This is a genomic window from Niallia sp. WK069_GA_01, from assembly GCF_983173855.1.
Window position 1 is genome coordinate 1,095,756 of sequence record NZ_OZ470138.1, and the last position, 57,671, is coordinate 1,153,426.

General features: G+C 35.8%; 49 protein-coding genes, 1 tRNA gene and 1 pseudogene (2 of these 51 cut by a window edge). 44 read left to right on the forward strand and 7 right to left on the reverse strand.

Annotated elements, in window-relative coordinates:
• Positions 1-968, forward strand: the 3' portion of a protein-coding gene (locus AC5LWL_RS05230) for a pyridoxal-phosphate-dependent aminotransferase family protein (RefSeq protein ID WP_493433337.1). Its footprint begins 265 nt before the window's first position; 968 of the gene's 1,233 nt are visible here — the last part of the coding sequence; its start codon lies off the left edge, out of view; its stop codon occupies positions 966-968.
• An 84-nt stretch (positions 969-1,052) separates the two neighbouring features.
• Complete coding sequence (locus tag AC5LWL_RS05235) at positions 1,053-2,663, forward strand: gamma-glutamyltransferase family protein (RefSeq protein WP_493433338.1); 1,611 nt, start codon at positions 1,053-1,055, stop codon at positions 2,661-2,663.
• 290 nt (positions 2,664-2,953) lie between these two features.
• Here the strand turns inward: AC5LWL_RS05235 and AC5LWL_RS05240 are convergent, their stop codons facing one another.
• The 3 genes from AC5LWL_RS05240 to AC5LWL_RS05250 all read right to left on the reverse strand — a co-directional run bounded on the left by AC5LWL_RS05240 (position 2,954) and on the right by AC5LWL_RS05250 (position 6,940).
• Entirely contained in the window at positions 2,954-3,649 is a 696-nt protein-coding gene (locus AC5LWL_RS05240) for a cation diffusion facilitator family transporter (protein WP_493433339.1), read from the reverse strand.
• Positions 3,650-3,933: 284 nt separating this feature from the next.
• The gene (locus AC5LWL_RS05245; protein ID WP_493433340.1) at positions 3,934-6,162 is read right to left on the reverse strand and encodes an MMPL family transporter; all 2,229 of its coding nucleotides are present in this window, start codon (positions 6,160-6,162) and stop codon (positions 3,934-3,936) included.
• A 151-nt stretch (positions 6,163-6,313) separates the two neighbouring features.
• Entirely contained in the window at positions 6,314-6,940 is a 627-nt protein-coding gene (locus tag AC5LWL_RS05250; RefSeq protein ID WP_493433341.1) for a TetR/AcrR family transcriptional regulator, read from the reverse strand.
• Between the two features lie 382 nt (positions 6,941-7,322).
• Between AC5LWL_RS05250 and adhE the strand changes: the two genes are divergently transcribed.
• Complete coding sequence (gene adhE / locus AC5LWL_RS05255) at positions 7,323-9,926, forward strand: bifunctional acetaldehyde-CoA/alcohol dehydrogenase (RefSeq protein WP_493433342.1); 2,604 nt, start codon at positions 7,323-7,325, stop codon at positions 9,924-9,926.
• A gap of 228 nt (positions 9,927-10,154) precedes the next feature.
• On the opposite strand, the gene AC5LWL_RS05260 is transcribed toward adhE, so the two are convergent.
• Positions 10,155-10,931, reverse strand: coding sequence for a helix-turn-helix domain-containing protein (locus tag AC5LWL_RS05260; RefSeq protein WP_493433343.1), 777 nt, complete (start codon positions 10,929-10,931; stop codon positions 10,155-10,157).
• Between the two features lie 12 nt (positions 10,932-10,943).
• Positions 10,944-11,531 carry a LysE family translocator gene (locus AC5LWL_RS05265; RefSeq protein WP_493433344.1) on the reverse strand — a complete coding sequence of 196 codons (588 nt, stop codon included), beginning with the start codon at positions 11,529-11,531 and terminating at the stop codon, positions 10,944-10,946.
• Between the two features lie 420 nt (positions 11,532-11,951).
• On the opposite strand from AC5LWL_RS05265, the gene AC5LWL_RS05270 reads away from it, so the two are divergent.
• Positions 11,952-12,323 carry an iron chaperone gene (locus AC5LWL_RS05270; RefSeq protein WP_493433345.1) on the forward strand — a complete coding sequence of 124 codons (372 nt, stop codon included), beginning with the start codon at positions 11,952-11,954 and terminating at the stop codon, positions 12,321-12,323.
• Between the two features lie 339 nt (positions 12,324-12,662).
• Entirely contained in the window at positions 12,663-13,322 is a 660-nt protein-coding gene (locus AC5LWL_RS05275) for a YdeI/OmpD-associated family protein (RefSeq protein ID WP_493433346.1), read from the forward strand.
• 261 nt (positions 13,323-13,583) lie between these two features.
• Here the strand turns inward: AC5LWL_RS05275 and AC5LWL_RS05280 are convergent, their stop codons facing one another.
• Positions 13,584-14,609, reverse strand: coding sequence for an HD-GYP domain-containing protein (locus AC5LWL_RS05280; RefSeq protein ID WP_493433347.1), 1,026 nt, complete (start codon positions 14,607-14,609; stop codon positions 13,584-13,586).
• Between the two features lie 500 nt (positions 14,610-15,109).
• Here AC5LWL_RS05280 and AC5LWL_RS05285 point away from each other — a divergent pair, with 500 nt between their 5' ends.
• The 28 genes from AC5LWL_RS05285 to AC5LWL_RS05420 all read left to right on the forward strand — a co-directional run bounded on the left by AC5LWL_RS05285 (position 15,110) and on the right by AC5LWL_RS05420 (position 46,079).
• Positions 15,110-15,400 (forward strand): hypothetical protein, encoded by a 291-nt coding sequence (locus tag AC5LWL_RS05285; RefSeq protein WP_493433348.1) that lies wholly within the window; start codon positions 15,110-15,112, stop codon positions 15,398-15,400.
• A gap of 378 nt (positions 15,401-15,778) precedes the next feature.
• Positions 15,779-16,642, forward strand: coding sequence for an STAS domain-containing protein (locus AC5LWL_RS05290; protein WP_493433349.1), 864 nt, complete (start codon positions 15,779-15,781; stop codon positions 16,640-16,642).
• Positions 16,643-16,663: 21 nt separating this feature from the next.
• On the forward strand, positions 16,664-16,897 hold the full coding sequence (locus tag AC5LWL_RS05295; protein WP_493433350.1) for a CsbA family protein: 234 nt from the start codon (positions 16,664-16,666) through the stop codon (positions 16,895-16,897).
• An 892-nt stretch (positions 16,898-17,789) separates the two neighbouring features.
• Entirely contained in the window at positions 17,790-19,769 is a 1,980-nt protein-coding gene (gene uvrB / locus AC5LWL_RS05300) for an excinuclease ABC subunit UvrB (RefSeq protein ID WP_493433351.1), read from the forward strand.
• A 4-nt stretch (positions 19,770-19,773) separates the two neighbouring features.
• Positions 19,774-22,650, forward strand: a complete 2,877-nt coding sequence (uvrA, locus tag AC5LWL_RS05305; protein ID WP_493433352.1) for an excinuclease ABC subunit UvrA — start codon at positions 19,774-19,776, stop codon at positions 22,648-22,650.
• 644 nt (positions 22,651-23,294) lie between these two features.
• Positions 23,295-24,584, forward strand: a complete 1,290-nt coding sequence (gene ltrA, locus AC5LWL_RS05310; RefSeq protein WP_493433353.1) for a group II intron reverse transcriptase/maturase — start codon at positions 23,295-23,297, stop codon at positions 24,582-24,584.
• A 545-nt stretch (positions 24,585-25,129) separates the two neighbouring features.
• A complete protein-coding gene (locus AC5LWL_RS05315; RefSeq protein ID WP_493433354.1) occupies positions 25,130-26,245 on the forward strand; it encodes a DUF4097 family beta strand repeat-containing protein in 1,116 nt (371 codons plus the stop codon).
• A gap of 22 nt (positions 26,246-26,267) precedes the next feature.
• Entirely contained in the window at positions 26,268-26,456 is a 189-nt protein-coding gene (locus tag AC5LWL_RS05320; RefSeq protein WP_493433355.1) for a PspC domain-containing protein, read from the forward strand.
• Between the two features lie 5 nt (positions 26,457-26,461).
• A complete protein-coding gene (locus AC5LWL_RS05325) occupies positions 26,462-26,818 on the forward strand; it encodes a phage holin family protein (RefSeq protein WP_493433356.1) in 357 nt (118 codons plus the stop codon).
• A 504-nt stretch (positions 26,819-27,322) separates the two neighbouring features.
• Complete coding sequence (hprK, locus tag AC5LWL_RS05330) at positions 27,323-28,246, forward strand: HPr(Ser) kinase/phosphatase (RefSeq protein WP_493433357.1); 924 nt, start codon at positions 27,323-27,325, stop codon at positions 28,244-28,246.
• 40 nt (positions 28,247-28,286) lie between these two features.
• Positions 28,287-29,099: a prolipoprotein diacylglyceryl transferase gene (gene lgt, locus AC5LWL_RS05335; protein ID WP_493433358.1), complete on the forward strand. Its 813-nt coding sequence runs from the start codon at positions 28,287-28,289 to the stop codon at positions 29,097-29,099.
• A gap of 202 nt (positions 29,100-29,301) precedes the next feature.
• Positions 29,302-29,955 (forward strand): pyrophosphatase PpaX, encoded by a 654-nt coding sequence (ppaX, locus tag AC5LWL_RS05340; protein WP_493433359.1) that lies wholly within the window; start codon positions 29,302-29,304, stop codon positions 29,953-29,955.
• The gene (locus AC5LWL_RS05345; protein WP_493433360.1) at positions 29,952-30,482 is read left to right on the forward strand and encodes an acyltransferase; all 531 of its coding nucleotides are present in this window, start codon (positions 29,952-29,954) and stop codon (positions 30,480-30,482) included. The genes ppaX and AC5LWL_RS05345 overlap by 4 nt, the downstream gene beginning before the upstream one ends.
• A gap of 1,425 nt (positions 30,483-31,907) precedes the next feature.
• Entirely contained in the window at positions 31,908-33,092 is a 1,185-nt protein-coding gene (locus tag AC5LWL_RS05350; RefSeq protein ID WP_493433361.1) for an ATP phosphoribosyltransferase regulatory subunit, read from the forward strand.
• Positions 33,089-33,733, forward strand: a complete 645-nt coding sequence (gene hisG / locus AC5LWL_RS05355) for an ATP phosphoribosyltransferase (protein ID WP_493433362.1) — start codon at positions 33,089-33,091, stop codon at positions 33,731-33,733. The genes AC5LWL_RS05350 and hisG overlap by 4 nt, the downstream gene beginning before the upstream one ends.
• A gap of 27 nt (positions 33,734-33,760) precedes the next feature.
• Positions 33,761-35,029 carry a histidinol dehydrogenase gene (hisD, locus tag AC5LWL_RS05360; RefSeq protein WP_493433363.1) on the forward strand — a complete coding sequence of 423 codons (1,269 nt, stop codon included), beginning with the start codon at positions 33,761-33,763 and terminating at the stop codon, positions 35,027-35,029.
• Positions 35,030-35,053: 24 nt separating this feature from the next.
• Entirely contained in the window at positions 35,054-35,641 is a 588-nt protein-coding gene (gene hisB / locus AC5LWL_RS05365; RefSeq protein ID WP_493433364.1) for an imidazoleglycerol-phosphate dehydratase HisB, read from the forward strand.
• Positions 35,642-36,265: an imidazole glycerol phosphate synthase subunit HisH gene (hisH, locus tag AC5LWL_RS05370; protein ID WP_493433365.1), complete on the forward strand. Its 624-nt coding sequence runs from the start codon at positions 35,642-35,644 to the stop codon at positions 36,263-36,265.
• 5 nt (positions 36,266-36,270) lie between these two features.
• On the forward strand, positions 36,271-37,005 hold the full coding sequence (gene hisA / locus AC5LWL_RS05375; RefSeq protein ID WP_493433366.1) for a 1-(5-phosphoribosyl)-5-[(5-phosphoribosylamino)methylideneamino]imidazole-4-carboxamide isomerase: 735 nt from the start codon (positions 36,271-36,273) through the stop codon (positions 37,003-37,005).
• The gene (gene hisF, locus AC5LWL_RS05380) at positions 36,999-37,757 is read left to right on the forward strand and encodes an imidazole glycerol phosphate synthase subunit HisF (RefSeq protein ID WP_493433367.1); all 759 of its coding nucleotides are present in this window, start codon (positions 36,999-37,001) and stop codon (positions 37,755-37,757) included. The genes hisA and hisF overlap by 7 nt, the downstream gene beginning before the upstream one ends.
• Complete coding sequence (gene hisIE, locus AC5LWL_RS05385) at positions 37,754-38,398, forward strand: bifunctional phosphoribosyl-AMP cyclohydrolase/phosphoribosyl-ATP diphosphatase HisIE (RefSeq protein ID WP_493433368.1); 645 nt, start codon at positions 37,754-37,756, stop codon at positions 38,396-38,398. The genes hisF and hisIE overlap by 4 nt, the downstream gene beginning before the upstream one ends.
• Positions 38,399-38,900: 502 nt before the next feature.
• The gene (locus tag AC5LWL_RS05390; protein WP_493433369.1) at positions 38,901-40,403 is read left to right on the forward strand and encodes a tetratricopeptide repeat protein; all 1,503 of its coding nucleotides are present in this window, start codon (positions 38,901-38,903) and stop codon (positions 40,401-40,403) included.
• 226 nt (positions 40,404-40,629) lie between these two features.
• A complete protein-coding gene (gene trxB / locus AC5LWL_RS05395) occupies positions 40,630-41,580 on the forward strand; it encodes a thioredoxin-disulfide reductase (protein WP_493433370.1) in 951 nt (316 codons plus the stop codon).
• A gap of 412 nt (positions 41,581-41,992) precedes the next feature.
• Positions 41,993-42,451, forward strand: a complete 459-nt coding sequence (locus AC5LWL_RS05400) for an NUDIX hydrolase (protein ID WP_445488083.1) — start codon at positions 41,993-41,995, stop codon at positions 42,449-42,451.
• A 15-nt stretch (positions 42,452-42,466) separates the two neighbouring features.
• A complete protein-coding gene (gene rapZ, locus AC5LWL_RS05405) occupies positions 42,467-43,351 on the forward strand; it encodes an RNase adapter RapZ (protein WP_493433371.1) in 885 nt (294 codons plus the stop codon).
• Positions 43,352-43,353: 2 nt separating this feature from the next.
• Positions 43,354-44,328 carry a gluconeogenesis factor YvcK family protein gene (locus AC5LWL_RS05410; RefSeq protein WP_493433372.1) on the forward strand — a complete coding sequence of 325 codons (975 nt, stop codon included), beginning with the start codon at positions 43,354-43,356 and terminating at the stop codon, positions 44,326-44,328.
• Positions 44,329-44,643: 315 nt separating this feature from the next.
• A complete protein-coding gene (gene whiA / locus AC5LWL_RS05415; protein WP_493433373.1) occupies positions 44,644-45,588 on the forward strand; it encodes a DNA-binding protein WhiA in 945 nt (314 codons plus the stop codon).
• A 245-nt stretch (positions 45,589-45,833) separates the two neighbouring features.
• Complete coding sequence (locus tag AC5LWL_RS05420) at positions 45,834-46,079, forward strand: HPr family phosphocarrier protein (protein WP_493433374.1); 246 nt, start codon at positions 45,834-45,836, stop codon at positions 46,077-46,079.
• Positions 46,080-46,254: 175 nt separating this feature from the next.
• Here the strand turns inward: AC5LWL_RS05420 and clpP are convergent, their stop codons facing one another.
• Positions 46,255-46,860: an ATP-dependent Clp endopeptidase proteolytic subunit ClpP gene (gene clpP, locus AC5LWL_RS05425; protein WP_493433375.1), complete on the reverse strand. Its 606-nt coding sequence runs from the start codon at positions 46,858-46,860 to the stop codon at positions 46,255-46,257.
• Between the two features lie 355 nt (positions 46,861-47,215).
• On the opposite strand from clpP, the gene AC5LWL_RS05430 reads away from it, so the two are divergent.
• The 11 genes and pseudogenes from AC5LWL_RS05430 to AC5LWL_RS05480 all read left to right on the forward strand — a co-directional run.
• Positions 47,216-47,287: transfer RNA gene (locus tag AC5LWL_RS05430), tRNA-Arg, on the forward strand.
• A gap of 306 nt (positions 47,288-47,593) precedes the next feature.
• Positions 47,594-47,786 (forward strand): annotated as a pseudogene (locus AC5LWL_RS05435) (DDE-type integrase/transposase/recombinase); the annotation flags it as partial.
• A gap of 618 nt (positions 47,787-48,404) precedes the next feature.
• On the forward strand, positions 48,405-49,421 hold the full coding sequence (locus AC5LWL_RS05440) for a sugar-binding transcriptional regulator (protein ID WP_493433376.1): 1,017 nt from the start codon (positions 48,405-48,407) through the stop codon (positions 49,419-49,421).
• Between the two features lie 56 nt (positions 49,422-49,477).
• Positions 49,478-50,485: a type I glyceraldehyde-3-phosphate dehydrogenase gene (gap, locus tag AC5LWL_RS05445; protein ID WP_493433377.1), complete on the forward strand. Its 1,008-nt coding sequence runs from the start codon at positions 49,478-49,480 to the stop codon at positions 50,483-50,485.
• Positions 50,486-50,589: 104 nt separating this feature from the next.
• On the forward strand, positions 50,590-51,774 hold the full coding sequence (locus AC5LWL_RS05450) for a phosphoglycerate kinase (RefSeq protein WP_493433378.1): 1,185 nt from the start codon (positions 50,590-50,592) through the stop codon (positions 51,772-51,774).
• Between the two features lie 36 nt (positions 51,775-51,810).
• A complete protein-coding gene (gene tpiA, locus AC5LWL_RS05455; RefSeq protein ID WP_493433379.1) occupies positions 51,811-52,569 on the forward strand; it encodes a triose-phosphate isomerase in 759 nt (252 codons plus the stop codon).
• Positions 52,566-54,101 carry a 2,3-bisphosphoglycerate-independent phosphoglycerate mutase gene (gpmI, locus tag AC5LWL_RS05460; protein ID WP_493433380.1) on the forward strand — a complete coding sequence of 512 codons (1,536 nt, stop codon included), beginning with the start codon at positions 52,566-52,568 and terminating at the stop codon, positions 54,099-54,101. Before tpiA ends, gpmI begins: the two co-directional genes overlap by 4 nt.
• Before the next feature lie 26 nt (positions 54,102-54,127).
• Positions 54,128-55,423, forward strand: coding sequence for a phosphopyruvate hydratase (gene eno, locus AC5LWL_RS05465; protein ID WP_493433381.1), 1,296 nt, complete (start codon positions 54,128-54,130; stop codon positions 55,421-55,423).
• A 192-nt stretch (positions 55,424-55,615) separates the two neighbouring features.
• On the forward strand, positions 55,616-56,137 hold the full coding sequence (locus AC5LWL_RS05470; RefSeq protein WP_493433382.1) for an SRPBCC family protein: 522 nt from the start codon (positions 55,616-55,618) through the stop codon (positions 56,135-56,137).
• 605 nt (positions 56,138-56,742) lie between these two features.
• A complete protein-coding gene (gene secG, locus AC5LWL_RS05475; RefSeq protein WP_493436547.1) occupies positions 56,743-56,976 on the forward strand; it encodes a preprotein translocase subunit SecG in 234 nt (77 codons plus the stop codon).
• Between the two features lie 490 nt (positions 56,977-57,466).
• Positions 57,467-57,671, forward strand: partial view of an alpha/beta hydrolase gene (locus tag AC5LWL_RS05480; protein ID WP_493433383.1) — the 5' end (the start) only. The gene runs 539 nt beyond the window's last position; only the first 205 of its 744 coding nucleotides appear in the window; the start codon lies at positions 57,467-57,469; its stop codon lies off the right edge, out of view.

The window sequence follows — 57,671 nt, forward strand, 5'->3', positions numbered from 1 at the left end:
TTATCCCAATTTATGGCCGGTTTGGTCATCTTTTAACTGAAATTGCTGAAAGATATGGTGCCGAACTTCATTTGATGCATTGTGAATGGGGAGAAGTATTTGAACCAGAAGATGTAATCAAGGAAATCAAAAAGGTAAATCCAAAAATTGTCGCAATGGTACATGGTGAAACATCAACAGGTTGTATGCAGCCACTAAAAGAAATCGGAAAAGCGTGCAGAGAACTAGATGTGTTATTTGTAGTCGACGCGGTTGCAACGATCGGTGGAGCTGATGTGCAAACAGATAATTGGTATATCGATGCAGTAATCGGTGGAAATCAAAAATGCTTATCTGTACCTTCAGGAAATGCACCTGTTACCTATAATGAAAGAATAGAAAAAATTCTGCTTGATCGTAAAAAAGTAGAACGGGGTATTGCTACAGATGCTGAATTAGAAAAAAAATCTGCACATCATCACATTGTCAGCAACTATCTAGATTTAAGTCAGTTGCAAGATTACTGGAGCCCTAGAAGATTGAATCATCACACAGAAGCTACTTCCATGTTATACGCATTGCATGAAGGATTAAGAGTTGTTTTGGAAGAAGGTTTAGAAACAAGATTTGATCGTCACAAATACCATGAAAAAGCTTTGATGGCTGGAATTGAAGGCATGGGACTAGAATTGTTTGGCGACAGCCGCTGGAAGCTTCCAACTGTTACATGTATTAAAGTACCAGAAGGAATTGATGCAGAGTCTGTAAGAAATATGATGCTCCAACAATTCGGTGTAGAGATCGCGAGCAGCTTTGGTCCACTTCACGGGAAAATTTGGAGAATTGGTACAATGGGATACAGCTGCCGCAAAGAAAATGTTCTTTTAGTATTAGCAAGCTTGGAGGCATGCTTAATTAGACATGGAGTAAAGGTAAATAAAGGAGAAGGCGTTCAAACAGCATTGAATGTTTATATGGAAAACGCCTAAGAAGTCGTATAGTACAAGGGGAATATACTATTATTTGTATCCCCTTCTGAATGGAAGGATAGTGAAAGAAAGGAGTGTAGCAGAATGAATGATTATTTTTTAACCTATCCATATCCTTCTAAAAGAGTATGCTCGATTGCAAAAAAAGGCATGGTTGCTACCTCACAGCCACTGGCTGCGCAAGCTGGGATGGAAATTTTAAAAATGGGTGGAAATGCAGTAGATGCTGCGATTGCAACTGCTGCTTGTTTAACGGTTGTCGAACCATCTTCTAATGGCATTGGGGGAGATGCTTTTGCGATTGTTTGGATGAATCAATCGCTTTATGGGTTAAATGCAAGCGGACCTGCTCCAATGGAAACAACAGTGGATGCAGTAAAAGCAGAAGGATTTTCTTCGGTTCCGGAAAGAGGATTTCTTCCTGTAACAGTACCAGGAGCACCTTCTGCATGGGCAGCGCTTTCGAAACGATTCGGCAAATTAAGCTTAACTGAAGTACTGAAACCAGCGATTACGTATGCAAGAGAAGGATTTCCGCTTTCTCCAACTGCAGGGAGAAACTGGAATACAGGTGTCAAGCGGATAAAAAATCAAGTAAAAGGTCCAGCACATGATGCTTTTTTTGAACATTATGCACCGAATGGTAAAATCCCGCAAATCGGACAGATATGGAAATCAGAGAATACTGCTAGAACGTTGGAAAGCATTGCGGAAACGAATGGAGAATCTTTTTACCGAGGAGAACTTGCAGATAAAATAGATGCATTTTCAAGAAAATTCGGTGGGAAAATTAGAAAAAACGATTTAGCTAATTTTTACCCTGAATGGGTGACACCAGTGTCTACAAATTATAAAGGGTATGATATTTGGGAAATTCCTCCTAATGGGCAAGGAACAGTAGTTTTAATGGCGTTAAATATTTTAAAAGGCTATACATTTCATGAAAAGGAAAATGTTGATACGTATCATACGCAATTAGAAGCAATGAAGTTGGCTTTTACGGATGGCAAAGAATTTATTTCTGAAAAAGAAGATATGAAAGTTAGATTAGAAGAGCTACTATCTGATGCATATGCTGAGGAAAGACGAAAAGAGATTAAAGATACAGCGAGTCTCCCAAAAGCAGGAAAGCCGCAACACAGCGGCACCGTATATGTTGCTGCTGCAGATGATGAAGGCAATATGGTTTCTTTTATCCAGAGCAATTATAGAGATTTTGGATCAGGTTTAGTTGTACCCGAAACAGGGATATTATTGCAAAATAGAGGACATAATTTCTCCCTTGATGCGAATCATGTAAACTGTCTAAAACCTGGGAAAAGAACCTATCATACTATCATTCCGGGCTTTATTACAAAAGGAGAAACTCCGATTGGTCCATTTGGCGTGATTGGAGCGTTTATGCAGCCACAAGGACAAGTACAGGTATTGATGAACATGATTGAATTTGGCTTGAATCCACAGGCAGCAATTGATGCTCCGCGCTGGCAATGGTTTGGCGATAAAAAGATCATGCTTGAGACAAATGTTCCTCGTCATATTATAGAAGGGTTAGGAAGAAAAGGACATGAAATTGTCATGTCTGTTGATTCCAATGAATGTGGCAGAGCGCAAATTATTTGGCGAGATCCTGCTACGGGTGTGTATTATGGTGGCACAGAATCCCGTGCAGATGGCAGTGTAGCTGTTTGGTAAAAATAATAGATAGAAAAATAGATAAAAAAAATAGATAGATAAGATAATTGGACTATTCGTTGTGAATATAAAAAGAAAAAGCATTGCTTCAACAGATTTATGTTGAGGCGATGCTTTTTTATAAAGCTGTTTTTTAAAAGGTAAGAAAGCTTTGAAAGGTGAAGGCTGTCTAGCTTTGCTGTATAGGATATACAAGGCGCCTAGCGCTATGCTATCGAACAAGTAAGCTGGTTTATGCATCCAGGATGTGTCTGTTGTTGACTACACTCTCAGCCCTTGTTTTTGTTTTGTTAATAAGGCTCGATGTGAACATGCACTTCTAGCACATCATGTTCTTTTATTAACTTTTCTTCGACATATGTAGAAATAGTATGAGCATCTACTATGTCTAAATCGTGATTTACTTGAATCACGACATCGACTACCGCGCTGTTTCCATAATTTCTTGCTTTAATATTTCTCACTGCTTTTACACCAGCAATGGAAGAAACAGTTTGCTGATATGTTTCAATTAATGATTCATCAAACCCGTCTGTTAAGTCATGAGACGATTCGCGAAAGATATCCCATGCTGTTTTGCAAATTAAGGTTCCCACGACACAAGCAGCTAATGGATCAAGAAAAGATAAATGAAATTGAGACCCGATTATACCAATAGCTGTTCCAATGCTTACCATTGCATCGGAAAAATTATCTTTTGCAGCAGCTTTCACCGCTTGACTATTGATTTTTTTTCCGATTATATAATTATAACGATAAACAATATACATAATAATTGCCGAGCCAATGGCTGTGAAAGCGGAAATAAGATCGGGAGCTTCATGACTGCCAGCAATAAAGGTTGTAATGGCTTTATATAATACCTGCAATCCGACTGCCATCATAATAAAAGAAGCAATTAAGGAAGCAGCTGTTTCTGATTTCCAATGACCATATAAATGATCTTTATCCGGTGGCTTCTGTGAAAGTCTTAATCCAATTAGCACAGCAATTGGTGCGACAATATCTGTTATTCCAACCGTTCACTTGCAGGGCTTCTGAGTTAGATGAAAATCCAATAAAAAGCTAATAAAATATAGACGAATATACTTAAAAGAGCAGCTCGTTCACTTAGTTTTAAATCTTTATATTTTAATAGACCCTCTGTTCTACTTTTAATCCTATCAATTTAAAGCAGAGTGGGTCTACCGCAACCTTTTGTTAGTAATCTATAAAAGTAACGGGTATTAAAAAGATTTGCATTAGGGAATATTCACCAAGAAACCACTTTTTACTTTTGTGTCAATGATTTAGTAGCATCTAATTGTCTTTTCGACGGCCAAAATGCTTTTTTTCCTAAAATAGCTGTTATACTTGGTACTAAAAATGGACGTACAATAAAGGTATCAAGCAATACGCCAATCGCTGTAATCGTTCCGAAATGAACAAGGATTTGAATCGGCAATGTTGTTAAAACCATAAATGTTGCAGCCAAAATGATGCCGGCAGAGGTAATAACACTGCCAGATTCGACAACCCCCTCTTTGATTGCTTGAGAAATCGGCATTTCTTTGCTTTTTCTCCAAATGCTTGAAATCATAAAAATATTATAATCCTCTCCTAATGCCACAATAAAAACAAAGGAGTAAAGCGGAATCAAACCTTGAATTGCGTCCACATTAAATAAATGATGAAGGACAAACCATCCAATTCCCAACGCACTGAAATATGATAATAGTACAGTTGCTATTAAATAAATTGTTGCAGTGATCGAACGAAGATAAACAAATAATAGAATCGCAATCATCGTTATAATGGTTGGGATAACAATGGAAGCATCTTTCGTTGTTGTATTTTTGGTATCTAATTGTTCTGCGGTGATCCCACCTATCCATACTTTTTCTCCGCTGTTTATAATGCCACTGTGCGCTAATTCCTTTTCAACTGCATTTCTCAACTTTGATAATTCGTCCATGGCTTTATTAGAATAAGGGTTTGTATTTAGTTGGACAGTATATTTCCAAAGATTTGAATCAGTTTTGCCCTGCTGAACTTCTGAGATAGCTGCTACAAATGAAAGACCCTCTAATTCTTTTTTTAGATTTGTAGCATTTCCATCTGTTTGTACGATGACATCAACAGGAGCGAGTTCTCCTGCTGTAAAGTGATCAGCGATTAGAGTAAATCCTTCTCTTGAAGGCATATCATCTGGAAAAGAAGATAAAGTATCATACGTATAGTGTATTTTTGTTGAATAACCAGCAAAAACGGCAAGAAAAAGTGTTGTTATTATCGTAACTTTCCAGGGGTGAGCAACAACTAATTGACCAAAAAAATGTCCGACAGAAGGTTTGCTTTTTTTCTTTTTTCTTATTTTTCCTTTTTTGTTTGCTTTGATTTCTTTCATTTTTTCCGTTCTTGGAATAAAAGGATAAAATGAAATTCTGCCCAGTACACTTAAAAGAGCAGGAACAAGGGTCAGGCTTGCTAGCATCATAATGAAAATGGCTAAGCTGAATGGAACAGCAAAGCGTTGAATAGCACCGTATTTTGCCAACAATAATATGAACAAAGAGAAAACAACCGTTAAGCCACTCATTGCAATGGTGCCAGATGAACGATGAAGCGCTTTTTTCATAGCGATGCCTTTATCAGATTCTATCGTTAAAAAGGTGCGGTACTTTGTGATAAGAAATAAACAATAGTCTGTTCCAGCACCAAATAAAAGCACGGTCATTATAGAGATGCTTTGAGAATCAAAGTCAATCCATTCTGCTTTGCCGATTGCACCAAGCAACGGACTGATAACACCATATGCAACGCCAACCCCTACTAGTGGAACAAGAGCTAGGATAGGAGAACGATAGATAATTAATAAACAAATTAATACAATGATAACGGTGCCAAATAATAAGGAAAGGTCACCTTGGCTAAACAATGCTGCTGCATCTACAGAGATGCCGACTGGACCAGTAACTCGTGCATGAAGGGATGAATCATTTTTTAAATTCGTATCAAAAGGATTCTCTAGGAAAATTTCATTTATCTTTTTTGTCAGTTCTTTTATGCCTTTTTCCAGTTCAGCAGTTTCTACATGCTGCTCAAATAAGATGGGAAAAACAAAGGTGGTGCCATCGTTGGAAACTTGCTGCATAATAGCAGGCAAAGGAAGCTGATGGAAAGGAACAACACTCTGCTGATGAAGCAGTGGTGTGTTTGTCAGTTCTTTTGCCAGTTGTTGAATAGAAGCTGCATCCTTTTCTGTTAGTCCTTTTTGTTTATAAAATGTCAGGAGAGCAGGAGTTCCTTGTTGATTTGGGAATTCTTTTGCTGCAAGCGTTTGAGCTTGAACAGATGGAGCATTATTAGGTATATTTTGAGCCAATTCATTTTTTTGAGAACTTGCTTGAGGTAAAAAAACGCTTAATATAACCACGAGCAAAATCCAGCCAGCTATTGTCAGCCAGCTTCCTTTTACACTAGACAAAAAACGGAAATATTGTGAAATAATTTTGTTCATACAGGTCTGCTCCTTTAATAAAGTATAGAAACTCAACAATTAATAGAAAACGTTTGCAAAAAGAAAGAACTTATCGAGTGATAAGTAGTGGTCAAAAGGAATTGATTGGAAAAATTTCGCCGAAACAAAATGGTCCTTGTTCAACTGAAAATTAATTTGTAATTCCAAATAGGATAATCGTTGCAATTAAATTAGATTTTTTTTCAATTTCCATTTTCTGCTCTTTAATGGACATATTTTTGAGATAATCCTTTTGGTTGGAGGATTTAATCATATTTAAGAATAAAAGAGCTATTTCAAAGCTATTTGTTTGGTGCTTTTCAAACGGAGCTATTTCTTTTTTCGATATAGCTTCCTCCATCATTTGAACGATTGGCAGTAAAAAACCTTTTTGCCAACGCTGCTTCATATCAGATTGAATATATTCCGGCATTTCATGTTGAATATCATAGAACATTTGCATTAAATCTTCTTGATAATTCGTCATAAAATAACAAGCCGTTCTGTAGAGGCGATCTTGAAGTGTTGCATTGTTTTTAATGATGGAATAAAGTTTTTCCTCGGTTTGTTTAATGGATGTGTGAAGAACCTCTAAATAGATTTCTTGTTTATTTTTGAAATGATGGTAAAGTGCAGGCTGTGTTATTCCGCATTCTTTGGCAATCTTTCTTGTGCTAACTGCACGGTATCCTAATTCCATAAATAAGGAATATGCTACTTCAATGATTAATTTATCGGTTTCATGACCAGATCTTGAATTTTCAATTGATTTTCCCATAATTATTCCCTTTCTTTAATACTGCTTATCACTTGATAAGTATAAAATATTGGAAGTGAAAATGCAATTGTGAACAAAATGTGAAACACTTTGTGAAATACTGAACAAAATTTTATTTACCCTATTGCCGCATAATCTAAATCGTTATATTATAAGTTTGTAAAGAAAAGCAAAGATAAATTTAGAAGCTTAAGAATTATTTTCTAAGTATCTTTACCAACAAAGTATTAAGACATCGTTTGTGCAATTAATATCGTTTCAAAGGATGTGGTTCTCCCTAAAAATTAGCTACTAAAATAGTAGTTTTTCTTTAAGGTTTGATTGTGAAACATTTCACAATTTAGCGTCAAAAGCATTCTATAATTAAGTGGAGGGATTTAAGATGTCAGTTGTTGAAAAAGATGTAAAAGCTAAAAAAGACGTAAACGCAATTATTGATGAAATAGCAACTAAAGGAAAAAAAGCACTAGATGAATTTTATCAATTAGACCAAGCTCAAGTTGATAAAATCGTAAAAGAAATGGCATTGGCCGGTTTAGACAAGCATATGTATTTAGCGAAACTTGCTGTGGAAGAAACAGGAAGAGGAGTTTATGAAGATAAAATCATAAAAAATATTTTCTCAACAGAATATATTTATCACAATATTAAGTACGATCGTACAGTTGGGGTTATCAATGATGACCAAGCAAATGGCATTGTAGAAATAGCTGATCCAATCGGCGTTATAGCTGGTGTTACACCTGTTACAAATCCAACATCAACTACCATGTTTAAAGCAATTATTGCCATTAAAACACGAAATCCAATTGTGTTTGCATTCCATCCATCTGCACAAAAATGCAGCAGTGAAGCTGCCCGAATCTTAAGAGATGCAGCTGTCAAAGCTGGGGCACCTGAAAACTGTATTCAATGGATTGAAAAACCGTCAATAGAAACAACGCAAGCATTAATGAACCATCCTGGAATTGCGTTAATACTTGCTACTGGAGGACCAGGAATGGTGAAATCTGCGTACAGTTGTGGAAAACCTGCACTTGGAGTAGGTGCTGGAAACGTTCCATGCTATATTGAAAAAACAGCAAAAGTAAAAAGAGCAGTGAATGACTTAATCCTTTCTAAAACATTTGATAATGGAATGATCTGTGCTTCTGAGCAAGCGGTTATTATTGATAAAGAAATCTATGAAGAAGTGAAAAATCAACTTCAGCGCAATAATTGCTATTTTGTAAACGAAGAAGAGAAAAAGAAACTAGAAAGTCTAGTAATCAATGAAAATACTTGTGCAGTTAACCCTAATATTGTTGGGAAATCAGCACATTATATTGCAAATCTAGCAGGAATAAAAGTTCCAGAAGATACTAAAATACTAATTGCAGAATTAGAAGCTGTTGGACCGGAACATCCGCTATCTAGAGAAAAATTAAGTCCAGTATTAGCATGCTTTAAAGTAAATTCTACAGAAGAAGGAATCACAAGAGCAGAAGAAATGCTGGAGTTTGGCGGATTAGGGCATTCTGCGGTTATTCATTCTGAAAATGAAGAAGTAACACAAGCATTTGCTTTACGAATGAAAGCATGTCGCATTATTAACAATGCTCCTTCTTCCCAAGGTGCAATTGGCGATATCTACAATGCCTTTATGCCTTCCTTAACACTTGGCTGCGGTTCTTATGGCAAAAACTCTGTAGCTACTAACGTAACAGATGTACATTTATTAAATGTTAAAAAGCTTGCAAAAAGAAAAAATAATATGCAATGGTTTAAAGTTCCGCCAAAAATTTATTTCGAAAAAGATTCTGTACAATATTTACAAAAAATGACAGATATATCTAGAGTATTTATTGTAACAGACCCATATATGGTTAAATTCGGGTATGTAGATAAATTACTTTATCATTTAAGAAAAAGAGAGAATTTAGTTCAGGTAGAAGTTTTCTCTGATGTAGAACCAGATCCATCTTTAGATACAGTTGTTCGAGGAACAGAAATGATGGCGAAATTCCAACCGGATTGCATTATTGCACTTGGCGGTGGATCACCAATGGATGCTGCCAAAGGAATGTGGTTGTTCTATGAACATCCAGATGAAGATTTCTTCGGATTAAAACAAAAATTCTTAGATATTAGAAAAAGAATTTATCAATATCCAAATTTAGGCGGGAAGGCACAATTTGTTGCTATTCCAACTACTTCTGGAACAGGATCAGAAGTGACATCTTTTGCCGTAATTACAGATAAAGAAGCAAATGTGAAATATCCTTTAGCTGATTATGAATTAACACCAGATGTAGCGATTATTGATCCGCAATTTGTTATGACGGTGCCGCCAGCAGTTACAGCGGATACAGGAATGGACGTATTAACGCATGCAGTAGAAGCATATGTGTCTATTATGGCGAATGATTATACAGATGCGCTTGCAGTAAAAGCAGTACAATTAATATTTGAATACCTTCCAAAAGCATATCGCAATGGCTCTGATGAAGTGGCACGCGAAAAAGTTCATAATGCATCTACTATTGCAGGAATGGCTTTTGCGAATGCATTCTTAGGAATTAACCATAGTTTGGCACATAAATTAGGAGCAGAATTCCATATTGCTCATGGACGCTCTAACGCAATTCTGTTGCCACATGTTATCCGTTATAATGCAGAAAAACCGAAAAAATTTGCTGCATTCCCTAAATATGAGCATTTTGTAGCTGACGAGCGATATGCTGAGTTAGCAAGAATATTAGGTTTGCCAGCAAACACAGTGGAACAAGGGGTAGAAAGCTTTATCCGTGCAGTTGTCCGTCTTGCGAAAGAATTAAACATACCAATGAGCATTGAAGCAAATGGTGTTAATGCAAAAGATTTTGAAGCAAAAGTTGATTATTTAGCAGATCGCGCATTTGAGGATCAATGTACTACTGCAAACCCTAAATTACCTCTAGTTACAGAATTGGCTGATATTTACCGTAAAGCATTTAAAGGGGTTTAATAACGAAGTATACATTTAGTTTACTCCAGATTTGATTAGACGCATGGCGGATATTCCAAACTGTGTCAGACTTATATGAAAACGCCATGTACGGAATTGTATGCACGATAGTGGAAGAGAAAGATTGTCAATAAATCTCTTTAAATAAACAGAATCAAATCCTAAATAACAAAAGGAAGGAGAACACTAATTAGTGTTCTCCTTCTATTAAATTATAGTATTCTTTTCTTAATTAAAATGGGACAAATATTCAAATGCTGTTGTTCCATAGATACTTTTAAAGTGCTTATTTAGATGAGTTAAATCAACAAAACCACAGTCAGCTACTGCTGAATAGATATCTCCATTTTTTTCTATTAACTGCTTTGCACGTTCTACCTTGCAGTTAAGAAAGTATTGGTATGGGGTAATGCCAGTATGAGTCTTAAATAATCTGATAAACTGAAATTTTGATAGATTAAGTTCTTTACATATCTCGTCTAGTTTAAGTATATTTTCTAAGTTGGTATGAAGCATATCCTTTGCTTTTCTAATTAGAGTATTATCTTTCTTGTTGTCTGTAGAAAGATTAGTTTGAATAAGGCTATCTGTGAGGGATAAGAGCAATTCGCTGCACAAAGCCTCATCTTTTTCGCTTAATATTGCATTAGAAAGACTTAATATTTTCTGTTCAAGTTTATTATCATACACAATAGGAGTTGAAAAACGTACTATAGCTTCTTTCTCCATAACCTCTAAAAGCAATTGTGGATCAATATATAGCATAACATAATCAAGACCTGCTTCATCATGCGCCATTCCGTCATGTGCCTGTTCTGGATTAAAAAGCATAACACCGTTTTTGTAGGATAATTGTAGGCAGCCATCCAAGTTATAATGTTGGATGCCACGCAATGTTACACCCAATGCATACTCCTTGTGAGCGTGCTTTTTATAGATAAAATCTGTCATACTTGCCGATAACACAGTAACACCTGCCGCTTTTTTATAGATAAATTTATCCATTAAACTCACCTCTTATTTACTCCCTGCAAACCATATCATTATACCAGAATAAGCTAAAAACAATGACATTATTACATTAACCATTTTATTATGTTGCTGTAAAAATTTCTTGAAGATTGTACCGAAAAGAATCCATGTAATAAATGCTGAAAATCCTATAAGAGTTATGACAATAACACTTATTGTCACCGCAGGCATTGCGGTATAGTAGGGCATAATAAAGCTAGGAATGACAGTCATTGTAAATAGCACTACTTTTGGATTTAAAAACTGCATAAGAAAGCCAGACGTAAAGGTGCCAGTTTGACTTACAGTTGGTTTTGATGTATCCATTTTGTAAATTTGATAAGCAAGATAGAATATATAGAAGCTTCCGATTATCTGCATCACAATTAGAATTTTTGGTATTATCGTTATAAGCATCGTATTCAAGATCGCAGAAATAATAAGTAATAAACCGAAAGCAATCGTTGCCCCGTACGTATATTTCATTGCTTGTTTTGTTCCAAAATTATGCACTGTCGATAATATGACGATATTAGTCGGTCCTGGTGTAAAGGTAACTATACAACAGTAAATCAAAAAAGATGCTATATTCATGATAAAACTCCTTTCAAAGTATTCTCATGCAATTTTACATCCTAAAATGAAACGACATATAGTATATTATTGCAGAAGTGAAGAAAGCTTCTATACGGTTAACTTGCATTATAAATATTAGCGTGTTAATTTGCGTTTTAAGCCATTTTGACTAAAATATAGTTAGAAGTTAGGGTTGCTCAAGAACGTGGATAGTGGTTTTATAAGGAGTATTAAGGCCAGTTGGATTTGGGAAACCTTTTTGAATGACATAGTTTTTAGTTAAAGGTAAGAACGTATAAAATTTTTATTTTCAGAGCCAAGCCCCTTTTTAGCATTGCCTCCTGCCTATAAAAGTAAAAAACACTTTTTGAGGCAGGAGAACAGTTTTCTTCGTGGTTAAACAAGGCGCCCTGAGCTTTTCTAATAGGAGGGAATAATATGAAAGTATTTTCAGAATATTTAGCAGGTATCGATAATCCTGATCACCGTGATCGAACAGAGGAGATTTTAGTGTGGGTTTCTAATAAATTCCCAAATTTGGAACCGCAAATCAAGTGGAATACGCCAATGTTTTCGGATCATGGCACATTTATCATTGGTTTTTCCACAGCGAAGCAACATTTGAGTGTTTCACCAGAAGAGGTAGGCATTACGCATTTTACAGATGATATTGCACAATCTGGCTACAGTGCTACTAAAGGCTTGTTTCGAATTCGATGGAATGATCAGGTGAATTACGAATTGCTTAAGAAAATGATCGAATTTAATATAGAGGATAAAGCAGAATATACGAATTTTTGGCGGCAATAGAAAAAGATAGCTATTGCTGGGGATATCCTATGAAGAACTCTTAGGGATTCGAAGAGGCTAAGTGGAGTTGTAGCTACGTAACTGCAATCATGCCCCACACTTTTATATCCACAACACCTTGTTGGGGTGCTCTATCATGGAAAAAGTCATGCTTCCTTATTAAACAGGGGTAATCGACCAGCAAGAATTCCGAAATGATTAAAGGGAGCTTGCCAAGTGAATGGTGGAAAATATTCAAGGTTGATAAGCATTTAAGTAATGTCAAAAGTGACAGAAAAAAAATGGAGAATGAACTGTCTTGACTGTCAACTGATCGAAATTGAAGAGGAGAGTTTCTTGATGACAAATAGTAGAATGAATCCTAAGGTTGATGAATATTTAAGTAAGGCGAAAAAGTGGAAGGAAGAATCTGAGAAGTTGAGAAATATCGTTCTTGACTGTGATTTGACCGAAGAATTTAAGTGGATGCATCCTTGTTATACGTTCGAGAAAAAAAATATCGTTTTAATTCATGGATTTAAAGAATATTGTGCACTTTTGTTTCACAAAGGGGCATTATTAAAGGATGCCAATGGAATTCTAATCCAACAAACGGAGAATGTACAAGCAGCGCGCCAAATTCGGTTCACCAATATTGAAGAAATAGTGGAAATGGAAACCATCTTGAAATCCTATATTTATGAGGCCATTGAAGTGGAAAAAGCCGGTTTGGAAGTGAAGTTAAAAAAGAATACGGAGTACATAATTCCAGAAGAACTTCAAAATAAATTTGATGAAATCCCTGACTTGAAAACTGCTTTTAAAAGCTTAACGCCGGGACGGCAAAGAGCATACATCTTTCATTTTTCTCAACCGAAACAATCCAAAACTCGAGAGTCAAGGATTGAAAAATGTGTGCAAAAAATTCTCAATGGAAAGGGGTTAAATGATTGCACTTGTGGACTATCGAAAAAGCTGCCCAACTGTGATGGTTCCCACAAGCTATTAGATAAGAAATGAAATTAATCTAATTCTATTTCTTATCTCACTTTGCGTAAATTACCGTGTAATAGAAAAGGTTTATGCTAAAAGGCTTCAAATAAAAATGTACCTTTGGTTCTCGCTGAAAGGTGCGCTTACATAAGCATTTGGTATACATATATAAGAAAATCCGCGAATTAGATTAAAGAAAAGAATATGCAGGGGATTGCAAAAAAAAGAAAAGATTCTTTGAAAGGTCTTTTCTTTTTTTGTAACATATTTTTTTCAAGATTAGAACAACTATGCTAAACTGGTTATTTTTAACGGAGCTGCTTTCCGTAAATCAATATATCTATTTTTTAAACGAATCAGTGGCAAATGTGGTTCGTTTTGATGGATAAAGATAATTTCTGCCGTTTCATTATTGTTTAATTTGACCTTTTTAAAAAGCTGTTTTCTCATAATAAACTGTGTAAAGGGGATTACGATAGCAGGGTTTAACGCGTTTCCATATGCATCATTTATTAATTCATTTATGGCTTCAAAATACGATTTTTTTTCTTTATATGTATAGGAAGTACACATACTATTAAATTTATCTGCAACAGAAACAATTTGAATTAAAAAAGGAATGTCCTTTTCTGAACGGTTGCATGGATAGCCTTTTCCATTTATTTGCTCATGATGTAAAAGAGCTGTTCTTGAAACAAGAATATCTAGTTGTATGACATGAAACAGCATGCTTTTTCCTATTACTGTATGTTTTTGAATTTCTTTATATTCTTTCAGGGTCAATTTGCTTTTTTTCTTCGTAATAGCGGGATCAATTGATAACATACCTATATCATGGAATAGACCCATTTGTCCAAGTAGCTGACAATGCTTAGTAGAGTAGCCTAGCACTTTTCCTATCATGGCGGAAATGATGCCAACATTAATACTATGCTCATAAATATAGTCTGATTGAGAAGGGTTTTTATGGATAATATCTAATACGGAAAAGTCTTGTAAACATAGTTCAATTATTTGTTTAAAATGAGTAAGAAGCTGTTCTACTCCTTCATCTTTTTTTTGCAGAATAAATGGAAATACATCTTTCACTTCATCTAATAAGGAGTGATAATTTTTATCAATAGATAAAGATAGAGAGTGATCAGCAATGGGTAAAATGGATTCAGAAGGATTTACATGATGTTTCTCTAGTAATTCAATATGTGCTTGATTTAATATAGTGCCTTTTTTTAATAGCAAAAGGCCTTGTAAGGAATTTGAAAAGATATCTTTATTAATTGGATGCCCGATAATATCTGCTATAGTATTTTCCATATCCAATGCTGTTCTCCTTTACAAAAAATGTTTTTTGGTATGAGAATAATCGAATTATTTGTTGTATTTATTAGTAAATATTACCTTAGAATAACTTGTATTAAAACCTACCAACTTACTAGATAGAATCATACATATTTCCTAATTTTCTAAATATGAAGGAATTTTCCCTCTTCTTATTTGACCAATTCTTATTAAATAGATATATTTACACTTGAATATAATAGAGGTTGTTCAAAAATTCCGGTAAAAATGACACGTCGAATTTCTTCGTTGGTTTGCTTTTCCGCTTTTCACGTATTAACTAGATGTTCTTCAACTAAAATCGCTCACGTCCTGTGAGCAACGTTGAAGCCACCACATCCCGTGGAAGGCTGATGCTCAAAGCTAAACCGCCTCGAACTTCTCGGTCCTAATTATCCTCTTTTTTGAACACGCACTAATAAAGGTTAATTGATTTTAATAGATGAAAATAATTATGGTGAAGTAGGGGTGGAAGAATGGAAAAAGAAGAGTTTTTATCATTTCATGAAGAGCAGAAACATTCAACCTTAACAAAATATGAATATCATATAAATATTATTCGAAACGAATTGATGAAATGCCGTACAATTAAGATTCCTTTTCAAAGTATTTCAATAAACCATGAGGAACTAGCGGATTGGATTGTAGAGGAATTATCGCCAAACGAATTAGATGAGATTATTCACATGGTGCGGAATGCCAAAAAAAGATCTTCTTCTGTAAAACCTCTTTTTCAAGTTATAGCTGCCGGTCTAATAAAAAAATGAAAAAGCATATCAACTCCAAACACTGGTACTCCTTCAATCTCTTTCCTTCAAAACAACTTGCTTGTTAGAAAAATAATACCGTTTTATAATAAAAGGTAAATGAACCATGATTAGACTTGTTTTTTAATGAGGAAACCGTAAGTTAGTTTGTTGCAATAGGAGATTAAGCATTTAGGAGTAAATAACTCAAGCAGTTATAAATTTCTCTTCATGTAATGCAATAACTTGGTTTAGAGCAATTTAGAAAAGGATGATTGATTAGTCTGTAGGGTGTGTTTTCTTGCAAACATTATTCCTTATCAATAGAAGGCTTGTTTTCCGTTAGGCTCATCTAACCTCAAGCGGCACATTAAAGTGTAAAAGTAGGAGGATAAATTCGTGTCAGAGTGTATGAAAGATTTATATATCTACTTAAATAAAAATATTGATAAAATGTGTGATGAATGGCTAAAAACGATAAAAAATAATACATCCACTTTTTATTCATTGAATAATGATGAGCAAACTCAAAAAATACTGATAAACAGCCATCGAACTTTAATGGAAAATGTAATCAAAGTATTTATAGAAGAAGAGGATGTTTACAAAGAAAATTTAACTAATTGGGCTGTATCCGTAGCGGAGAAACGATCAAGAGATGCTGTCCCTATTATGGAATCCATTAAAGAGCTAAATAAAGTAAAAGCTATTTTTGTGACTTACATGGAGAAATTTGCAGCAGACGATCCTCAAAAGTTAACTGTCTCAGTTGTATTTAAATGGATTGATTTAACAAACTTTGCATTTGATTTATTTACAAATATTTTTATAGAAGCTTACGATAAGTTTAAACATCAGCAGTTATTTGCCCAGCAAGAAACGATTTATGAGCTTAGCTGTCCGGTTATTCCGATTACAAAAGGTATTGGGGTATTACCATTAATTGGTGATATTGATACGCAAAGAGCGAATATTATTATGGAAACAACCTTAACGCAGTGTAGTGAAAAACATGTTGAATATTTATTTATCGACTTATCTGGTGTTGTTATAATTGATACAATGGTGGCACATCAGCTTTTTCAGGTTATTGAAGCATTAAATTTATTAGGTGTTCGCGCCTTCCTTTCTGGATTAAGACCAGAGATTGCCCAAACTGCTGTGCAGCTTGGCATTAATTTAAGTAAAATACCTGTTTTTAATGATTTAGCGAGTGCTTTAGAGAAATTAGGTTTAATGGTGAATGGAACGAAATTTGCTTAAAGTTATAAAGAGGTGGAGCTTGTGATCAAATATCTATCTGCACTTTTTTTTCCTGGACTAATTGTCGTGCTTTTTACAAGAGTCACTTTTAATCGAGTTCTTGCATTAATTTTAACGGTGGCTTTGATTGCAGCTTCTGTTTATAAAGGCTATACAAATACTTTTTTGTTAATTGTGATGGATGCTTATTCTTTAACGGCTGGTTTTTGGATTAGTAAATGGGTGAAGGATGGCATGATAAAACGTATTGAATAAAAGGAATGGCTTGTCAAACTGTTGTCTGCTTCTTTGTGGATATCTGTTTGAAGAGGTCATTTTTTTATTTTGGCTACTTTGAAAAGAGAGGTTGTCTCTCTCGATAAGTCCGCAGCCAAAATACACTTCGCTTTTCTGTGGGCGAGTGTTGAGCCTCCTCACTGCGGGGTCTCGTCTTTCTCGCATTCCCACGGGAGTCTTCGTGTATTCTGGCTGCTCCCTGTTCAACATATCAACGTATTTAGAGAAACTGCTTCTTTTCATGTGTATGGTGTGAATTTTGTTTGCATGGGTGGTTACCTTGAAAAAAGAGGTTGTCTCTCTCAATAAGTCCGCAGCTGGAATACGCTTCGCTTTTTATGGGGCGAGTGTTGAGTCTTCTTGTTGCCACTTGTGGTGTCTGATCTTTTTCGTGAGTGGTGACTTTCTGGTTTTCGTGGAGAAAAGGGTGGTTCGAATTGGCTTGCTGCCTTTATTGGTAACGAATATCCGTTCGTTTTTCTGGTTTGAAATTCTGCATTTGTGGTAGAATGGTGATATATGGATAACTGTGGAAAGTTGAAAATTTGCTTATTTAATAAAGACTGAAAAAATTTTTAGGGAAAAGAAGATTTTTAGATTGGAATTTGATAAACTAAATAAAGGAACTTATGTTCGTGTGTTGCTAAAAAAATAGGATTGCAAAAGTTCTGCTGGATATCGAATAGTTCGTTGATGCTGGAGCAACTTTAGCTAGAAAAGGAAAAAGAATAGATAATTACTTCAAAATCATTGATTTTCAAGGGTTTTAACAATAAAAAAACAGGTTTTTAATAGGTAGTAATAAGATTATTTATAGACAAACATATGAATTTTATTTTTGTTTTTATGGATTGAACGGGAGGATGTTTACGTGAGTCAGGAATTTGAATTAGTTTCCAATTATTCTCCTCAAGGAGACCAGCCGAGTGCAATCAAGGAGTTAGTTTCTGCAAGTAAATCGAACAAAAAGATTCAAACATTGCTTGGTGCTACTGGTACCGGAAAAACATTTACAATAAGCAATGTGATAAAAGAAGTAAAAAAACCAACGTTAATTATAGCTCATAATAAAACATTGGCAGGGCAGTTATATAGTGAGTTTAAAGAGTTTTTTCCGAATAATGCTGTTGAGTATTTCGTCAGCTATTATGATTATTATCAACCAGAGGCATATGTTCCTCAGACAGATACATTTATTGAAAAAGATGCAAGCATTAACGATGAGATTGATAAACTTCGGCACTCTGCAACATCCTCACTGTTTGAGAGAAAAGACGTTATTATTGTTGCCAGTGTATCTTGTATATACGGTTTAGGATCTCCGGAAGAATATAAAGAAATGGTGGTTTCTTTACGAACTGGCATGGAGCTGGAAAGAAATCAGCTGCTTCGAAAATTGGTGGATATTCAATATGACCGCAATGATATTGATTTTAAACGCGGTACATTTCGGGTAAGAGGAGATGTTGTCGAAATTTTCCCTGCATCTCGTGATGAGCACTGTGTAAGAATTGAGTTTTTTGGTGATGAAATCGATCGTATTCGAGAAGTAGATGCCCTAACAGGTGAAATATTAGGTGACCGTAACCATATTGCTGTTTTTCCGGCATCCCATTTCGTAACAAGAGAAGAAAAAATGAAGGTAGCAATCGAAAATATTGAAAAAGAATTAGAAGAACAGCTGGCAAAGATGCGAGATGATAATAAATTATTGGAAGCACAACGATTAGAGCAGCGTTGTCGTTATGATTTAGAAATGATGCGGGAAATGGGTTTTTGCTCAGGAATTGAGAATTACTCCAGACATTTAACTTTACGACCAGCAGGATCAACTCCATATACATTATTAGATTATTTTCCAGAGGATTTTTTGCTTGTAATAGATGAGTCACATGTTACGCTTCCGCAAATTAGAGGAATGTACAATGGAGACCAGGCAAGAAAAAATGTACTGGTGGATCATGGTTTCCGGTTGCCTTCTGCTTTAGATAATAGACCATTAACGTTTACGGAATTTGAAAAACATATTAATCAAATGATATGTGTTTCTGCCACTCCAGGTCCATATGAACTAGAACATACACCTGAGATGGTGCAACAAATTATTCGGCCGACAGGTCTATTGGATCCAACCATTGATATTCGCCCAATAGAGGGGCAAATAGATGATTTAATAGGCGAAATACACGAAAGAATTAAACAAAACGAAAGAGTGTTAATTACAACATTAACAAAAAAAATGTCAGAGGATTTGACGGATTATTTAAAAGAAATAGGGATTAAAGTGCAATACTTGCATTCCGAGGTTAAAACATTAGAACGGATAGAAATAATTAGAGAACTTCGTGTTGGAAAATATGATGTTTTAGTTGGAATTAACTTATTAAGAGAAGGAATCGATATTCCAGAAGTCTCTCTTGTGACAATACTGGACGCAGATAAAGAAGGTTTTCTTCGTTCGGAACGCTCGTTGATTCAAACAATTGGGCGTGCTGCAAGAAATTCAAATGGGCATGTTATTATGTATGCAGACAAAATGACCAATTCAATGGAGCTGGCAATTAGTGAAACGAAACGCCGCCGTGAAATTCAAGAAGAATATAATCGGAAACATGGCATTATTCCACAAACCATTAAAAAAGGAATACGAGAATCAATACGTGCAACACAGGTAGCAGAAAATCCAGATGAATATGAAACTAGTGCAAAGTTGGAAAAGCTGACGAAAAAAGAAAGAGATGCTATGATTGCACAAATGGAAACAGAGATGAAAGAAGCAGCAAAAGCGCTTAATTTCGAACGTGCAGCAGAGTTGCGTGACTTATTATTAGAATTAAAAGTAGAGGGGTGAGGGAATGGCATTAGATAAATTAATCATTAAAGGTGCAAGAGCACATAATTTAAAAAATATAGATATTACCATTCCAAGAGACAAATTAGTAGTCATTACAGGCTTATCTGGATCTGGGAAATCTTCTCTTGCTTTTGACACCATCTACGCAGAAGGACAAAGAAGATATGTAGAATCCTTATCAGCATATGCTCGTCAATTTTTAGGACAGATGGATAAACCGGATGTTGATTCAATTGAAGGCCTTTCTCCTGCTATTTCAATTGATCAGAAGACAACAAGCAGAAATCCAAGGTCAACGGTGGGAACGGTAACGGAGATTTACGATTATTTACGGTTGTTGTTTGCAAGGGTTGGAAGACCGGTTTGTCCGGAGCATGGAATAGAAATATCCTCTCAAACCATTGAACAAATGGTTGATCGTATAGTAGAATATCCTGAAAAAACGCGACTTCAAGTATTGGCGCCTGTGATTTCCGGAAGAAAGGGAACGCATGTTAAGACTTTGGAGGATATAAAAAAACAAGGATATGTTAGAGTGCGCATTGATGGAGAAATGCATGAAATTGGTGAGGAAATCGCTCTAGAAAAGAACAAAAAGCATAATATTGAAGTAGTAATAGACCGTCTGGTGGTAAAAGAGGGGATTGCAGCAAGACTAGCTGATTCATTAGAATCTGCTTTACAATTTGGAGAAGGCAAGGTAATTATTGATGTAATCGGAAAAGAAGAACTGCTTTTTAGCGAACATCATGCCTGTCCAATCTGTGGTTTTTCTATAGGAGAGTTAGAACCGAGATTATTCTCTTTTAACAGCCCGTTTGGTGCTTGTCCAGATTGTGACGGTCTTGGTACAAAATTAGAAGTGGATATTGATTTAGTCATTCCTAATCGCACATTAACATTAAAGGAAAATGCGATTGCACCTTGGGAATCGATTAGTTCCCAATATTATCCTCAATTATTGCAAAGTGTTTGCAATCATTATGGAATTGACATGAATATTCCGATAAAGGATATTCCGAAAAACCTTTTAGATAAGGTTTTATATGGTTCAGGAAAAGAAAAAATCCATTTTCGATATGAAAATGATTTTGGACAAATTAGAGAAAATGACATTCAGTTTGAAGGTGTCATACGAAATGTAGAAAGACGTTATAAAGAGACCAGCTCTGATTATATAAGAGAACAAATGGAAAAATATATGGCACAGCAGAGTTGTCCAACCTGTGGTGGCTATCGTCTAAAAAAAGAAGCTTTGGCAGTCCGCATAAATGGGGTACATATCGGGCAAGTAACTGAAAAATCAATTGTTGAGGCAAATAATATCTTCTATCATTTAGATTTAACTGATAAAGAAAAACAAATTGCTAATCTCATCCTAAGGGAGATAACGGAGCGTTTAGGATTTTTGATAAATGTCGGGTTAGATTATTTAACTTTAAGCAGAGCAGCAGGAACACTTTCAGGCGGTGAGGCTCAAAGGATTCGATTAGCAACACAAATTGGTTCCCGTTTAACAGGTGTATTATATATTTTAGATGAGCCTTCCATTGGGCTTCATCAAAGAGATAATGATAAGCTAATAGAAACATTAAAACATATGCGTGATATAGGAAACACGCTTATTGTAGTAGAGCATGATGAAGATACAATGATGGCAGCAGATTATCTTATTGATGTAGGACCAGGTGCAGGAGTTCATGGTGGAGAAATTATCGCAACCGGTACACCAAAACAAGTAATGAAAGATAAAAAATCGATAACAGGACAATATTTATCTGGTAAAAAATTCATTCCTCTTCCATTAGAAAGAAAACAAAGCGATGGTAGATTTATTGAAATAATTGGTGCAAATGAAAATAACCTGAAAGATGTAGATGTCAAAATTCCTTTAGGGATGTTTATTGCAGTAACTGGTGTCTCTGGTTCGGGGAAAAGTACGTTAATTAATGAAATTCTTCATAAAAGCTTAGCGCAAAAACTAAATCGTGCAAAAGCGAAGCCAGGTGAACACAAAGAAATAAAAGGAATCGAACAACTAGAAAAAGTGATTGATATCGATCAGTCCCCAATCGGACGTACACCTCGCTCCAATCCAGCCACATATACTGGTGTATTTGATGATATTCGTGATGTATTTGCAGCAACAAATGAAGCAAAGGTGCGCGGGTATAAAAAGGGAAGATTCAGCTTTAATGTAAAAGGTGGAAGATGTGAAGCCTGCAGAGGAGACGGCATTATTAAAATTGAAATGCATTTTCTTCCAGATGTATACGTACCTTGTGAAGTTTGTCATGGGAAACGTTATAATCGTGAAACATTAGAAGTCAAATACAAGGGAAAAAATATTTCTGATGTGTTGGAAATGACAGTAGAATATGCTGTATCGTTTTTTGAAAATATCCCCAAAATTCAGCGTAAGCTACAGACAATAGTCGATGTAGGCTTAGGTTATATTAAATTGGGACAACCTGCGACTACTTTGTCTGGAGGGGAAGCGCAAAGGGTTAAGCTTGCTTCTGAACTTCATAAGCGTTCAACAGGAAAATCATTTTATATATTAGATGAGCCTACAACTGGTTTACATGTTGATGATATTTCCAGACTTTTAATTGTACTGCAACGATTAGTGGAAAATGGCGATACAGTATTGGTAATTGAGCATAACTTGGATGTAATTAAAGCAACAGACTACCTTATTGATTTAGGTCCAGAAGGCGGAGATAAGGGCGGTACTATTTTAGGTACAGGAACACCTGAGGAGATTGCAGAACTTGCAGGATCGTACACTGGAAAATATTTAAAACCAATTTTGGAGAGAGATCGATTGCGGATGGAAAAGCGGATCGATAAAATGGAGGAAGTCACTTCTCATTAAAAGAATGGCATGGTTAATGCGAATAAGCTTTTACTTTTTTCATTTACCTGCTCTTTAAAGGGTTTTGAATGATGTGGACAAATTTTTTAGACTAGTAGTTCTAGCTATTTCTATAACTTTGAGGAATGCTTTTGCATTCCTTTTTTTAGTGTGCCGGGCATGTTCACTAGCTAGGCGGTGCAAGTCCGCTATGGGCGTTGGGATATGCGAACCATTAGTCGAAGGCAAGGGTGTCCGTGGTGACGCGGAATCTGAAGGAAGCCCTAGACAAATCCTTGGTCTGAGGTATACGAATCACATTAGAGGTTTTCATTTCAGGACGAGTTTGCTAAACAAAATGAAGTCCTAAATATCCCCGGATGAAATGAGAATAAATGTGGCAGATAGATGAGGAGAAAGCGAGTGAACTTACCCCGGGAGGTCTCTTGAATATCCTATTGGGAACCTATCTAGTGATAGATAGCTGAATCAAGAGAAGTCAGCCGAAGTCATAGTATCAAATCTAGGATTTGAGAAGGACGGAACGAAAGGAGCGACCGTGCTAGAGTTATTGATAAGGAAACGAGGAAACAGAAACAAAATGACTATACGAGAAAAGAAGGTTCGGAAAACCGGAGTTTCTCGGATAGAGTGGAGTTAGCCTTATGCAACCTCAACAGCATGGGAACAATATGAAATCAACGGTAAGTCTAATTATAAAGATAACAGAACTAGATAATTTGAACCATGCTTTCAAGAAGGTGGAAAGGAATAAAGGAGCAGCAGGAGTCGATGCGAAAGATATAGAAGCTACTCGCCTTTATTTGAAAGAAGAAGGTCAACAAATTAGAGAACTTATTAGAGAAGGAAAGTATAAACCAAAAGCAGTAAGAAGGGTGGATATCCCCAAACCGAACGGGGGAACAAGGAAACTTGGAATCCCTACCGTGACAGACAGAGTCATTCAACAAGCAATTGTGCAGAAACTTACCCCCATCTTTGAAAAACAATTTAGTTCGTATAGTTATGGATTTAGACCAAATAGAAGCGCACATCAAGCGATAGAACAAGCAAGACAATATATCGAAGATGGCTACAATTTTGTCGTAGACATAGACCTAGAGAAATTCTTCGACCGTGTTAACCATGACAAACTCATGTCGCTTATCGCGAAAACGATCACTGATAAACCAACCTTGAAACTAATCAGAAGATATCTCCAAGCAGGAGTGATGGACAATGGGTTAATTAAACCGAATACAGAAGGAACACCACAGGGTGGCCCATTAAGTCCGTTACTGAGCAACATCATGCTTCACGAATTAGATAAAGAATTAGAGAAGCGTGGGCACAAATTTGTGAGGTATGCAGATGATTGTAATATTTTCGTTAAAAGCAGGAAAGCAGGAGAACGAATAAAAGAAAGCATCACTCAATTTATCGAGAGAAAATTGAAGTTGAAGGTGAATCAGGAGAAAAGTGCGGTGGGAAAGCCGATAGCACGGATATTCTTAGGAGTAAGCTTCTACCAAAGAGGAAGGAAAACTAGAGTATTTGTGCCAAAAGAGCGGAAGAAAAGGTTCGAAGAAAAATTAAAGAAATGGACCAACCGAAATTGGGGAGTAAGCATGGAATTCCGTGTGAAGAAAATAAACCAACTGATACAAGGTTGGGGAAATTACTTTAAAATCGCGGATATCAAGCAATACGCACATAAAATCGATAGTCATACGAGACGTAGGTTAAGAGCGTGTAGGTGGAAAGAGTGGAAGAAGGTTAAAACGAAATATAAGAACCTTGTAAAACTTGGGATATATAAGGAAGAAGCTAAAAAGAACGCCAACTCCCGTAAGGGATATTGGCGCCTATCAAACAACCCTATATTACATCTTGCATTAAATAATCAATATTGGCAAGATCAAGGTTTAAAATCCTTATCGAAGGTGATTTCATAAACTTTCGAACCGCCGTATACCGAACGGTACGTACGGTGGTGTGAGAGGTCGGCACGGAAATGTGCCTCCTACTCGATTTACTGAAAAGGAATGCATGTGGACAGTATTCTTAATGAACATCTTTCTACATAATATAAAAATGAATGGGTGAGGCACTGTCATGATCTTTTGAAACTTTCTTGCGGGTTGATCGTATTAGATGGAAAGAGGTGAAATGAAAGGATGCTCACAAAATAGCAATTTTTGTTAGTTAAGCCTATTTATTGCATCATCTTTTTTATAGTTAGAAAGTGGTTTTCCGAGGTTTCTTATTCGCTTTTCATGGTGTCCTTGTGCGGGGTATCACCTGTCTCGCAATTCCGTGGAGTCGAACTGACGTCTCACCAAAGAAATAATTTTAGATTTATAGGAATTTAGCTGGAAACATGGGGAGCGAATTCTTATAAATAGTATTTTAGATTAACAGTGCTTGGAATCATGATAAATAATACATTTAAATGAAAAATTGTTTTCTTGAACAGACTATTATAAATGGAGGAATAAAAATGGCTGATGAGAAAAAACGAATTTTGCAGTTGGTGGAAAGTGGGAAATTAACCGTTGAGGAAGCTCTTGCTTTAATGGAAAAATTGGATCAAGCAGACGCAGGGAAAGAAAATACAGCAGATGAAAAAGAGATTTTAAATGAGTTAGCAGAAGAAGTTAAATTTAAGGAAAAGAAAAAAGAAATTCCTTCTTTCAATTTTCAATCTGCAAAAGATAAATTATTTGAATTTGTCGATACTACAATTAAAAAAGTAAAAGATGTAGATCTAGATTTGAATTTTGGACATTATGAAGAGGTTTCTCATATTTTTCAATATACGGATATATCACCAGACAATATCGACATAGATATTCCGAATGGCGAAATTGAATTGATTCCATGGGATCAGGAAGAAATTAGAATAGAATGTAAAGCAAAAATTTATCGAGTGCAAACATTAGATGAAGCAAAACAAATATTTCTAAAAGAAGTGAGAATTGCTGCTGATAATGACAAATTAGATATAAAGGTTTTTCATAAATGGATGAAGCTTCACACAAATATCTATATTCCAAAGTCTGAATATAAAATGATTAAACTTCGCTTATTTAATGGTTCCATTAAAACATACGAAATAACAGCAGACCAACTGTATACAAAAACTGCAAATGGGAAAATTACACTGATAGCTGGTCAATTGAAAAAGGTAGAAGCAGATGCGGCAAATGGCAGTATTGAAGTAGACAAAAGTATTGTGGAAGAATTGGATGCTGAAACAATTAATGGGATAATTAAGGCAGAAGGGTATTTCCAAAAGGTGGATTTACAATCCTTTAACGGTAATCTAGTTTGTACGAATCATTCGGATGTATGTGAATACTTTGATTTAAAGGGAACAACTGGAAGTATAGAAGTTAATGTTAATGAGGGCTTAGCAGTCAATGGCAGTTTAAAAACGAATTTTGGAGGATTTAACGTTGAACTAGAGGGTATACAAATAATAGAAGAAAAAAATGAAGTTCTTCAAAAAACACTTCAGTTTCAATCGGTGCAATCTGAACCAAAGCGTACATTAATTGATGCGAATACGAAAACTGGATCAATAAAAATTCAAAAAATAGTCGAGAAAAGTTAAACTAGAAAGGAGTTTGTATTAGATGAAACAATTGATGCGTTCTAGAAGTAATAGGAAATTAGCAGGGGTTATAGGTGGACTTTCAGAGAAATTTAATATAAATGCAAATCTTGCAAGACTAATATTTGTGATTGCGGCGATTTCAACTGGATTTTTTCCGCTAGTGTTCATTTATTTGCTATTAATATTTGTTTTACCGAATGAGGTGTGAGTTAAATGAGATGGATCGTTGGTATTGTAATAAATGCAGTATTTTTTATTGCGCTTGCAGGATTATTTCAAGACTATTTTTATTTATCAGGGATCGGTGCAGCAATAGGAGCCAGTATAATCCTGTCTTTGTTAAATATCATTGTTAAGCCAATATTAATACTATTTACATTACCTGTAACAATACTTTCTTTAGGATTATTTTTATTTGTTATTAATGCTATTACCTTATCATTAACAGCACAGTTAATGGGAGACAGTTTTGAAATATCAAGTTTTGGTATGAGTTTGTTTTTTAGTATTTTATTATCAATATTTAATCTTATCGTTTCAAATACGCTCTTAAAGAATAAAGAGAAATAATCGTAGGAATAAGTGGTTTATAAAAATAACTAAGTGTGGCGGCTTAGTTATTTTTTCATATAGAGGTTGTTCAAAAAGTCCGGTAAAAATGACATGTCGAATTTCTTCGTTGGTTTGCTTTTCCGCTTCTCACGTATTCAACTAGAGGTTCTTCCACTAAAAACGCTCACGTCCTGTGAGCAACGTTGAAGTCACCACATCCCGTGGAAGGCCGATGCTCAGGAGCAAATCGCCTCGAACTTCTCGGTCCTTTTTTTTATCCTCTTTTTTGAACACGCACATATAGAAAAAAGGGAGAGGGAGCTTAGATGGTACTTAGAAGGTTTTTTTCTTCATAAAAAGTCATTGATAGCTCCCCTTATGTCGGTTTCAAAATGATTTATCTAGTTTTAGATAAGGAATCTAGCATAAATTTGGTGAATAATGCTAAAATAAAGTGAATGTTTAAATGAACTAGGAATTGAGAGTCTAAACAGCATTGAACCCTTTAAAGGAGGAGCTCTAATGGCAAAAGTACTTATAAAAGATGTGATTGAGGAATTTGATTTAGAATTAATAAGTGGTGAAGAAGGAATTAACAGACCGATTTCATTAAGTGATATATCTAGACCTGGTTTGGAAATGGCAGGCTATTTTAACTATTATCCAGCAGAGCGTGTACAATTATTAGGTAAAACAGAGCTATCATTTGTCAGCAGATTAGATGAAGTGGAAAGAAAGTCTAGATTGACAAAACTTTGTAGAGATATTACACCTGGGGTGATTATTACAAGAAATATGGAAGTTCCAGCAGAATTAATAGAAGCGTCTGAACAATATTCTGTTCCAGTCATGCGTTCTAAACAAAAAACATCTCTATTCTCCAGCCGATTAACTAATTTCTTAGAAAGAAAATTAGCACCGACAACAGCAGTCCATGGAGTTTTAGTTGATATTTATGGTGTAGGTGTATTGATTACAGGAAAAAGTGGAGTAGGGAAAAGTGAAACAGCGTTGGAATTAGTAAAGCGTGGACACCGTTTAGTAGCAGATGATTGTGTTGAAATTCGTCAAGAAGATGAAAATACGATTGTCGGCAATTCTCCTGAATTAATTGAGCATTTATTAGAAATACGTGGGCTAGGCATTATTAATGTCATGACATTATTTGGTGCAGGAGCTGTTCGCAGTTATAAAAAAATATCTATTGTTATGTCATTAGAGCTATGGGAACAAAATAAACAGTATGATCGATTAGGACTGGAAGAAGAAAAAATGAAAATAATCGATACAGATGTAACGAAACTAACTATACCTGTACGTCCTGGTCGAAATTTAGCAGTAATTATTGAAGTTGCAGCAATGAATTTTCGTTTAAAAGGAATGGGCGTAAATGCTGCACAGCAATTTACAAACAAACTTGCTAATGTTATTTCAGATCATGAATAAACGGGATAGATAGTATAAAGGTGGTTAAGGAGGAAAGAATGTGGGAGAAGTAAAGCCAATAGATCCTATTGCTTTTTCGCTTGGTGGGATTGATGTTCGTTGGTATGGAGTTATTATTGGAGTAGGATTAATTCTTGCCCTTTTATTAGCGATAAGAGAAGGAAACAGAAGAGGATTAGATAAAGATGATTTTCCAGATTTAATGTTATGGGCTATTCCAATTGCCATTATTTCGGCAAGAATTTATTATGTTATTTTTGAATGGGAGTATTATAGTAATCACCTAAGTGATATTCCGAAAATATGGCATGGCGGTATTGCAATTCATGGTGCTTTAATTGGCTCAGTTATTACAACATACATATTTACGAAGAAAAAAAATATATATTTCTGGAAAATGACGGATATTGCCGCACCTAGTATTATTTTAGGACAAGCAATCGGCAGATGGGGAAACTTTATTAATCAAGAAGCTCATGGCGGAGAAGTAAGTCGTTCTTTTCTAGAGAATTTACATTTGCCAGCATTTATTATTAATCAAATGAATATTAATGGTGTTTATTATCATCCAACTTTTTTATATGAATCATTATGGGACATACTTGGATTTGTTATTTTGCTTGTTTTGCGAAAAGTAAATTTACGGTCTGGCGAACTCTTTTTATCGTATGTTATTTGGTATTCTATCGGCCGGTTCTTTATTGAGGGATTGCGAACAGACAGCTTAATGGTTGGTGATTTTAGAATGGCACAGTTAATTTCCCTTGGTTTAATTGTTCTTGCCATCATCACAATGGTAATCAGACGTAAAACGGGCATGGCTAAACAACGTTATTTAGATTCTAATTATTAATAGAGGTTGTTTAAAAAGTCTGGTAAAAATGACACGTCGAATTTCTTCGTTGGCTTCACTTTTCCGCTTCTCACGTATCCATACCATACGCTACGATGCTCAAAGTAAAGCCGCCTCGAACTTCTTGGTCCTTTTTATCCTCCTTTTTGAACACGCACTAATAAGAAATACGGTTATGCTTATGCAAGAAAGGAAGAATAAGATGAGCAGAAAAATAAATACAGCTTTATTTGATTTAGATGGAACCTTAATAAATACAAATGAATTGATCATTGCCTCCTATCTTCATACACTAGAACAATATTTTCCTGGCAAATATAAAGAAGCGGATATTCTCCCTTTTATGGGACCGACTTTAGTGGAAGTCTTTAGCGGAATTGATAAAGAAAAAGCGGAAGAAATGATTAAAATCTATCGAACCTATAACCTTGCAAATCATGATAAGATTGTTACTATTTTTGACGGAGTATACGAAACGATTAAAGAATTAAAAGAACAAGGTTTTAAACTAGGGATTGTCACGACAAAGTTAGCTGATGTTGTAGATATGGGTTTGAAACTGACAAAGCTTGATGAGTTTTTTGATGTTATTGTAGCACTTGATCATGTGAAAAAAGCAAAACCAGACCCAGAACCAGTTTTATTAGCATTAGAAAAATTACAGGCGAAACCAGAAGAGGCAATTATGGTAGGAGATAACTATCATGATATACAAGCAGGTCAAAATGCTGGAACGTTAACAGCTGGTGTAGCGTGGTCATTAAAGGGAAAAGAATTTCTAAAAGGATATAATCCAGATTATATTTTTGATAATATGAAAGATTTACTGTCTATTCCTGAAGTGAAGAGTGAATGAGAAGAACGACTCGTTATCCGGTTAGTGGAGCGAATTCACTTTGGCATGTTTATAAAACAGTACCTTTTTTAAAGGTAGTCAAAAATTTCATCATTATTCAGTTAGCCAGATATATGCCATTTTTACGTTGTAAGAATTGGCTGTTTCGAACTTTTCTGCGTATGAAAATTGGGGAACAAACCTCGTTTGCATTAATGGTAATGCTCGATATTATGTTTCCAGAAAAGATAAAAGTCGGTAAAAATACAGTTATAGGATATAATACAACGATACTGGCTCATGAATATTTAATTGAAGAATATAGATTAGGTGAAATAGAAATCGGAGATGAAGTGATGATTGGTGCAAACACAACAATACTGCCAGGCGTAAAAATTGGAAATGGTGCAATTGTTTCAGCTGGTACACTTGTACATAAAGACGTGCCTGCAGGAAGTTTTGTTGGCGGCAATCCGATGAAAATAATTTATTCCACAGCAGAAATGAAGGAACGAAAAAAAAATAATCCCGTTTATATTGTCGAATAAAAAGAAGACAACCCAAGATAAGATAAATCATCTAAAAAGAGAGCTAAACCAACCAGAAATAACAGCTTTCTTTTTCAAATGATAGTGTCTTATTTTATTGGGTTGTCTTTTTTTAGAATAATATAGATTTCGTAATTTTTAGACAGACATTCAGTTTGTCTATTTCAAGCACAAAGCAGTTTCCATATTGAAAGTTTAAAGCAGAGAGCAGCCGAAATACACGAAGACTCCCGCGGCAATGCGAGAAAGACGAGACCGAGCGACCGAGCCTAGGTTGCCATATATAGTGGGTGGAATTCCCATCGAGAAAGAACTAGCCATTCACTCGTAGCGAGTCTTGGAGGGCAAGGGGTAACTCTTGGTTTTAAGCGTAGACAGTGAGGTAATGGGCCGTAAGCCAAATGGTTGAAGGGATAGAGCTCCGAAATCTTCCTTTAAGAGGGCTGATGTGTTGGTCTCCACAGAAAGCAATATTTCTATTTTCGCAAAATGGCGAGAAAATGGAAACCTCTTCGGAGTCGGTGACCACGGCACGTTATACATCGATATATGGTAGCAACTCGGGAGATCCTGTTTAGTCTTTCTAAGTAAATAGAGAGTATGGCGAACCAAGCGATAAAAAGCAAGCAAGCCAAAAGCTGACAGGAAGTCGGATAGCTGCGTAGTACCAATGAAATCGGGTAATTCTGATGGAGGAAAGGCAGCTACCCTATTACAGCCCTTATGGAGAAACATTTACTATACACGGAGATAGTGATGGAATGGAAACAAAACCAGTAAGGATAGCAGAATGAAACATTATGAAACATTTTGTAAAAGGTGATAGGGAGGAGCCGTGTGCGGTAATTCCGCACGCACGGTTCTTAGAGGGATAGCGGAGCACAATCCATTTCGGAGAGGCTCCCGTCTACTCGACCCACAGCGCATGCGAGGAGGCTCGGCGCTCGCCCGCAGGAAAGCGAAGTGTATGCAGGCTGCGGACTCATTGAGAGAACCAAAGCCTTTTTTCAGGATAGACACCCATGCAACCATGCCACATGAAAAAAAGCAGCATTCCATTTTTTATAATCTGAGTTTGAGTCAGAGAGCAGTCAGAATACACGAAGACTCCTATGGGAATTGCGAGACAGGTGAGACCCCGCAGTGCAGCGAGGAGGCTCACCGCTCGCCCCATGGAAAGCGAAGTGTATTCTGACTGCGGACCATTCAAAAGAGCAAATTCACTTTTCAAGGCAGTCTAAAGTAAGAAAGATACTTCAGGGGAATCTATACATAACAATAGAAAAAAGTTTGTGAGAATGATGAGAAAAGTCTGTTTTTTTACTTGACCAATTGTAGAGGGAAGAGTAAACTACAAATAACTCTTTAATTTGGTAGTATATTAGCGAACTAAAGTATTTGGAAAACTTTTTATGAGGTGTTAAGATGAGCAGTCTATTTATGTTTGAAAAGCCATTAGGCATGAGAGATACATTACCAGAAATATACGAAACAAAAAATAAAGTAAAAAGACAAATGGAAGAAGATATAAAAAAATGGGGCTATCAATTTATTGAGACACCAACATTGGAATATTATGAGACAGTTGGATCAGCTTCTGCTATTTTAGATCAACAGCTTTTTAAATTATTAGATCAACAAGGGCATACATTAGTCCTTCGCCCAGATATGACGGCGCCAATTGCCAGAGTTGCCGCATCCAAGCTGTTAAGTGAAGACTTGCCATTGCGACTTGCTTATAATGCATCCGTATTTCGTGCCCAACAGCGTGAAGGCGGACGCCCAGCAGAATTTGAACAAATCGGAGTTGAATATATAGGGGACAAAACGATCAGTGCAGATGGAGAAGGAATTGCTTTAATGATCTCTTCATTAAAAGAAGCAGGAGTAAAAAACTTTCAGCTCTCTATTGGCCATATCGGATTTGTGCAAGCTTTCTTTTTGCAAATTTTAGGAACAAAAGAAAGAGCAGAGGCATTGACAAAATATTTATACGAAAAAAACTATGTTGGCTATCGTCAGCATGTTGAGAAGCTGTCATTATCCAGTATTGATAAACAAAGATTGAATCATTTCTTAAAATTAAGAGGCGGAGAAGAAGTGATTGATTTTGCTAATCAATTGATTGAAGATGGGATAGGCAATAAAGCGATTGAGGAATTAAAACAGTTATGGAGTATTTTATCCGATTATAAAGAAACAGGAAGAGTGAAATTAGATCTAACATTAGTAAGCCATATGAGTTATTATACTGGAATTTTATATGAGGTATATGCTGAAGGTGTTGGTTTTCCGATTGGAAGTGGCGGAAGATATGATCTACTTCTTGGAAAATTTGGAAAGGCAACAGGTGCAACTGGCTTTGCCATCCGCATTGATCATTTATTAGAAGCACTTGGAAAATTAGAAAGAACCAATAATATTCAGTGTATTCTATTTAGTGGAGACCACAGAAAAGAAGCATTTGAACTTGCAAAAGAAAAAAGGGCAGCCGGATGGAAAGTGATTACGCAAGATATAAATGGCGTAGGAAACGTGGATGCATGCACAAATCAATATGCAGAAGTTACCCTTTTAGTTGGAAAAACAGGAATGGAGGTTGTGAAATGAAGGATGTATTGACAATTGCCATGCCAAAAGGACGGATTTTTGAAGAAGCAGCAAATTTATTGCGTGAAGCTGGATTCAAGCTGCCTCCTGAATTTGATGATTCACGCAAATTAATCATCGATGTAAAGGAAGAAAATTTCCGGTTTATTTTAGCAAAGCCGATGGATGTACCAACATATGTGGAACACGGAGTAGCTGATTTAGGCATTGCAGGAAAAGATGTGATGCTGGAAGAAGAACGAGATGTTTATGAGCTGCTTGATTTAACTATTAGTGCTTGTTACTTAGCTGTTGCTGGACTGCCAAATACAGAGTTAAATGATATCGCACCAAGAATTGCAACAAAATATCCAAATGTAGCTGCAGCCTATTTCCGCGAACAAGGTGCACAAGTGGAAATTATCAAATTGAATGGTTCTATTGAACTGGCACCAATTATTGGTTTATCCGATAGAATTGTAGATATTGTCTCAACTGGAAAAACATTAGTTGAAAATGGATTGGTAGAATATGAAAAAATTGTGGAGATTACCTCAAGATTAATTGTAAATCCAGCCAGTTATCGAATGAAAGATCAAAGAATCAGCGAATTAGTAGAAAGACTGAATAATGTAATTAAATCAAATTCATTAATTAGTTGAAATGGAATGTGTAAGGGGAGTCGCCAGATGAAAATAGTGAACGGTGGAGAAGATATCTTCATAAAACGCTCTGTAGATTCAGGGACAGAAGAACAAAGAACCATTGTTAAAGAAATTATTGAAAATGTAAGAAAAAACGGAAATAAAGCACTAAAAGAATATACAGAAAAATTTGACCAGTCGATTATATCGGAGTTTCTTGTTACAGAAAAAGAAATACAAGCTGCATTTAATGATGTAGATGATGAAATGGTTTCTATTATAAAAGAGGCAGCGGAAAATATTCGCAGCTATCATGCTAACCAGTTAAAGTCTTCTTGGATGATAACAAAGGAAAATGGTTCTATTCTTGGTCAAAAGGTTACTCCATTAGATTCAGTTGGCGTATATGTACCAGGGGGAACAGCAGCTTATCCCTCTTCTGTGCTAATGAATGTTATTCCTGCACATGTCGCAGGAGTAAAAAGAATCGTAATGGTTTCCCCGCCAAATAAAGACGGTACACTTCCGAGTGCAGTCTTAGTTGCAGCACACATTGCTGGTGTAAAAGAAATCTATAAAGTTGGCGGTGCACAAGGAGTTGCAGCTTTAGCCTATGGAACGGAAACCATAGAAAAGGTGGACAAAATTGTTGGACCAGGAAATATCTATGTTGCTCTTGCCAAAAGGGAAGTATTTGGAGATGTCGATATTGATATGATAGCAGGTCCAAGTGAAATTGCTATTCTTGCAGATGATACAGCACAAGCCAATGAAGTGGCAGCTGATCTTTTATCACAAGCTGAACATGATACAAGAGCAAGTGCCGTTTTAGTGACAACTTCTAGAAAGCTTGCAGAACAGGTTGCAATAGAAGTGGAGGAGCAGCTACAAACATTACCACGAAAAGAAATTGCTCAAAAATCAATAGAGGATTTTGGTTTCATTATTATTACCGATACAATGGAAGAAGCAGTTCATACGATTAATGAACTTGCGCCAGAACATTTAGAGGTTATAACAGAAAATTCATTTGAATTATTAGGTCATATTCGCCATGCTGGTGCCATCTTTATAGGACGGTATAGTTCAGAGCCTGTCGGAGATTATTTTGCTGGAACGAATCATGTGTTGCCAACAAATGGCACAGCACGATTTTCAAGTCCTTTAAACGTAGAAGATTATCAGAAGAAATCAAGTATAATTTCCTACAGCAAACAAGCATTTGAAGAAAATGCGGCAAAGATAGCAGCGTTTGCTCGTCTGGAAGGATTAGAAGCACATGCAAGAGCAATAGAGTCAAGAAATAAGCAATAAGTTTCATTTTTTGGAGGGATTAATATGGCAAGAAGTGCTGCAATTAGTAGAAAAACAGGTGAAACAAATATTCAATTATCCTTTAATATAGATGGAGAAGGTATAGCTGATATTGATACAAGTGTGCCTTTTATGAACCATATGCTTGATTTATTTACAAAGCATGGTCAATTTAATCTCACTGTGCAAGCGACTGGAGATATTGAAGTAGATGATCACCATACAACAGAAGATATTGGCATTTGTCTTGGACAGGCTCTTAAAGAGGCTGTTGGCGATAAAAAGGGCATAAAAAGATATGGAAATAGTTTTGTACCGATGGACGAGACATTAGCGCAAGTAGTGGTTGATCTAAGTAATCGTCCGCATTTAGAATTCAGAGCAGAGTTTCCAAGTGAAAAGGTAGGTACATTTGATACGGAGTTAGTGCATGAGTTTTTATGGAAGCTAGCTTTAGAAGCAAGAATGAATTTACATGTCATTCTTCACTATGGACAGAACACCCATCATATGATTGAAGCAATTTTTAAAGCATTAGCACGGGCACTTGATGAAGCAACTACCATTGATCCAAGAATAAAAGGGGTGCCTTCTACGAAAGGACTGCTGTAAATGTTAGGCATTATTGATTATGGAATGGGAAATTTATTTAGTGTGAGTAAAGCACTGGAAAGATTAGATGTTCCTTATTTTATTTCAGAAGAAAAGGAAGAGCTTTTAAAGGCAGATGCTTTAATTCTGCCAGGGGTAGGAGCATTTAAAGATGCGATGACTCGTCTGAATGAATCTGGTTTAACAGAAATGATTCATGAATATGCTGCTAGCGGTCGTCCATTGCTTGGGATTTGCCTCGGCATGCAGCTTCTTTTTGATGAAAGTGAAGAACATGGACAAACAGAAGGGTTAAAATTGTTGCCTGGAAAGGTGATTCGTTTTCCGGGAGTAACAGAAGAAGGCACTTCATATAAAGTGCCTCATATGGGTTGGAATTTATTATCCTTTCATGGTACATACGCTTTAACTGAAAATATTCGGGAGGATTATGCTTATTTTGTTCATTCGTATTATGCCGTAACAGAGGAAGATGTAATCATTGCGAAAAGTAAGTACGATAAGGAAGTTCCAGCAGTTGTCGGAAAAGAAAATGTGTATGGGATGCAATTTCATCCTGAAAAAAGTAGTAAGTTAGGAATGCAATTATTAAATAACTTCACACAGCTTATGAAGAAAGGATGAAAAAAATGAGCTTTACAATATATCCTGCTATTGATATGCGCGGTGGTAAATGCGTTCGTCTTCTGCAAGGGGATTATAATAAAGAAACCATTTATGGCGATTCGCCTTATGCGATGGCAAAAAACTTTGCAGAGCAAGGTGCTAAGTGGATTCATATGGTCGATCTTGATGGGGCAAAGGATGGGAAAAGAGTAAATGATGCCTTCGTAATTGATGCAGCACAAAAGCTAGGTGTTAAGGTGCAAATTGGTGGAGGCATTCGTACAGAAAAAGATATCGTCCACTATTTGGATAATGGACTTGCCCGTGTCATCATTGGCAGCATTGCTGTATCCAATCCGGATTTTGCCATTGAAATGATTCGCAAATATGGAAACAAAATAGCAGTTGGCATCGATGCAAAAAATGGTTATGTTGCAACACATGGTTGGATTACGACATCGGAAAATCGAGCAGTTGATCTTGGAAAAAGATTTGCAGATGCAGGCGCTGAAACGTTTATTTTCACAGATATTGCCACTGACGGTATGCTAAGCGGACCAAATTTAGAGGCGGTAAAAGAAATGGCGATAGAGACTGGAAAAGAAGTAATCGCTTCAGGTGGGGTAAGCAATATAAATGATTTAAGAATGTTAAAAGAAATAAGCGACACAGGTGTTCGTGGAGCAATTGTAGGCAAAGCTCTTTATGAAGGTCGTTTCTCCGTACAAGAAGCATTAGAGGTGGATGCTACATGTTAACGAGTAGGATTATTCCATGCCTAGATGTGAAAAACGGACGAGTAGTTAAAGGGGTACAATTCGTTGAACTAAGGGATGCTGGAGATCCAGTAGAATTAGCGAGATTTTATGATGAACAAGGTGCAGATGAATTAGTATTCCTTGATATATCAGCATCACATGAAGGCAGAAAAACAATGGTAGAAGTGGTAAAAGAGGTTGCTTCAGAGCTTGCTATTCCTTTTACAGTTGGTGGTGGGATCAACTCGTTGGAGGATATGAAGAGAATTTTGCGGGCAGGTGCAGATAAAGTGTCGTTAAACACAGCAGCTGTTACCAATCCTGGGCTAATTACAGAAGGAGCAAATTTCTTCGGGTCACAATGCATTGTTGTTGCAATAGATGCAAAGTTTGATAAAGAGAGAGAAACATGGCGTGTTTATACGCATGGAGGCAGAAAAGCGGTAGAGAAGGACGTCATTTCATGGGCAAAAGAAGCAGTAGCGCTAGGAGCAGGAGAAATTCTTTTAACAAGCATGGATTCAGACGGGGAAAAAAAGGGTTTTGATTTAGCATTAACAAAAGCGGTTAGTGAAGCGGTCACTGTACCTGTTATTGCTTCAGGGGGAGCAGGTAGCGCAGAACATTTTCAAACAGTTTTTCAAGAAGGAAAAGCAGATGCTGCCCTTGCTGCATCCATTTTTCATTATAAAGAAACTTCTGTACATGAAGTGAAGGAATATTTGAAAGAAAGAGGAGTGCTTGTTAGATGAATATTGAAGACTTGACATTTGATGAAAAAGGGTTGATACCAGCTATCGTTCAAGATGTTAACTCAAAAGAGGTTTTAACATTAGCCTACATGAATAAGGAATCATTATTAAAATCATTAGAGACTGGAGAAACATGGTTTTATAGCAGATCAAGGAAAGAACTTTGGAATAAAGGCGCAACAAGTGGAAATACACAGAAAATTGTTGAAATGAAATTTGACTGTGATAAGGATGCCATTGTAGTATTTGTTATTCCGGCTGGACCTGCATGTCATAATGGCACAACGAGTTGTTTTACAGAAAGTATTTATCAAGATAAGCTAACAGCGGATTTTGAAATATCAAACTATCAAATATTATTTAATCTGGAACAGGTAATAAAAGAAAGAGAGAAAAACCGTCCAGAAGGTGCTTATACTACGTACTTATTCGAAAAAGGCGTGGATAAAATTCTTAAAAAAGTGGGAGAAGAAGCAGCAGAGGTTATTATTGCAGCAAAAAACCGCGATGCAGAAGAGTTAAAATGGGAATCAGCTGATTTACTTTATCATTTATTTGTATTATTAAGAGAACAAAATTTACCATTTGCAGAGATTTTAAAGGTATTAGAAACTCGTCATCAAGAAAAAGAAAAAGAATAGACTGTTTTGTTTGGGTATTTCTTGCTTTAAATTGCAGCCTGAGTACACTTCGATTTCGACTTAGCTATTACAGAAAAGCTTTGTGATTTCCTTTCTGCATGATTTTGCTTTTTTGGCATTTCCGTAGGAGGTTATGTATATTCAGGCTGCTAAGGGCTGTTAAGTATAATTCCCCTCATATATTTTGTTAAAAACAACAAAAGTTGAGAAAACAGTCAATAATAAGAACAAGAGGGGTATTTCATTCGGCATTCACCACCAGACTTATGAGTGCCCCTTATTTGAAAATTCCTTAATAACAGAAGAAATCCCCTGAATAACAGGTTAAACTAACTTCGAAGGAAAAGGCCTCCATATACATTCCATACCGACAAACTAGAGAGAAACTTCCATCAATGAATTCTTCTCTGAAAGCTTTAACATATGTTATACTACATTAGTTGAACTATTTACAGTTATGTTTCTTAATGAGAGGAACTGCAATATATAGATGGAGGATTTTATGAATAAAAACTCAAAAATACTACAACCGATGGGTCAACTTATTACATTTAATCCAACTGGCGAATATTATTTTTCAAAAGGTATTAAAGCATATCATCGTAAAGATTATTATAGATCATTAAAGTATTTGCAAAGAGCGATGCAGTTAGAGCCAGGGGAACCTATGATAGTGTGCCAGCTTGCTATTGTCTATGCAGATATTGGGGAATATCAAAAATCAAATAAGCTTCTTCATCTTATATTAGAAGAATTGGATGAAGAAATGGTGGAATGTTATTATTTCCTTGCAAGTAATTATGCCTATTTAGGATTTTTTAAGGACGCTTATTATCATGCTAATTTATATTTGAAATTAGATGAGAATGGAGAGTTTGAGGAAGAAACAGAGGATTTATTAGAAGTATTAACTTTAGAAGCAGATGGACTTGAAGAAGAGCCATATGAAGAGGATGACCTAATTAACAGGCAAGAGGAAGCAAGAGATTTACTTGAATCTGGGCATTTTCCAAAGGCTGTTGAGATGTTAAATAAAGTAATTCAAGATTATCCTGAATATTGGTCTGCTCATAACAATCTTGCGTTAGCCTACTTTTATCTAGGAGAAGTTAAAAAAGCAAATTGTATTCTTGATGAAGTACTGGAAAAAAACATGGGAAATTTACATGCGCTATGTAATAAATTAGTGTTTGCTTATTATGAAAAAGAAGAGTCAAATGTTAAACAATTAACAAACATTTTGCAGAAGATCAAACCTATGTCCATTGATCATCAATTTAAAATTGGCACAACATTTGCTTTAGTTGGGGAATATAGTTCAGCTTTCTACTGGTTAAAAAAACTTCATAAACAAGGTTTTACTGGGGATGCCTCTTTTTATTATTGGTTTTCCTATGCAGCCTATTTTACAGGAAGAGATAATTTAGCCTCCGTATTATGGGAAAAAGTAATCGAAGAAAATCCAGAAAAAAAAGGGCATGAACCTTGGAGTAATAGAGAAGATACAGTAAATGGCTTTGAAGATCACCTTACATCCATTCAAAAAAGATTGGAAAGCAATCATTTAGAAGAAAGATTATTTGCTTTGTTTTTAACTAGTATTTCAATGTATAAAGATAAAATATTGTCTTCCAAAAACATACAGCAAAATGAAGGTCTTTCATCATTAGAAGTGCAATATCTCTCCTATGTTAAAACAGGTTACAAAATAGAAGATCCACTATTATTAAGTGCCCATAGTACTGCCGAAAGAATGTATCAAAAGTATCAGCCAATTGGAACGGTCGAAGCTGGTCTGTATTTAATGTGGTTTTCTGTCTTTATAGAATTGCATAAAGCCGGTGTGACGATGAAAAATAGTAGTGCTTGGGCAGCTGCAATGGATTATGTATGGCATAAATACCGCAATGAAAAAATATCACAACAAGAAACAGCGGATTCTTACGGGTTATCTCCTTCTACGTTGCAAAGATACATTAAATTAGTGAAGCAGCATTTGAGTTAGTACTTCTGCACTAAAAATGTAAACAGCAATTGAGCAGATTTTTGGACTAATAGAACCTTGTTATATAGGATAGAAATAGATGGTCATACTAGAAGAGAAAAGTCAAACCAGTTGGCAGTTGCTTTTTACACTGTTTTACTTTAGCGATATAGATTGTTGGTGTTTTTTATGAGGAAACAGAAAGTGAAGGATGGTCTGTTGTTATTTGAAAAAGGAGTTGGTTGTTTTGGCAGAAGAAAAAATTTATGATGTTATCATTATTGGTGCTGGTCCAGCAGGCATGACAGCTGCGGTTTATACTTCCCGTGCTAATTTATCAACATTAATGATTGAAAGAGGCATCCCTGGAGGGCAAATGGCCAATACGGAAGATGTTGAAAACTTTCCTGGATTTGAAAGTATTCTAGGTCCTGATTTATCGAATAAAATGTTTAATCATGCTAAAAAATTCGGTGCTGAATATGCATATGGCGATATTAAAGAAATTGTGGATGGTCCTGAATATAAAACAATAAAAGCAGGTTCAAAAGAATATAAAGCAAGAGCAGTTATTTTATCAACAGGTGCTGAGTATAAAAAGGTTGGCGTGCCTGGTGAGAAAGAACTTGGTGGTCGTGGTGTTTCTTACTGTGCGGTTTGTGACGGTGCCTTCTTTAAGAATAAACGATTATTTGTTATCGGCGGGGGAGACTCTGCAGTTGAAGAAGGTGTCTATTTAACTCGCTTTGCTTCACAAGTTACGATTGTGCATCGCCGTGAAGAACTTCGTGCACAAAAAATTCTGCAGCAAAGAGCTTTTGATAATGAAAAAATCGACTTTATTTGGAATCACACAGTGAAAACAATCAACGAAAAAGACGGTAAGGTCGGCAGTGTAACCCTTGTTTCTACAGTAGATGATACGGAACAAGAATTAGAAGCAGAAGGTGTGTTTATTTACATCGGAATGGTGCCTTTATCGAAGCCATTTGAAAACTTAGATGTGACAAATGAAAATGGTTATATTGAAACAAATGACCGTATGGAAACAAAAGTACCAGGTATCTTTGCAGCTGGGGATATTCGTGAGAAATCACTTCGCCAAATTGTAACGGCAACTGGTGATGGCAGTATTGCAGCTCAAAGTGCACAACATTTTGTGGAAGAATTAATAGAATCTTTAAAACAAAAGGCATAATATGAATTGAATAAACGTATCATTCCGACAAATGAAAAGTGTTAAAACCTTTTAATTTTACTGTAACAATAGTGAAATATATATCGGGTATGATAATAATAGAATTGACCCCCTTTTAAGATATAAATTTTTTCCGAGGATGTCCTAAAGTAAGGTCAGACTGCCATTAAATTGGTGATCTTAGCCTTTATTAGCACATCCTCCTTTTTTTGTTCTCTCCTGTCAAAAATCTTCAGCTATCTAGAGAAAATAAATACTATTCAATGAAAAACTGCTGTTAATTCCTATCTAATTTCATAAGAAGGCATTTTATTGTGGGTGTTTCTTAATAATAGTATAATAATAAGAATAGATTAGAGCATTATTTAATTTATACATAAGCTATTCTACAAAATAACTGAGGTGATTTATTATGCAGCGTGTAACGAATTGCTTGTTGCTTCAAGATAATAAAGTATTGCTTTTACAAAAGCCAAGAAGAGGTTGGTGGGTTGCTCCGGGAGGGAAGATGGAGCCAGGAGAATCAGTAAGAGATTCCTGTATTCGTGAATTTAGAGAAGAAACAGGCATTTACTTAAGAAACCCAAATATTAAAGGTATTTTTACATTTATTATAAAAGACGGAGATAAAATCGTTTCAGAATGGATGATGTTTACCTTCTTTTCCACAAACTCAGATGGCATTCATGTAGATGAATCAGCTGAGGGGAAAATCGTATGGCATGAATTAGATGAGATAAGAAACTTGCCAATGGCAGAAGGGGACTACCATATTTTAGACTATATGATCCACGGTAATGGCCTTATATACGGAACCTTTACGTACACACCAGATTTTGAACTAATTAGTTATCGTCTTGATCCAAGCTGAAAATTAATAGGGGGAATGAATATGAGTGCGGTGAATGAGGCACAATTTGTTATTATTACAGGAATGTCAGGTGCAGGAAAAACAGTTGCTATTCAAAGCTTTGAGGATTTAGGATTTTTTTGTGTGGATAATCTGCCTCCAACGCTCTTGCCAAAATTTCTTGAACTTATGAAGGAATCTGAGAATAAGATGAATAAAGTAGCATTAGTAATGGATTTGAGGGGAAGAGAATTTTTTGATTCTTTATTTAGTGCACTTGATGAATTGACAAAATCTTGGGCAACTCCTCGAATATTATTTTTGGATGCAGAAGATAGCACATTAGTCAGAAGGTATAAAGAAACAAGAAGATCTCATCCCCTTGCGCCTTCTGGACTTCCTTTAGAAGGCATTAAACTGGAACGAGAACTATTAGAAGAATTAAAAGGCCGTGCACAGATTATTTATAATACTTCAAAAAGTTCTCCAAGAGAATTACGAGAAAAAATTTTAAAAGAGTTTTCAATAAATAAAGAGACCATTTTTACAGTAAATGTCATGAGTTTCGGTTTTAAACATGGCATTCCAATTGACGCGGACTTAGTATTTGATGTGCGTTTTTTACCAAATCCTCATTACGTTGAACATATGAGACCGAAAACCGGACTTGATAGTGAGGTGTCTAATTATGTGCTAAAGTGGACGGAAACAAGTCAATTTCTTGAAAAAGTAATCGATTTATTAACCTTTATGCTCCCTCAATATAAAAGAGAAGGTAAATCTCAACTTGTTGTGGCAATTGGATGCACAGGTGGGCAGCATCGTTCTGTTGCTTTATCAGAATATATTGGACACCATTTCGAAAAAGAGTATCATGTAGAATTTACTCATCGTGATATGAAGAGGAGAAAGGACCTATAAATATGAGTGAAAATGAGCAGCCTAGAATAGTGATTATTGGAGGAGGAACTGGTCTATCTGTTTTACTAAGAGGCTTAAAAAAATATCCTGTTGATATTACGGCAATAGTTACTGTTGCTGATGATGGAGGGAGCTCTGGCAGATTAAGAAATGATTTGGATATTCCGGCTCCCGGAGACATTCGAAATGTATTAGCAGCAATGTCTGATGTAGAGCCTTTAGTCGAAGAGATGTTTCAACATCGTTTTTCTAATAGCAGAGAACTTGATGGCCATTCATTAGGTAATTTAATTCTTGCTGCCATGACATCTATAACTGGGAATTTTACGTATGCTATTCAAGAAATGAGCAAAGTATTAAATGTACGCGGAAAAGTGCTGCCTGCAACGAATCATAGTGTTGTTTTAAATGCCTTAATGGACGATGGATCAGTTGTTACAGGGGAATCAAGCATTCCTCAAAGTGGGAAGAAGATTAAAGAAGTCTTTTTAACACCAAAAAATTCTACTCCTCTTCCAGAAGCCTTGCAAGCTATTCAATCTGCTGATTTAATCATAATCGGTCCAGGTAGTTTATATACAAGTATCTTACCAAACTTAATTGTGCCAGAAATTGGAGCAGAACTCCTAAAAGCATCGGCAAAAAAGGTATATATATGCAATATTATGACACAAGCAGGTGAAACATTAGATTATACGGCGAGTGACCATGTAAAGGCCATTTATCAGCATATGAAAAAGCCATTTATTGATACCATTCTTGTAAACAGAAAAAATATTCCTGAAAGTATTCAAGAACGTTATAATGAGGAAAGAGCTAAGCCTGTAAATTTCGATATCAAACAAATAGAACAATTGGGCCTAAATATAATTTCAGGAGATATCATTAGCCTAGATGATGATGTCATTCGCCATAATACAGTAGAAGTTGCCAAGATACTATACACATTAATTAATGAACAAATTCTCCAAAAATAAAGCTCAACCATATTTTGTAGTATACAGTTTCCAAAACATTCGTTTTATAATAATAAGGTTGGCTACTTGGAAAAGAATTCGTACCATTGAGTATGAAACTAAGTAGTTTCCCTAAATTTATGTAAGTTGTAGTAGGGAGCAGCCGGAATACACGAAAACTTCCGCAGGAAATCGAAGTGTGTGCAGGCTGCGGTCTTATTGAGAGTGCAAGCCTCTTTTCAGGGTAGCTCGAATAAATAAAATCATATTCGTGAGCGCTATATTTTTAATCTATATGATTAGAAAATATTGCGTTTTTTAATGGAGGTGAAGGAAATGTCTTTCGCTTCAGAGACAAAAAAGGAATTAACTACAATTGAAGTTAAAAATTGCTGTGGAAGAGCAGAATTATCGGCGCTAATCCAAATGAATGGCACATTATCTTTTTCCAGCCAAAAGTTAGTTTTAGATATCCAAACAGAAAATGCAGCAATTGCAAGAAGAATATACACATTAATCAAAAGATACTTCGATATACCAGTAGAACTGCTTGTTCGAAAAAAAATGCGGCTAAAAAAGAATAATGTTTATATCGTAAGACTTTCTACACAGGCAAAAGAGGTATTAGAAAATCTGCAAATAGTAACAGAAGGCTTCATATTTACACATGATATTTCGAAAGAACTTATTAAGAAAAAATGCTGTAAACGATCTTATTTAAGAGGAGCATTCCTTGCAGGCGGTTCGGTAAATAATCCAGAAACATCATCCTATCATTTAGAAATTTTCTCTTTGTATAAAGAGCATATAACAGCACTAAGTGATTTAATGAACACATTTGATTTAAATAGTAAAACACTTGAAAGAAAAAAAGGATTTATCACTTACTTAAAAGAAGCAGAAAAAATTACCGAGTTTTTAAATATAATTGGCGCACATGGCGCATTGCTTCGTTTTGAAGATATCCGGATTGTTAGAGATATGAGAAATTCTGTTAACAGGCTAGTAAATTGTGAAACCGCAAATCTAAATAAAACAATTGGTGCCGCTTTAAGACAGGTGGAAAATATCCGTTTTATTGATAGAACTGTCGGACTTCAAATCCTGCCAGATAAATTACGTGAAATTGCTGAATTGAGAGTAGCCTATCAAGATGTCACATTAAAAGAATTAGGAGAAATGGTGTCGTCAGGTAATATCAGCAAATCTGGAATCAATCATCGCTTAAGAAAGATAGATGAGATTGCAGAAACCCTTCGTAGAGGGGAGAAGGCGAACTAAACGTTTTTTCTCAAAAAAAAAACGAGGTAATGAGAATGTTTTATTGAAGAAAAAGATGAGTTTTCTGAACTTTGACAACTGTCTAGCCTTGCTCCTTTGAATATTTCCTCCTGCCTCTAAAAGAAAAAAACACTTTTTGAGTCAGGAGAACATATTTCTTCAGAGCTGTTCAAGGCGCTTGCGCTTTTCTTATTTACTTGTATAATTATGGATAAGAAAGCATAAGGGGAAAGGAATGGAGAAAGATGGTGGAAAAACAAATTCAAGTGAAATTAAAAAATGGCTTACAAGCACGTCCAGCAGCAATATTTGTTCAAGAAGCAACAAATTATTTATCAGAAGTATATATTGAAAAAGAAGGAAAAAAAGTAAATGCAAAGAGTATTATGGGAATTATGGGATTAGCCATACATTCAGGGGCGACAATTACATTAATGATAGATGGTAGCGATGAAATGGAAGCGCTTAATAATCTGGCCGATTTATTATAAAAAAATATCTGTTCAGACGAAAATTGTTAGAGAATAAAATTTATTATCCAATGATAATTGTATAGAAAAATTCAGATGCTAATACAAAAAAGAAGATATAACATTCGAGGCAAAGAGTTTGATCGCATCAAAAACAAAACCCATGCAGAAATTTCTATGCATGGGTTTTTGAGAATTATTTATCTTTTTTTTCTGTTAAAGAGTTACGTGTAATAATATGATCTACTAAACCATATTCTTTTGCTCTATCTGCTGTCATAAAGTTATCACGTTCAGTATCACGTGCAATGATGTCGATAGGTTGACCAGTACGCTCAGATAAAATACCGTTTAATTTATCACGTAAGAAAAGAATTCGTTTTGCAGCAATTTCGATTTCAGTTGCTTGGCCTTGTGCTCCGCCAAGTGGCTGATGAATCATTACTTCACTATTTGGAAGACAGTAGCGTTTTCCTTTTTCACCTGCAGCAAGTAAGAAAGCTCCCATTGAAGCAGCCATTCCTATGCAGATTGTTTGCACTTTCGGCTTAATGAATTGCATTGTATCATAAATTGCCATACCAGCAGTAATGCTTCCGCCTGGGCTGTTAATGTAGATGGATACATCCTTTTCTGGATTTTCAGCATCTAAAAATAATAATTGAGATACAATTGAATTTGCTACATTATCATCAATTGCGCTGCCTAACATGATAATACGATCCTTTAATAGACGAGAATAAATATCGTAAGCACGTTCCCCTCTATTTGTTTGTTCAATAACTGTAGGAATTAAATTCATTGAAAATCCTCCTTTTAAGATAAATTCTTCTTAATAGAACTTTTTAAGTATATGTTTCTTCAGTAATGATGAAATCAATACTGTATGTAATCCTAATGATACACGGATGGTCAATTAAGGTCAAACGATTACTCCTATAAGTAAGAAAGAATCATTCGACATTGTTTGAAATTGCTTCTGCGGATAGAAATTGTCTAGACTAAGCGTCTATACCATCATACCCAGGATGCATTTTTTTAAACAAATATAGTCTTGCATAATTAGAAAACTTAGCATATAATATGGAAGTTAAACTTTGGTGAAAAGTTAGCAAACAATATTTGTTTGGCTTTTTCCTATTATTATACACTAATATGCCCTCGTGGTGTAACGGATAGCACGTAAGATTCCGGTTCTTGAAATGGGGGTTCGATTCCCTCCGAGGGCGTTCCCTAAATGTTTATAAATCAAGTGTTTCTGCGTTATACAATTCGTGGGAACACTTTTTTTATGGTCATTTTTAAAGGATACAATAAAATTAAAAATACCACGAAAAGTAACACGTAATACAAAAATACTTCCTTATAAAATGTTAAAGGAGGTTGCCACTATAGTTACTCGTAGAAAAATATTTCCAACTCTAAAGTAAAAAAAATAATCGAATCTATAATGAAATAAGTAGAAAATCTTTGTCGAATTGTAGTGGAACTTTATTCAATTAGATATTTTATTCTGAATATTTTGTTAACTCATGAAATATAAAGCTACTACAAACTCTAAACATAAGCATTCAGTAAATAAAAATGTTTTATAAGGACAATTTAAAGCAAGTTAAACCAAATCAATCTTGGTTAATGGATATCACATACATTACGATAAATGAAGGTTGGCTTTATTTAGCGAGCTTGATGGATTTATATTCGCGAAAAATCATTGGATGGTACATGGATAAATAAAACCATGACAAATGAAGAAAAGCGGATAAATGTAAGTTTTTTTTGGAAAAGTAAGTTAATTCATTCATTCATTTGTATGGGGGGGCGATTCCCTCTGAGGGCGTATATGAAAGGTTGGAAATAAAGTGTTTCTACGATATTAAATTCGTAGGAGCACTTTTTTATATATTCAAATATAATCCTCATTTACAGAGGTTACTAGTCTGATCCGCTGATCATTTATCACTAAACCAGACTAGTCTAAAGAGGTAGTATCATTTATCGATTTTGTATAAAAGTTTTGTGGGTTTTATAAGTTGGCTGTAGAATTTTTTTAGTAATGTATTATAAGAAGTTCATTAAAAAAATTCTACTATAATTTGCTATGAGGTATGTGAGAAATTATGACATGGTTTCCTATTATTTAAGTCGAATGTTTTTGGAATTTTGCATATAAATAATCTTCACTTTTTCGTCAAATTTCATAAAAAAAGACGCATATAAGTTGAATTCATTACCTACTGGTGTTAAAATGATTGATGTAGCAGGGATGATTTTTTTTGCAGCCTCTGGGACATAATTTGTCTATGCGGGACTTCTGTCGACCACTGTAAGTGAAGGAGCAACATCATGTTTTCTTTTATTGAGATTCAAAAAAGATTATTACCTGATTTAGTTACTGTTATGCAAAAAAGATATTATATTCTTCAGTATATCAATAATATGCAGCCTGTGGGTAGAAGAAGTCTAGCTGGAAGCTTAGGATTGACTGAAAGAGTATTGCGAACTGAAGTGGAGTTTTTAAAAGAGCAAAAACTGATACACATAGCCAATATTGGGATGTCACTCACTTCAATCGGACAAGAAACATTGGAAAGTCTTTCTAGTGTAATGAGAGAAGTAACGGGTATTAATGAAATGGAGAAGGTTCTGCATAAAAAACTTGGTGTCAATAAAGTAATTATTGTCGCAGGTGACAGCGATCATTCCCCTTGGGTAAAAAAAGAGCTAGGTCTTGCTGCAGCAAATTGTATGAAATCTCTAATCGGTGGAAATAATATCATCGCAGTTACTGGTGGTACAACTATGGCTTCTGTAGCTGAAATGTTAACCCCGGACGTTGCAGATGGTGAATTATTATTTGTACCTGCCCGTGGAGGTATTGGAGAAGACGTGAAAAACCAAGCAAATACCATTTGCGCAATGATGGCAGATCATACGGCAAGCAAACATCGGGTTTTATATATTCCAGATGAGGTAAGTAAAGAAGTGTACAAGAGCGTTATAAACGATCCTCACATCAGTGAAGTGCTTAACCTTATAAAATCTGCGAATATGCTGGTGCATGGAATTGGAGAAGCCGTAACGATGGCGCAGCGCAGAAACACGAATGAAAGCAACTTAAAAAAGATAGAAGCAGCTAAAGCAGTAGGCGAAGCGTTTGGATATTACTTTAATGAAGCTGGAGAAGTTGTCCATAAAGTAGAAACAATAGGAATACGACTTGACAATTTATCAACAGTGCCAAATGTAATAGCCGTTGCAGGTGGTTCATCAAAATCAAAAGCCATTCGTGCATACTTAAAACAAGCACCCGTTTCTACTATATTAATTACAGATGAAGGTGCTGCAAAGAATTTGATATAACGGGGATTTCCCTTTATATATATTAATATCCTTAAAATTAAGAGGAGGAAATAAAAATGACAGTAAAAGTTGGTATTAACGGATTTGGACGTATCGGACGCTTAGCGTTTAGAAAAATTATCGAAAACCCAGAATTGGAAGTAGTAGCAATCAATGATTTAACTGACACTAAAATGTTAGCTCACCTTTTAAAATATGATTCATCTCAAGGTACTTTCCAAGGGGAAGTTGAAGTACATGAAGGTTACTTCTTAGTAAACGGTAAAAAAGTTGTTACAACTGCTGAAAGAAACCCAGCTGACCTTAAATGGGGAGATCTTGGAGTAGATACAGTATTAGAATGTACTGGTTTCTTCACTTCTAAAGAAAAAGCAGAAGCACATTTAACTGCTGGAGCTAAAAACGTAGTTATCTCTGCACCTGCAACTGGCGAAATGAAAACAATTGTTTACAATGTAAACCATGAAATTCTTGATGGTTCTGAAACTGTAATTTCTGGTGCTTCTTGTACTACTAACTGCCTTGCGCCAATGGCTCAAGTATTACAAAACAAATTTGGTATCGTAGAAGGATTAATGACTACAATCCACGCTTACACTGGCGACCAAAATACTTTAGATGCTCCACATCCAAAAGGTGATTTCCGTCGTGCTCGTGCAGCAGCTGAAAACATCATCCCTAACTCAACTGGTGCTGCAAAAGCAATCGGTTTAGTATTACCAGAATTACAAGGTAAACTTGATGGAGCTGCACAACGTGTTCCAGTTAAAACTGGTTCATTAACTGAGCTTGTTACAGTTCTTGATGAAAATGTAACTGTTGAGCAAGTAAATGCAGCAATGAAAGAAGCAGCTAACGAATCTTTCGGTTACACTGAAGACGAACTTGTTTCTTCTGATATTATCGGAATCAGCTACGGTTCATTATTTGATGCAACTCAAACAAAAGTATTAACAGTTGGCGACAAACAACTTGTTAAAACTGTTGCATGGTACGACAACGAAATGTCTTACACTAACCAACTTGTTAGAACTGTAAAACATTTTGCACAATTAGTTAAATAATTTTAGTTTTTAATTAAACTGAGAGTGATCGTACACCCTTAATCAAACAGCGGAAACATTTTGTTTCCGCTATTTTAAAAAAATGCATGTGGAGGGTCTTTATAATGAACAAGAAAACAATCCGCGATATCGATTTAAAGGGCAAAAAAGTATTTGTTCGTGTCGATTTTAATGTACCTATGAAAGATCAAACAATTACGGATGAAACAAGAATCCAAGCTGCACTTCCTACAATTAATCAATTAGTAGAACAAGGTGCAATCGTAATTTTAGCAAGCCATTTGGGCCGTCCAAAAGGTCAAGTGGTAGAAGAATTACGTTTAACTCCGGTTGCTGCTCGTTTATCTGAATTATTAGGTAAAAAAGTAGTAAAAACAGATGACTCATATGGCGATGCTGTAAAAGCTGAAATCAGCAAGTTGACAGATGGCGATGTTCTTTTATTGGAAAACGTTCGTTTTAATGCTGGAGAAGAGAAAAATGATGCTGAATTAGCAAAAGCTTATGCTGAACTTGCAGATGTTTTTGTTAACGATGCTTTTGGTGCGGCTCACCGTGCTCATGCATCTACAGAAGGTATCGCTCATTATATTCCAGCTGTTTCAGGTCTTTTAATGCAAAAAGAATTAGATGTTCTTGGGAAAGCATTATCTAATCCTGAGCGTCCGTTTACTGCGATCATCGGCGGAGCAAAAGTTAAAGATAAAATCGGCGTAATTGATAATCTTCTAGAAAAAGTAGATAACTTGATTATTGGCGGTGGATTAGCTTATACATTCATAAAAGCTCAAGGCCATGAAATCGGTAAATCTCTTTTAGAAGAGGATAAAATTGAGTTAGCTAAATCATATATAGAAAAAGCAAAAGCAAAAGGTGTTAATTTCTATATGCCTATCGATACAACTGTTGCAGATGACTTCTCTGAAACTGCAAACACAAAAGAAGTTGATGTTGATTCTATTCCAGCAGATTGGGAAGGTCTTGATATTGGTCCTAAAACAGCTGCACTATATGCGGACGTTATTAAAAGCTCTAAATTAGTTATTTGGAACGGACCAATGGGCGTATTTGAAATGGATGCATTTGCAAAAGGAACAAAGGCAGTAGCAGAGGCTCTTGCTGAAGCTCAAGATACATACTCTGTTATTGGCGGCGGAGATTCTGCAGCAGCAGTTGAGAAATTTGATTTAGCTGACAAAATGAGTCATATTTCTACTGGCGGCGGCGCATCATTAGAGTTTATGGAAGGTAAAGTACTTCCAGGTGTAGTAGCTTTAAACGACAAATAAGCTTTTAAATTATAGGCATGAAAGGATGTATAATACATGCGTAAACCTATTATTGCTGGTAACTGGAAAATGAATAAAACACTTCCAGAAGCAGTAGCATTCGTTAATGAAGTAAAAGGATCTGTTCCTTCAAGTGAAAACGTAGATGCAGTAGTTTGTTCTCCTGCGTTATTTTTAGGACAGTTAGTAGAATTAACAAAAGGCACAGATTTAAAGATCGGTGCACAAAATATGCATTTTGAAAAAAATGGTGCATTCACTGGCGAAATCAGCCCAGTAGCACTTCAAGACATCGGTGTACAATATGTAGTACTTGGACATTCTGAGCGTCGTGAATTCTTCAATGAAACAGACGAAGCAGTAAACCAAAAAACAAAAGCAGCTTTTGAAAATGGTTTAACACCAATTGTTTGCTGTGGTGAAACATTAGAACAAAGAGAAAATGGCGAAACAAATGATTTTGTTGCTTCTCAAGTTCAAAAAGCACTTCAAGGTTTAACAGATGACCAATTAAAAGCTACAGTTGTAGCATATGAGCCTATTTGGGCTATTGGTACTGGAAAATCATCTACATCTGCTGATGCAAACGAAGTATGTGCACATATTCGTAAAGTAGTAGCAGAACAGTTCTCAACTGAAGTTGCTGAAAGCATTCGCATTCAGTATGGCGGCAGTGTAAAACCTGAAAACATTAAAGAATACATGGCTCAATCTGACATAGATGGAGCGTTAGTAGGAGGAGCGAGCTTAGAAGCTCAAAGTTTCCTACAATTATTGGAGGCAGGTAAAGCATGAGTAAATCTCCAGTAGCGTTAATCATATTAGACGGCTTTGGTTTAAGAAGCGAACGTATGGGTAATGCAGTGGCTCAAGCTAACAAGCCTAATTTTGATAAATATTGGAATAATTATCCACACTCTACTTTAGTGGCTAGTGGTGAAGCTGTAGGTCTTCCAGCGGGACAAATGGGGAACTCAGAAGTAGGTCACTTAAACATCGGTGCAGGACGAATTGTTTACCAAAGTTTAACAAGAGTAAATGTTGCCATTAGAGAGGGAAATTTTGAAAAGAATGAAACCTTTGTTAATGCAATGAACCATGTTAAAGAAAAAGGCAAAAACCTTCATCTTTTTGGTTTATTATCTGATGGAGGCGTTCATAGCCATATTGAACATATGTTTGCACTTCTTCGTCTTGCAAAAGAAGAAGGAATAAAAAATGTATATATTCACGGAATTCTTGACGGCCGAGACGTCGGTCAAAAGACTGCGGAAAAATACATTAAAGCAACACAAGAAAAAATCAACGAGTATGGTATAGGTGAATTTGCTACGATTTCTGGTCGTTACTATTCTATGGATAGAGATAAACGCTGGGATCGTGTGGAAAAATCGTATCGTGCAATGGCATATGGGGAAGGACCTAGCTACTCCAACCCACTAGACGTTGTAGAAGATAATTACAACAATGGAATTTTTGATGAATTTGTTCTGCCTTCTGTTATCACAAAAGATAACGGAGAGCCAGTAGCAACGATTCAAGATGAAGATGCTGTGATATTCTATAATTTCCGTCCAGACCGTGCGATTCAGATTTCAAATACATTTACAAATGAAGATTTCCGTTCATTTGATCGTGGCGAAAATCATCCGAAAAACCTTTACTTTGTATGTTTAACTCATTTTAGTGAAACAGTAAAAGGGTATGTAGCATTTAAGCCAACAAACCTTGACAACACACTTGGTGAAGTGCTTTCTCAAAATGGTTTAAAACAACTTCGTATTGCGGAAACGGAAAAATATCCGCATGTTACCTTCTTTATGAGTGGTGGACGCGAAGCAGAATTCCCTGGTGAAAAGCGTATTCTAATCAACTCGCCTAAAGTTGCAACATACGATTTAAAACCAGAAATGAGTGCTTACGAAGTTACTGATGCACTTGTAAAAGAAATTGAAGAAGATAATGTTGATGCAATCATCTTGAACTTTGCAAATCCTGATATGGTTGGGCACTCCGGAATGCTTGAACCAACGATTAAAGCAATTGAAACAGTAGATGAATGCTTAGGCAAAATTATTACTTTAATTGAACAAAAAGGTGGTAAAGCAATTATCACCGCAGATCATGGTAATTCAGATGAAGTAGTAACTTTGGAAGGAACACCAATGACTGCACATACGACAAATCCTGTTCCTGTTATTGTTACACAAAAAGGTGCAGAATTGCGTACAGACGGTATTCTTGGAGATTTAGCTCCAACAATGTTAGATTTATTAGGTGTAGAAAAACCAGCAGAAATGACTGGTACATCAATCATTAAAAAATAATGTACTTATAAAAGGAGAGAATTAATATGCCATTTATTCAACAAGTATACGCACGTGAAGTTTTAGACTCACGCGGTAATCCAACAGTAGAAGTAGAAGTTTTAACAGAATCAGGTTTCTTCGGTCGCGCACTTGTACCATCTGGTGCTTCAACTGGTGAATACGAAGCAGTAGAATTACGTGATGGCGACAAATCACGTTACCTTGGTAAAGGTGTTCTTAAAGCAGTAGCAAACGTAAATGAAGTAATTGCAGAAGCAATTATCGGAATGGACGTTACAGATCAAGCTGGAATTGATAAAGCAATGATCGAACTTGATGGAACAGAAAACAAAGGTAAATTAGGTGCTAACGCAATCCTTGGTGTATCTATGGCTGCTGCAATTGCTGCTGCTGACGTAGTTGGTTTACCATTATACCGCTACCTTGGTGGATTCAATGCAAAACAATTACCAACTCCAATGATGAACATCATCAATGGTGGTTCACATGCTGATAACAACGTGGATTTCCAAGAATTCATGATCTTGCCAGTAGGTGCTCCAACTTTCAAAGAAGCTTTACGTATGGGTGCTGAAGTATTCCATGCACTTAAAGCAGTTCTTCATGACAAAGGTTTAAACACTGCTGTTGGTGATGAAGGTGGATTTGCTCCAAACCTTGGTTCTAACCGTGAAGCATTAGAAGTAATCATTGAAGCGATCAAAAAAGCTGGATACGAAGCTGGTAAAGACGTATACTTAGGTATGGACGTTGCTTCTTCAGAATTCTATAACAAAGAAACTGGAAAATACGATCTTGCAGGAGAAGGCCGTACTGGTTTAACTTCTGAAGAGCTTGTTACTTTCTACGAAGAATTAGTTAATGAATTCCCAATCCTATCTATTGAAGATGGTTTAGATGAAAACGACTGGGAAGGTCATAAATTATTAACAGACCGCATCGGTTCTAAAGTACAATTAGTAGGTGACGATTTATTCGTTACAAACACTAAAAAATTAGCTGAAGGTATTGAAAAAGGAATCTCTAACTCAATCCTTATTAAAGTTAACCAAATTGGTACTTTAACTGAAACTTTTGAAGCAATTGAAATGGCTAAACGTGCTGGTTATACAGCAGTAGTATCTCACCGTTCTGGTGAAACAGAAGATGCAACTATCGCTGACATCGCTGTTGCTACAAATGCTGGTCAAATCAAAACTGGTTCATTATCACGTACAGACCGTATTGCTAAATACAACCAATTACTTCGCATCGAAGACGAACTTGGCGATTTAGCAGTATATGATGGTTTAAAATCTTTCTATAACCTTAAAAAATAATAACAAGTAAAAGATTATTCTTTTAACTTGTATCTAACACCTCTATTAATGACACATTAATAGAGGTGTTTTCTGTTTATTAGAAGAAGAGTTATTTACTTGGCAGCATTATTTTTTTTAATCTAAAAGGTTTTTTTGCAAAGCAGCGAGAATAGTAAGATGAACAAAAATTTTCCAGCAGGAGGAATAATAATGGCTGAACGCAAAGGGGTAAATAGTTTAGTAACAACTGTTGAGGGGCAGGATCTTGTGATGGAGAGGAATTTTTATGCTTCGAAAGAAGAGTTATTTAAGGCTTTTTCTCAATCAGATCGTTTGGAAAGCTGGTGGGGTCCCAAAGGCTGGAAAACAGAGAATAAAAAATTCGAATTCAAGCCAAACGGTATATGGCTTTATTGCATGAAATGTACAGATAGAAATCAAGGAGATTTTTTTGGTCAAGAATCTTGGGGTAAAGCGGTTTATGAAGAAATTGATTCTCCGAATAAAATTGTCTACATAGATAGTTTTGCTGATAAAGAAGGAAATACCATATCTGAGATGCCTAGTTTACTAATTACCGTCCATTTTATTGAACAAGGGGAGAATACCAAATTAACCATTCGTTCCCGCTTTGCTTCATCAGAAGACCTGCAACAAGTAATGGAAATGGGAGTAGTAGAAGGAATGTCCTCACAATTCGACTGTTTAGATGAATTCTTATCGAAAAATTAATTACTAGACAAGATAAAGAAACTAATATTTTCCAATGATATTAGCTATGTTTCGCAAAAAGATCCCGTGCCGAAGAACAAACGAGAAAACACAGTTCACAGTAGAAAACAAAGTATACTAAGCCACAACCCGATCATGGTACAACATATGCAAACAAAAATTTGACCATGAAGAATGAAAATAGGCAAGTGTGATTGAGTTTGTTGTTATGTTGAAGCAGGCTGCGGACTGGACTCATTGAGAGTTTGTATTACCTTTTTTCTATGTAGACAACTATGCAACCAAATTTTCATTTGAAAAGAAGCAGCTTTCTATTTTGTTATGAACTAGGGTTGAAGCAGACAGCAGGTGGAATACACGAAGACTCCCGTGGGAAAGTGAGAAAGACGAGACCCCGCAGCGCAGCGAGGAGGCTCGACGCTCGCCCACAGGAAAGCGAAGTGTATTCCACCTGCGGAACCTTTTTTTCATGGTAGACAATCACAAAACAAATAGATTATAGTTGGAAAAGTCTCTCTTATTCCCCAACAAGCTATTGTTCCCATTTCTAAAATATGTTACATTTATAGTAATGTAATAATGTTCGTCTTAATGGAGGTGTGATGATGCACACAGTTTTAATTACGTTGCTAATTATTGTTGCAGTAGCTTTAATAGTAGTAGTACTTCTTCAATCTGGTAAAAGCTCTGGATTATCCGGTGCCATTTCAGGAGGAGCAGAGCAGCTTTTTGGAAAACAAAAAGCAAGAGGCTTAGATTTAATTCTTCACAATACTACAATTGTGCTAGCAATCCTGTTTTTTGTTTTAACAATTGGAGTAAGTTATTTTGATTTGTAAAACTAGTCTGGTATAGATTTAAAACCTGGCCTTAGGAAGGTCAGGTTTTTTTCGAATTTTTATCCTAACGAAAAGAACAAAAACATAAATGCAAAACTCACTGCTTTTTATACGAATAGAGTTCTTACATATTAAGAAACTGAGGATCACTAGAACCATCATACAAAAAATAGTATTATTTAACTCATATTTAGAAGATTATACTGGATTGTTCGGATTAACTCTGCCTACAATAAACAATATAGCCAGCAAAAGCAACAACAGTGCATAATGGCGCATGAAAAGAAGTAGCTTTAGCTCCGAGTAGGCTCGTAAGATGAGCCCCATGGAAAGTGAAATGTATACTGACTGCGGACTATTCGAGACACCCAAAACCACTTTTCAGGGTAGTCATATTATTTTACTGCTCGCAGAAAAATAAGATAACATAAATGTTGTGCATAATAAGAAGCTGGAATTGATATTTATAGAAGTAAAGGAGAATCTATACATGAAAGTAGTTGAACAAAAACCATTAACGTTTAATGGAGATAATAAAAGGGCTGTATTATTGCTGCATGGTTTTACAGGAAATACTTCAGATGTACGGTTATTAGGAAGGTTTTTAAATACAAAAGGTTATACTTGCCATATCCCTTTATTAAAAGGACACGGAGTTCCACCAGAAGAATTAACACAGTATGGTCCTAAAGATT

Coding starts and splice junctions, on each gene's coding strand:
- AC5LWL_RS05325 (WP_493433356.1), top strand. CDS start 26,462: ATGAGATGGATCGTTGGTATTGTAATAAATGCAGTATTTTTTATTGCG.
- ltrA (WP_493433353.1), top strand. CDS start 23,295: ATGCAACCTCAACAGCATGGGAACAATATGAAATCAACGGTAAGTCTA.
- AC5LWL_RS05260 (WP_493433343.1), bottom strand. CDS start 10,931: ATGGATAAATTTATCTATAAAAAAGCGGCAGGTGTTACTGTGTTATCG.
- AC5LWL_RS05450 (WP_493433378.1), top strand. CDS start 50,590: ATGAACAAGAAAACAATCCGCGATATCGATTTAAAGGGCAAAAAAGTA.
- AC5LWL_RS05390 (WP_493433369.1), top strand. CDS start 38,901: ATGAATAAAAACTCAAAAATACTACAACCGATGGGTCAACTTATTACA.
- ppaX (WP_493433359.1), top strand. CDS start 29,302: ATGAGCAGAAAAATAAATACAGCTTTATTTGATTTAGATGGAACCTTA.
- AC5LWL_RS05275 (WP_493433346.1), top strand. CDS start 12,663: ATGACAAATAGTAGAATGAATCCTAAGGTTGATGAATATTTAAGTAAG.
- AC5LWL_RS05250 (WP_493433341.1), bottom strand. CDS start 6,940: ATGGGAAAATCAATTGAAAATTCAAGATCTGGTCATGAAACCGATAAA.
- secG (WP_493436547.1), top strand. CDS start 56,743: ATGCACACAGTTTTAATTACGTTGCTAATTATTGTTGCAGTAGCTTTA.
- hisA (WP_493433366.1), top strand. CDS start 36,271: ATGAGCTTTACAATATATCCTGCTATTGATATGCGCGGTGGTAAATGC.
- AC5LWL_RS05350 (WP_493433361.1), top strand. CDS start 31,908: ATGAGCAGTCTATTTATGTTTGAAAAGCCATTAGGCATGAGAGATACA.
- AC5LWL_RS05470 (WP_493433382.1), top strand. CDS start 55,616: ATGGCTGAACGCAAAGGGGTAAATAGTTTAGTAACAACTGTTGAGGGG.
- hisH (WP_493433365.1), top strand. CDS start 35,642: ATGTTAGGCATTATTGATTATGGAATGGGAAATTTATTTAGTGTGAGT.
- hisG (WP_493433362.1), top strand. CDS start 33,089: ATGAAGGATGTATTGACAATTGCCATGCCAAAAGGACGGATTTTTGAA.
- AC5LWL_RS05440 (WP_493433376.1), top strand. CDS start 48,405: ATGTTTTCTTTTATTGAGATTCAAAAAAGATTATTACCTGATTTAGTT.
- eno (WP_493433381.1), top strand. CDS start 54,128: ATGCCATTTATTCAACAAGTATACGCACGTGAAGTTTTAGACTCACGC.
- hisB (WP_493433364.1), top strand. CDS start 35,054: ATGGCAAGAAGTGCTGCAATTAGTAGAAAAACAGGTGAAACAAATATT.
- hisD (WP_493433363.1), top strand. CDS start 33,761: ATGAAAATAGTGAACGGTGGAGAAGATATCTTCATAAAACGCTCTGTA.
- hisIE (WP_493433368.1), top strand. CDS start 37,754: ATGAATATTGAAGACTTGACATTTGATGAAAAAGGGTTGATACCAGCT.
- AC5LWL_RS05245 (WP_493433340.1), bottom strand. CDS start 6,162: ATGAACAAAATTATTTCACAATATTTCCGTTTTTTGTCTAGTGTAAAA.
- AC5LWL_RS05410 (WP_493433372.1), top strand. CDS start 43,354: ATGAGTGAAAATGAGCAGCCTAGAATAGTGATTATTGGAGGAGGAACT.
- AC5LWL_RS05315 (WP_493433354.1), top strand. CDS start 25,130: ATGGCTGATGAGAAAAAACGAATTTTGCAGTTGGTGGAAAGTGGGAAA.
- AC5LWL_RS05420 (WP_493433374.1), top strand. CDS start 45,834: ATGGTGGAAAAACAAATTCAAGTGAAATTAAAAAATGGCTTACAAGCA.
- gap (WP_493433377.1), top strand. CDS start 49,478: ATGACAGTAAAAGTTGGTATTAACGGATTTGGACGTATCGGACGCTTA.
- AC5LWL_RS05265 (WP_493433344.1), bottom strand. CDS start 11,531: ATGAATATAGCATCTTTTTTGATTTACTGTTGTATAGTTACCTTTACA.
- rapZ (WP_493433371.1), top strand. CDS start 42,467: ATGAATATGAGTGCGGTGAATGAGGCACAATTTGTTATTATTACAGGA.
- AC5LWL_RS05235 (WP_493433338.1), top strand. CDS start 1,053: ATGAATGATTATTTTTTAACCTATCCATATCCTTCTAAAAGAGTATGC.
- adhE (WP_493433342.1), top strand. CDS start 7,323: ATGTCAGTTGTTGAAAAAGATGTAAAAGCTAAAAAAGACGTAAACGCA.
- AC5LWL_RS05285 (WP_493433348.1), top strand. CDS start 15,110: ATGGAAAAAGAAGAGTTTTTATCATTTCATGAAGAGCAGAAACATTCA.
- hprK (WP_493433357.1), top strand. CDS start 27,323: ATGGCAAAAGTACTTATAAAAGATGTGATTGAGGAATTTGATTTAGAA.
- whiA (WP_493433373.1), top strand. CDS start 44,644: ATGTCTTTCGCTTCAGAGACAAAAAAGGAATTAACTACAATTGAAGTT.
- AC5LWL_RS05400 (WP_445488083.1), top strand. CDS start 41,993: ATGCAGCGTGTAACGAATTGCTTGTTGCTTCAAGATAATAAAGTATTG.
- tpiA (WP_493433379.1), top strand. CDS start 51,811: ATGCGTAAACCTATTATTGCTGGTAACTGGAAAATGAATAAAACACTT.
- hisF (WP_493433367.1), top strand. CDS start 36,999: ATGTTAACGAGTAGGATTATTCCATGCCTAGATGTGAAAAACGGACGA.
- AC5LWL_RS05320 (WP_493433355.1), top strand. CDS start 26,268: ATGAAACAATTGATGCGTTCTAGAAGTAATAGGAAATTAGCAGGGGTT.
- clpP (WP_493433375.1), bottom strand. CDS start 46,860: ATGAATTTAATTCCTACAGTTATTGAACAAACAAATAGAGGGGAACGT.
- AC5LWL_RS05345 (WP_493433360.1), top strand. CDS start 29,952: ATGAGAAGAACGACTCGTTATCCGGTTAGTGGAGCGAATTCACTTTGG.
- AC5LWL_RS05270 (WP_493433345.1), top strand. CDS start 11,952: ATGAAAGTATTTTCAGAATATTTAGCAGGTATCGATAATCCTGATCAC.
- AC5LWL_RS05280 (WP_493433347.1), bottom strand. CDS start 14,609: ATGGAAAATACTATAGCAGATATTATCGGGCATCCAATTAATAAAGAT.
- uvrA (WP_493433352.1), top strand. CDS start 19,774: ATGGCATTAGATAAATTAATCATTAAAGGTGCAAGAGCACATAATTTA.
- gpmI (WP_493433380.1), top strand. CDS start 52,566: ATGAGTAAATCTCCAGTAGCGTTAATCATATTAGACGGCTTTGGTTTA.